General features: G+C 69.4%; 55 protein-coding genes, 5 pseudogenes and 1 riboswitch (1 of these 61 only partly in view). Of the genes and pseudogenes, 21 read left to right on the plus strand and 39 right to left on the minus strand.

Going from position 1 to position 54,402, the window contains the following annotated elements:
* Window positions 1-562: 562 nt before the first annotated feature.
* Together ACWGKT_RS19345 and ACWGKT_RS19350 are read left to right on the plus strand one after the other, a co-directional pair.
* A complete protein-coding gene (locus ACWGKT_RS19345; RefSeq protein WP_453274617.1) occupies window positions 563-1,627 on the plus strand; it encodes a PP2C family protein-serine/threonine phosphatase in 1,065 nt (354 codons plus the stop codon).
* Window positions 1,628-1,809: 182 nt separating this feature from the next.
* On the plus strand, window positions 1,810-2,607 hold the full coding sequence (locus ACWGKT_RS19350) for a hypothetical protein (protein ID WP_453274618.1): 798 nt from the start codon (window positions 1,810-1,812) through the stop codon (window positions 2,605-2,607).
* Here ACWGKT_RS19350 and ACWGKT_RS19355 read toward each other — a convergent pair.
* From ACWGKT_RS19355 to ACWGKT_RS19370, 4 genes are read right to left on the minus strand one after another with little or no spacing between them, the layout of a single operon-like run.
* On the minus strand, window positions 2,542-3,108 hold the full coding sequence (locus ACWGKT_RS19355; protein ID WP_453274758.1) for an N-acetyltransferase family protein: 567 nt from the start codon (window positions 3,106-3,108) through the stop codon (window positions 2,542-2,544). The genes ACWGKT_RS19350 and ACWGKT_RS19355 overlap by 66 nt on opposite strands.
* Window positions 3,109-3,134: 26 nt before the next feature.
* Complete coding sequence (locus ACWGKT_RS19360) at window positions 3,135-3,554, minus strand: arsenate reductase ArsC (RefSeq protein WP_453274619.1); 420 nt, start codon at window positions 3,552-3,554, stop codon at window positions 3,135-3,137.
* Window positions 3,555-3,594: 40 nt separating this feature from the next.
* Window positions 3,595-4,341 (minus strand): aquaporin, encoded by a 747-nt coding sequence (locus ACWGKT_RS19365; RefSeq protein WP_453274620.1) that lies wholly within the window; start codon window positions 4,339-4,341, stop codon window positions 3,595-3,597.
* A complete protein-coding gene (locus ACWGKT_RS19370; RefSeq protein ID WP_453274621.1) occupies window positions 4,338-4,730 on the minus strand; it encodes an ArsR/SmtB family transcription factor in 393 nt (130 codons plus the stop codon). The genes ACWGKT_RS19365 and ACWGKT_RS19370 overlap by 4 nt, the downstream gene beginning before the upstream one ends.
* An 89-nt stretch (window positions 4,731-4,819) precedes the next feature.
* On the opposite strand from ACWGKT_RS19370, the gene ACWGKT_RS19375 reads away from it, so the two are divergent.
* Window positions 4,820-5,326: an ArsI/CadI family heavy metal resistance metalloenzyme gene (locus ACWGKT_RS19375; protein WP_453274622.1), complete on the plus strand. Its 507-nt coding sequence runs from the start codon at window positions 4,820-4,822 to the stop codon at window positions 5,324-5,326.
* A 36-nt stretch (window positions 5,327-5,362) separates the two neighbouring features.
* On the opposite strand, the gene ACWGKT_RS19380 is transcribed toward ACWGKT_RS19375, so the two are convergent.
* The 6 genes from ACWGKT_RS19380 to ACWGKT_RS19405 form a co-directional block, all read right to left on the minus strand.
* Window positions 5,363-5,944, minus strand: coding sequence for a hypothetical protein (locus ACWGKT_RS19380; RefSeq protein ID WP_453274623.1), 582 nt, complete (start codon window positions 5,942-5,944; stop codon window positions 5,363-5,365).
* A gap of 43 nt (window positions 5,945-5,987) precedes the next feature.
* Window positions 5,988-6,551 carry a hypothetical protein gene (locus ACWGKT_RS19385; protein ID WP_453274624.1) on the minus strand — a complete coding sequence of 188 codons (564 nt, stop codon included), beginning with the start codon at window positions 6,549-6,551 and terminating at the stop codon, window positions 5,988-5,990.
* Window positions 6,548-6,781, minus strand: coding sequence for a hypothetical protein (locus ACWGKT_RS19390; protein WP_453274625.1), 234 nt, complete (start codon window positions 6,779-6,781; stop codon window positions 6,548-6,550). Before ACWGKT_RS19390 ends, ACWGKT_RS19385 begins: the two co-directional genes overlap by 4 nt.
* On the minus strand, window positions 6,778-7,317 hold the full coding sequence (locus ACWGKT_RS19395; protein WP_453274626.1) for a hypothetical protein: 540 nt from the start codon (window positions 7,315-7,317) through the stop codon (window positions 6,778-6,780). Before ACWGKT_RS19395 ends, ACWGKT_RS19390 begins: the two co-directional genes overlap by 4 nt.
* Before the next feature lie 451 nt (window positions 7,318-7,768).
* The gene (locus ACWGKT_RS19400) at window positions 7,769-8,809 is read right to left on the minus strand and encodes an acetate/propionate family kinase (RefSeq protein WP_453274627.1); all 1,041 of its coding nucleotides are present in this window, start codon (window positions 8,807-8,809) and stop codon (window positions 7,769-7,771) included.
* A 94-nt stretch (window positions 8,810-8,903) separates the two neighbouring features.
* Complete coding sequence (locus ACWGKT_RS19405; protein ID WP_453274628.1) at window positions 8,904-9,296, minus strand: hypothetical protein; 393 nt, start codon at window positions 9,294-9,296, stop codon at window positions 8,904-8,906.
* Between the two features lie 136 nt (window positions 9,297-9,432).
* Between ACWGKT_RS19405 and ACWGKT_RS19410 the strand changes: the two genes are divergently transcribed.
* Complete coding sequence (locus ACWGKT_RS19410; RefSeq protein ID WP_356158296.1) at window positions 9,433-9,969, plus strand: phosphate-starvation-inducible PsiE family protein; 537 nt, start codon at window positions 9,433-9,435, stop codon at window positions 9,967-9,969.
* Here the strand turns inward: ACWGKT_RS19410 and ACWGKT_RS19415 are convergent.
* Window positions 9,943-10,722: pseudogene (locus tag ACWGKT_RS19415) on the minus strand (FUSC family protein); the annotation flags it as partial. The gene ACWGKT_RS19410 and the pseudogene ACWGKT_RS19415 sit on opposite strands and share 27 nt — an antisense overlap.
* A gap of 728 nt (window positions 10,723-11,450) precedes the next feature.
* On the opposite strand from ACWGKT_RS19415, the gene ACWGKT_RS19420 reads away from it, so the two are divergent.
* The 3 genes from ACWGKT_RS19420 (at window position 11,451) to ACWGKT_RS19430 (ending at window position 12,947) form a co-directional block, all read left to right on the plus strand.
* Window positions 11,451-11,744: a hypothetical protein gene (locus ACWGKT_RS19420; RefSeq protein ID WP_356149549.1), complete on the plus strand. Its 294-nt coding sequence runs from the start codon at window positions 11,451-11,453 to the stop codon at window positions 11,742-11,744.
* A gap of 229 nt (window positions 11,745-11,973) precedes the next feature.
* Entirely contained in the window at window positions 11,974-12,216 is a 243-nt protein-coding gene (locus tag ACWGKT_RS19425) for a tryptophan-rich sensory protein (protein ID WP_453274629.1), read from the plus strand.
* Window positions 12,217-12,524: 308 nt separating this feature from the next.
* The gene (locus tag ACWGKT_RS19430; protein WP_453274630.1) at window positions 12,525-12,947 is read left to right on the plus strand and encodes an ATP-binding protein; all 423 of its coding nucleotides are present in this window, start codon (window positions 12,525-12,527) and stop codon (window positions 12,945-12,947) included.
* A 51-nt stretch (window positions 12,948-12,998) separates the two neighbouring features.
* Here the strand turns inward: ACWGKT_RS19430 and ACWGKT_RS19435 are convergent.
* Together ACWGKT_RS19435 and ACWGKT_RS19440 are read right to left on the minus strand one after the other, a co-directional pair.
* A pseudogene (locus ACWGKT_RS19435) lies at window positions 12,999-13,556 on the minus strand (DUF2716 domain-containing protein).
* A gap of 621 nt (window positions 13,557-14,177) precedes the next feature.
* Complete coding sequence (locus ACWGKT_RS19440; RefSeq protein ID WP_356149555.1) at window positions 14,178-14,888, minus strand: TetR/AcrR family transcriptional regulator; 711 nt, start codon at window positions 14,886-14,888, stop codon at window positions 14,178-14,180.
* A gap of 184 nt (window positions 14,889-15,072) precedes the next feature.
* Between ACWGKT_RS19440 and ACWGKT_RS19445 the strand changes: the two genes are divergently transcribed.
* Both ACWGKT_RS19445 and ACWGKT_RS19450 read left to right on the plus strand, forming a co-directional pair.
* Window positions 15,073-16,125, plus strand: a complete 1,053-nt coding sequence (locus ACWGKT_RS19445; RefSeq protein ID WP_453274631.1) for an alcohol dehydrogenase catalytic domain-containing protein — start codon at window positions 15,073-15,075, stop codon at window positions 16,123-16,125.
* Window positions 16,126-18,182: 2,057 nt separating this feature from the next.
* The gene (locus ACWGKT_RS19450; RefSeq protein ID WP_453274632.1) at window positions 18,183-18,929 is read left to right on the plus strand and encodes a phosphotransferase family protein; all 747 of its coding nucleotides are present in this window, start codon (window positions 18,183-18,185) and stop codon (window positions 18,927-18,929) included.
* Window positions 18,930-19,004: 75 nt separating this feature from the next.
* Here ACWGKT_RS19450 and ACWGKT_RS19455 read toward each other — a convergent pair.
* Window positions 19,005-19,365: pseudogene (locus ACWGKT_RS19455) on the minus strand (transposase); the annotation flags it as partial.
* 72 nt (window positions 19,366-19,437) lie between these two features.
* Between ACWGKT_RS19455 and ACWGKT_RS19460 the strand changes: the two are divergent.
* Window positions 19,438-19,662, plus strand: coding sequence for a hypothetical protein (locus ACWGKT_RS19460; RefSeq protein WP_453274633.1), 225 nt, complete (start codon window positions 19,438-19,440; stop codon window positions 19,660-19,662).
* 113 nt (window positions 19,663-19,775) lie between these two features.
* Entirely contained in the window at window positions 19,776-20,402 is a 627-nt protein-coding gene (locus ACWGKT_RS19465; RefSeq protein WP_453274634.1) for a hypothetical protein, read from the plus strand.
* A gap of 65 nt (window positions 20,403-20,467) precedes the next feature.
* On the opposite strand, the gene ACWGKT_RS19470 is transcribed toward ACWGKT_RS19465, so the two are convergent.
* From ACWGKT_RS19470 to ACWGKT_RS19480, 3 genes are all read right to left on the minus strand, one after another.
* Window positions 20,468-22,432, minus strand: coding sequence for a hypothetical protein (locus tag ACWGKT_RS19470; protein ID WP_453274635.1), 1,965 nt, complete (start codon window positions 22,430-22,432; stop codon window positions 20,468-20,470).
* Between the two features lie 557 nt (window positions 22,433-22,989).
* Window positions 22,990-24,693: a M48 family metalloprotease gene (locus tag ACWGKT_RS19475; protein ID WP_453274636.1), complete on the minus strand. Its 1,704-nt coding sequence runs from the start codon at window positions 24,691-24,693 to the stop codon at window positions 22,990-22,992.
* A gap of 62 nt (window positions 24,694-24,755) precedes the next feature.
* Window positions 24,756-25,211 (minus strand): hypothetical protein, encoded by a 456-nt coding sequence (locus ACWGKT_RS19480; RefSeq protein ID WP_453274637.1) that lies wholly within the window; start codon window positions 25,209-25,211, stop codon window positions 24,756-24,758.
* A 234-nt stretch (window positions 25,212-25,445) separates the two neighbouring features.
* Between ACWGKT_RS19480 and ACWGKT_RS19485 the strand changes: the two genes are divergently transcribed.
* Window positions 25,446-25,760: a hypothetical protein gene (locus ACWGKT_RS19485; RefSeq protein WP_453274638.1), complete on the plus strand. Its 315-nt coding sequence runs from the start codon at window positions 25,446-25,448 to the stop codon at window positions 25,758-25,760.
* A 117-nt stretch (window positions 25,761-25,877) separates the two neighbouring features.
* On the opposite strand, the gene ACWGKT_RS19490 is transcribed toward ACWGKT_RS19485, so the two are convergent.
* The gene (locus tag ACWGKT_RS19490) at window positions 25,878-26,771 is read right to left on the minus strand and encodes an amidohydrolase family protein (protein ID WP_453274639.1); all 894 of its coding nucleotides are present in this window, start codon (window positions 26,769-26,771) and stop codon (window positions 25,878-25,880) included.
* Window positions 26,772-27,230: 459 nt separating this feature from the next.
* Between ACWGKT_RS19490 and ACWGKT_RS19495 the strand changes: the two genes are divergently transcribed.
* Together ACWGKT_RS19495 and ACWGKT_RS19500 are read left to right on the plus strand one after the other, a co-directional pair.
* On the plus strand, window positions 27,231-27,371 hold the full coding sequence (locus ACWGKT_RS19495; protein WP_453274640.1) for a hypothetical protein: 141 nt from the start codon (window positions 27,231-27,233) through the stop codon (window positions 27,369-27,371).
* 11 nt (window positions 27,372-27,382) lie between these two features.
* A complete protein-coding gene (locus ACWGKT_RS19500; RefSeq protein WP_453274641.1) occupies window positions 27,383-27,559 on the plus strand; it encodes a hypothetical protein in 177 nt (58 codons plus the stop codon).
* Between the two features lie 131 nt (window positions 27,560-27,690).
* On the opposite strand, the gene ACWGKT_RS19505 is transcribed toward ACWGKT_RS19500, so the two are convergent.
* From ACWGKT_RS19505 to ACWGKT_RS19545, 9 genes and pseudogenes are all read right to left on the minus strand, one after another.
* Window positions 27,691-28,371 (minus strand): LLM class flavin-dependent oxidoreductase, encoded by a 681-nt coding sequence (locus tag ACWGKT_RS19505; protein WP_453274642.1) that lies wholly within the window; start codon window positions 28,369-28,371, stop codon window positions 27,691-27,693.
* A 13-nt stretch (window positions 28,372-28,384) separates the two neighbouring features.
* On the minus strand, window positions 28,385-30,061 hold the full coding sequence (locus ACWGKT_RS19510) for a dipeptide ABC transporter ATP-binding protein (RefSeq protein ID WP_453274643.1): 1,677 nt from the start codon (window positions 30,059-30,061) through the stop codon (window positions 28,385-28,387).
* A complete protein-coding gene (locus tag ACWGKT_RS19515; protein WP_453274644.1) occupies window positions 30,058-30,981 on the minus strand; it encodes an ABC transporter permease in 924 nt (307 codons plus the stop codon). Before ACWGKT_RS19515 ends, ACWGKT_RS19510 begins: the two co-directional genes overlap by 4 nt.
* Window positions 30,978-31,937, minus strand: a complete 960-nt coding sequence (locus ACWGKT_RS19520) for an ABC transporter permease (protein WP_453274645.1) — start codon at window positions 31,935-31,937, stop codon at window positions 30,978-30,980. The genes ACWGKT_RS19515 and ACWGKT_RS19520 overlap by 4 nt, the downstream gene beginning before the upstream one ends.
* Before the next feature lie 3 nt (window positions 31,938-31,940).
* Entirely contained in the window at window positions 31,941-33,560 is a 1,620-nt protein-coding gene (locus tag ACWGKT_RS19525; RefSeq protein WP_453274646.1) for an ABC transporter substrate-binding protein, read from the minus strand.
* Between the two features lie 218 nt (window positions 33,561-33,778).
* Entirely contained in the window at window positions 33,779-33,895 is a 117-nt protein-coding gene (locus ACWGKT_RS19530) for a putative leader peptide (protein ID WP_356149602.1), read from the minus strand.
* A gap of 34 nt (window positions 33,896-33,929) precedes the next feature.
* Window positions 33,930-34,043: riboswitch (SAM riboswitch) on the minus strand.
* A gap of 88 nt (window positions 34,044-34,131) precedes the next feature.
* Window positions 34,132-34,458: pseudogene (locus ACWGKT_RS19535) on the minus strand (DUF1684 domain-containing protein); the annotation flags it as partial.
* A gap of 559 nt (window positions 34,459-35,017) precedes the next feature.
* Complete coding sequence (locus tag ACWGKT_RS19540; protein ID WP_453274647.1) at window positions 35,018-35,155, minus strand: hypothetical protein; 138 nt, start codon at window positions 35,153-35,155, stop codon at window positions 35,018-35,020.
* A gap of 282 nt (window positions 35,156-35,437) precedes the next feature.
* Window positions 35,438-36,298, minus strand: a complete 861-nt coding sequence (locus tag ACWGKT_RS19545; RefSeq protein WP_453274648.1) for a helix-turn-helix transcriptional regulator — start codon at window positions 36,296-36,298, stop codon at window positions 35,438-35,440.
* Window positions 36,299-36,459: 161 nt separating this feature from the next.
* Between ACWGKT_RS19545 and ACWGKT_RS19550 the strand changes: the two genes are divergently transcribed.
* Window positions 36,460-37,320, plus strand: a complete 861-nt coding sequence (locus tag ACWGKT_RS19550; protein WP_453274649.1) for an SDR family NAD(P)-dependent oxidoreductase — start codon at window positions 36,460-36,462, stop codon at window positions 37,318-37,320.
* Window positions 37,317-38,312 (plus strand): alpha/beta fold hydrolase, encoded by a 996-nt coding sequence (locus tag ACWGKT_RS19555; RefSeq protein WP_453274650.1) that lies wholly within the window; start codon window positions 37,317-37,319, stop codon window positions 38,310-38,312. The genes ACWGKT_RS19550 and ACWGKT_RS19555 overlap by 4 nt, the downstream gene beginning before the upstream one ends.
* Here the strand turns inward: ACWGKT_RS19555 and ACWGKT_RS19560 are convergent.
* Window positions 38,296-38,688, minus strand: coding sequence for a hypothetical protein (locus tag ACWGKT_RS19560; protein WP_453274651.1), 393 nt, complete (start codon window positions 38,686-38,688; stop codon window positions 38,296-38,298). The two genes, ACWGKT_RS19555 and ACWGKT_RS19560, sit on opposite strands and share 17 nt — an antisense overlap.
* Before the next feature lie 587 nt (window positions 38,689-39,275).
* Here ACWGKT_RS19560 and ACWGKT_RS19565 point away from each other — a divergent pair.
* Window positions 39,276-39,398: pseudogene (locus ACWGKT_RS19565) on the plus strand (IS630 family transposase); the annotation flags it as partial.
* 3 nt (window positions 39,399-39,401) lie between these two features.
* Here ACWGKT_RS19565 and ACWGKT_RS19570 read toward each other — a convergent pair.
* Both ACWGKT_RS19570 and ACWGKT_RS19575 read right to left on the minus strand, forming a co-directional pair.
* Complete coding sequence (locus ACWGKT_RS19570; protein WP_453274652.1) at window positions 39,402-41,831, minus strand: glycoside hydrolase family 65 protein; 2,430 nt, start codon at window positions 41,829-41,831, stop codon at window positions 39,402-39,404.
* A 52-nt stretch (window positions 41,832-41,883) separates the two neighbouring features.
* A complete protein-coding gene (locus ACWGKT_RS19575; RefSeq protein WP_453274759.1) occupies window positions 41,884-42,759 on the minus strand; it encodes a universal stress protein in 876 nt (291 codons plus the stop codon).
* A 197-nt stretch (window positions 42,760-42,956) separates the two neighbouring features.
* Here ACWGKT_RS19575 and ACWGKT_RS19580 point away from each other — a divergent pair, with 197 nt between their 5' ends.
* A complete protein-coding gene (locus ACWGKT_RS19580) occupies window positions 42,957-43,634 on the plus strand; it encodes a CBS domain-containing protein (protein WP_453274653.1) in 678 nt (225 codons plus the stop codon).
* A 48-nt stretch (window positions 43,635-43,682) separates the two neighbouring features.
* Here ACWGKT_RS19580 and ACWGKT_RS19585 read toward each other — a convergent pair whose 3' ends face one another.
* A complete protein-coding gene (locus ACWGKT_RS19585; RefSeq protein WP_453274654.1) occupies window positions 43,683-44,603 on the minus strand; it encodes a pyridoxamine 5'-phosphate oxidase family protein in 921 nt (306 codons plus the stop codon).
* A 116-nt stretch (window positions 44,604-44,719) separates the two neighbouring features.
* Here ACWGKT_RS19585 and ACWGKT_RS19590 point away from each other — a divergent pair, with 116 nt between their 5' ends.
* Window positions 44,720-45,391, plus strand: coding sequence for a CBS domain-containing protein (locus tag ACWGKT_RS19590; protein ID WP_453274655.1), 672 nt, complete (start codon window positions 44,720-44,722; stop codon window positions 45,389-45,391).
* An 89-nt stretch (window positions 45,392-45,480) separates the two neighbouring features.
* On the opposite strand, the gene ACWGKT_RS19595 is transcribed toward ACWGKT_RS19590, so the two are convergent.
* Together ACWGKT_RS19595 and ACWGKT_RS19600 are read right to left on the minus strand one after the other, a co-directional pair.
* Window positions 45,481-45,768, minus strand: coding sequence for a DUF1876 domain-containing protein (locus ACWGKT_RS19595; RefSeq protein ID WP_453274656.1), 288 nt, complete (start codon window positions 45,766-45,768; stop codon window positions 45,481-45,483).
* Window positions 45,769-46,202: 434 nt separating this feature from the next.
* Window positions 46,203-47,021 carry a universal stress protein gene (locus ACWGKT_RS19600; RefSeq protein WP_453274657.1) on the minus strand — a complete coding sequence of 273 codons (819 nt, stop codon included), beginning with the start codon at window positions 47,019-47,021 and terminating at the stop codon, window positions 46,203-46,205.
* Window positions 47,022-47,219: 198 nt separating this feature from the next.
* Here ACWGKT_RS19600 and ACWGKT_RS19605 point away from each other — a divergent pair, with 198 nt between their 5' ends.
* On the plus strand, window positions 47,220-48,089 hold the full coding sequence (locus ACWGKT_RS19605) for a universal stress protein (RefSeq protein ID WP_453274658.1): 870 nt from the start codon (window positions 47,220-47,222) through the stop codon (window positions 48,087-48,089).
* Window positions 48,090-48,192: 103 nt separating this feature from the next.
* Complete coding sequence (locus ACWGKT_RS19610; protein ID WP_453274760.1) at window positions 48,193-49,668, plus strand: bifunctional aminoglycoside phosphotransferase/ATP-binding protein; 1,476 nt, start codon at window positions 48,193-48,195, stop codon at window positions 49,666-49,668.
* Between the two features lie 234 nt (window positions 49,669-49,902).
* Here the strand turns inward: ACWGKT_RS19610 and ACWGKT_RS19615 are convergent, their stop codons facing one another.
* The 6 genes in view from ACWGKT_RS19615 to acsA are tightly spaced (at most 5 nt apart) and all read right to left on the minus strand, a layout consistent with a single transcriptional unit that may run on beyond the window.
* Entirely contained in the window at window positions 49,903-50,178 is a 276-nt protein-coding gene (locus tag ACWGKT_RS19615) for an acyl carrier protein (RefSeq protein WP_453274659.1), read from the minus strand.
* A gap of 5 nt (window positions 50,179-50,183) precedes the next feature.
* Window positions 50,184-50,309: a 2-oxo acid dehydrogenase subunit E2 gene (locus tag ACWGKT_RS19620; protein WP_453274660.1), complete on the minus strand. Its 126-nt coding sequence runs from the start codon at window positions 50,307-50,309 to the stop codon at window positions 50,184-50,186.
* The gene (locus ACWGKT_RS19625; protein ID WP_453274661.1) at window positions 50,285-51,019 is read right to left on the minus strand and encodes an E3 binding domain-containing protein; all 735 of its coding nucleotides are present in this window, start codon (window positions 51,017-51,019) and stop codon (window positions 50,285-50,287) included. Before ACWGKT_RS19625 ends, ACWGKT_RS19620 begins: the two co-directional genes overlap by 25 nt.
* A 1-nt stretch (window position 51,020) precedes the next feature.
* Window positions 51,021-52,091: an alpha-ketoacid dehydrogenase subunit beta gene (locus ACWGKT_RS19630; RefSeq protein WP_453274662.1), complete on the minus strand. Its 1,071-nt coding sequence runs from the start codon at window positions 52,089-52,091 to the stop codon at window positions 51,021-51,023.
* Window positions 52,088-53,113: a pyruvate dehydrogenase (acetyl-transferring) E1 component subunit alpha gene (gene pdhA, locus ACWGKT_RS19635; protein WP_453274663.1), complete on the minus strand. Its 1,026-nt coding sequence runs from the start codon at window positions 53,111-53,113 to the stop codon at window positions 52,088-52,090. The genes ACWGKT_RS19630 and pdhA overlap by 4 nt, the downstream gene beginning before the upstream one ends.
* On the minus strand, window positions 53,110-54,402 hold the 3' portion of the coding sequence (gene acsA / locus ACWGKT_RS19640) for an acetate--CoA ligase (protein ID WP_453274664.1). Its footprint extends 531 nt past the window's final position; 1,293 of the gene's 1,824 nt are visible here — the last part of the coding sequence; its start codon lies beyond the right edge, outside the window; its stop codon occupies window positions 53,110-53,112. Before acsA ends, pdhA begins: the two co-directional genes overlap by 4 nt.

Raw genomic sequence — 54,402 nt, forward strand, 5'->3', positions numbered from 1 at the left:
GGACACAGACCCACCCGCCGAGCTCCAGGCCCTGATCGACGCGGTCACCACCGGACACGGAATTGACCTCTATCGCCGGATTTAACGAACTACCGGTACTTTTCCAGTCAGCAGAATCGGATCGACGGTTGGCTGGTCAACGTGGTGCCGTCCGGCGAGGACGGCGGCCACGGGGCTGACGGCGAGGAACCGGTCTTTGGTGTGAAGCCACGCCTCCATCGTCGCTGAGTGCGGCAGCCGCGCCGGTCGCGGCTTTTGGCAGCGGGCTGTCGAGCGCACGAACGGTGAAGGCGATCCGTCCGTCCTGCTTGCGGGTGCTCACCGCCTGACGGCGGGTGGTCGATGTGAGAGGACGATGGAGTCGAGGTGCGGCGCCCGGGTGCGCCGTAGCGCTGGGGAAGGTGTCGGTCACGGCCCCGGACACGCAGAGTGCGATGAGTGGAACAGTCCACTTCAGCGAGGCAGGCTTGTACCCATGCGGAGGCTCTTCTGCCTAGCCCCTCCGTCCGGAGCGGGCGGGCGTAGCCCAGCTCTTTTCCGAGTCACGCAGTGCGTGCCGTTCGTGATCATACTGCTCGGGCTGGGGATCGAGCTCTCGCCTGCGCACGATATCTACACCGGCCCTCTCCTCGTCGCGATGCCGGCCTTGGCTTCGCTGACGATGGGTCCGAAAGGCACCCTGGCGGCAGTGGCTGGAGCCCTGGCCGTCAGCCTGATCACCACCACCCTGCACGAGGCGTGGGGTGGCCTGTTGATCTACAGCAATCTCCTGGGCCTCCTCGTGGTGTCCGTGGCCAGTGTCATCACGAGTAAAGCTGTGCGCACGCGTAGGCAGAGCGAGCTCAACCAGGTTCGCCGGGTCGCCGTAGCAGCACAAAGAGTCCTGCTGCGGCCCGTACCGACCCGGCTGGGGCCACTACGGGCGGCCAGCATGTATCTCGCGGCCGAGACGGGAGCGCAGATCGGCGGCGATCTGTACGAGGCCATAGAGACCCGGTACGGGGTCCGGATGATCGTGGGCGACGTCCGCGGCAAAGGGCTGCCTGCTGTGAGTTTGGCTGTGGCCGTGCTGAACGCCTTCCGGGAGGCCGCGCACTATGAGGGCGACCTGGTGGAGGTGATGAACCACTGCGCGGCTGCGCTGGACCGGGAGCGAGCCGCGCCGGGCGCGGTCGACCAGGACGAGAGGGAAGACCAGGCGGAGGATTTCGTCACTGCACTCGTGGCCCAGGTGCCCGACGGCCTCGAGGTCCAGGTGGTCAATCGCGGACATCCGCCTCCGATGCGACTGCACCAGGGCAAGGTTCACGCCCTGATGCCCAGCTCACCGCTGCCACCCCTGGGCCTGGACGACTTCATCACCGGCCCTCCCGCCAAGGCGGAGAGCTATCCGCTTGCGCCCGGTGACCGTCTGCTGCTGCATACCGATGGCGTGATCGAAGCCCGCAATCCTGAGAGCGTTTTCTTCGCCTTGACCGAGGCCATGGAAGCGGTGCCCACCTGCACTCCGTCGCAGTTCCTGGAACGACTGCACCAGGCATTGATCCGTCACACCGGGGGCCACCTGGCGGACGATGCGGCGGTGATCGTCGTTGACCGGCTTGACGAAGAAGCGGGCGAACCATGACTCGGCGTAGCTGCTGTCCCCTGACGTGACAGACGAACTGTGCCTGGTCCTGTGCTCGCCGAGGCCGGTCTCGAACGTCAGATGGACCAACCCAGTTCCTCGCCCGGTTCGACGGATAGCCGGGCGTCATCGTCGTACCCAACCCGGAGGGCCCCGGCCGGGAACGGGCCATCACCGGGGCGTTGCGCGGCCGGCGTGCGGCGCAGGACGCCGACGAGTCACTGGCCGCCCTCATCGGTGTACGCGACGAACTCGCCACCGGCGATCCGCGCCCCCTCTACCTCGCCTGGCTCTCCGCGCTCGCTGCCTGGGAACTCGAAGACGACAACGAAGAGGAATATCAAGCCTGCCCGGAGCCGCCCGTCCCGGCCGGGCTCGGCGAACTGACCGCCCCGCAGAGCGCGCTCGCCAACTTCCTGCGCGTGGATGGCGATCTGCTGGCAGTCGCGGCTCAGGCCAGTCCCACCGCGCCCAAGAAGCCGACCAGGCCTACGAAGAAGGAACTCGCCCCGCTGATCGCCGCGCTGTCCCCGAAGGAGAAGGACGCTCTGCTGCTACGGCTCGCTCTCGGCGAGGAGCCCGGTTTGCGCGCTGGACTCCTGCACCGTCTGCAAGGCGGCGCCGGCGCTCCTGCTCAGGTCACCGGGCGCCGCTGCGCCGCCCAACTCCTGGACGCAGCCCATACCCTGCGCGCCGAAGGCAGGCGGCGCGCCGAACAAGAACGGGCCACCGCCCGTGCCCAGCGCCTGACCACCCTCGCGGGCGAGGCTGAATCCGCCTGGCAGCAGATCGAGACGCACATTGCTACCAAGAAGACCACCGCCTACGATCAGGCCGTCACGCTCCTCGCGGAATTGCGCGACGCGTACGCCCACACCGGAGGGCATGCCGACTTCCAGCAGCGCCTGACGCGCCTACGCGAGGGCAATCAACGCCGCCCTGGCCTCATCCACCGCCTCGATCGCCGCGACCTGCGATAGGTCCTCTTCCGGCACGGCCACTCCGGCGGGTGTCAATTGGCGATGGAGGCAGCTGCTCCGCGTCGGCGAGGGCCTGCTCGGGTACCTCGGTGGCATACATTCACGGGTGCCGACGACGCGGAATCCAGCCTTCGCGTGGAGAGCGAGGCTGGCGGTGTTCTCAGGGAAGATGCCGGACTGGACCGTCCAGATCCCGGCTGCGTCGGTGGAGGCCAGCAGCGCCTGCAGAAGTGCGAGGCCAACGCCGCGGCCGCGGGCGTCAGGGTGGACGTATACGGAGTGCTCGACCACGCCCGCGTACGCGCACCGGTCGGAGACCGGCACAACGGCGGCCCAACCCACGATCCGGTCCCCGGCATCGAGGGCGACCAGGCGGTGGCCGGGCAGCCGTGTGGTGTCGAACGACTCCCAGGTGGGGGCGGTGGTCTCGAAGGTGGCGTCGCCGCTGTCGATGCCGAGCTGATAGATGGCCAGCACCTGTTCGGCGTGCTCGGGGAGCATCAAGGCGATCCGCACCGTGGTGCTGGTCACGCGGTGGCCTCGACGCCCAGTTCGGTGAGCAGGCCGCGGATCAGTTGCTCGATCTGGTCGCGGATGGGGCGGACGGCGGCGACGCCTTGGCCGGCCGGGTCGTCCAGCTTCCAGTCGAGGTAGCGCTTGCCGGGGAAGTAGGGGCAGGCGTCGCCGCAGCCCATGGTGATGACCACGTCGGAGGCCAGCACGGCTTCGGTGGTGAGCACCTTTGGAGTCTCGGCGGTGATGTCGATCCCGGCTTCGTTCATGGCCTCGACCACGGCTGGATTCACGGTGTCGGCGGGGGCGGAGCCGGCTGAGCGGACCTGGACGCGGTCGCCGCCGAGGTGGGTGAGGAAGGCGGCGGCCATCTGGGATCGTCCGGCGTTGTGGACGCAGACGAACAGGACGGACGGGACGGTGGGCGTGCTCACGGGCGGGTTCCTTCGGCTGGGCGGGAGGAGCAGTTGATGGTCAGCGGCCGGTGGCGGCGGGGTGGTGCTCGCCGTGCGGGACGACGACGTCCTCCGCAACGGGTGCCGAGCGGCCGAACAGCGCGGTGACCAGGGCAACACCGATGACCAGACCGATGAGCTGGGCGGCGACGAACGCTGGGACCGAGCCGGGGGCGATGCCGGCGAAGGAGTCGGTGAAGGCCCGCCCGACGGTCACCGCCGGGTTGGCGAACGACGTACTCGATGTGAACCAGTAGGCGGCTCCGATGTAGGAGGCGACCGCGACGGGAGCGAGGTGCGCGCGCTCGGTGCGGGCCAGGCCGAAGATCAGCAGGATCAGGCCGGCAGTGGCCACGACCTCTCCCAGCCACAAGTGCGGGGCCGAGCGGTCGTGGCTGGACCAGCGCACCAGCGGTTCGGCGAACATCGCGTTGGCCAGCACGGCGCCGCCGATCGCCCCGGCGGTCTGCGCGGGCAGGTAGGCCGCGGCCTCGCGCAGGCTCGGCCCGTCGCCTCCGCGGCGGCCGGTCCACCAGGCGGCCAGCGTGACGGCAGGGTTGAAGTGGGCGCCGGAGACCGGGCCGAGCAGAGCGATCAGCACGCCGAGGCCGAAGACGGTGGCCAGGGAGTTGGCCAGCAGCTGCACGCCGACGTCCTGGGAGAGCTTGGTGGCCTGGATACCGGAGCCGACCACGACGGCAACCAGCGCGCCAGTCCCCACGAACTCGACCGCCGCGCGGCGGCCCAGTGGAGCTATCTCGGTCATGCCGTGGCCTCCACGGCCGCCGGGACCGTGCCGGTCGGGGCCTGGAGCAGTGAGGAGAGCTTGGCCAGGGCCGCGGGCAGCACCCAGTAGTAGACCCAGGTCCCGCGCCGTTCGGAGCCGACCAGGCCGGCCTCGCGCAGCACCTTCAGGTGGTGGGAGATGGTCGGCTGGGAGACGTCGAACGGTCCGGTCAGGTCACAGACGCAGGCCTCGCCGCCCTCGTGCGAGGCGATCAACGACAGCAGCCGCAGCCGGACCGGGTCCGACAGGGCCTTGAACATCCGCGCCAGATCGACCGCGGCCTCTTCGCCCAGCGGCTCGCGGACCATCGGCGAGCAGCACGCCACCGCGTCGTCCTGGCCGAGTACCACCAGGTCTGATTTCGACATGCGTCTATGTTGACGCCTATCTAATCCGGTGGCAACCTCAGCTATATCGATAGTCATCGATTCAGAGTCTCGGATCTGGGAGGTCCGTCATGCCCCGTGTTCAGCTCGCTCTGCGCGTCGCCGACCTGGAACGCTCGATCGTCTTCTACTCCAAGCTGTTCGGCACCGGGCCGGCCAAGCGCCGGCCGGGATACGCGAACTTCGCCATCGCCGAGCCCGCGCTCAAGCTCGTTCTCATCGAGGGCGAGCCCGGAGAGGACACCCGCCTGGACCACCTCGGCGTCGAGGTCGCCACCACCGAGGAGGTCACCGCCGCCACCGCCCGCCTGCAGGAAGCCGGGCTGGCGACCTTCGAGGAGAACGACACCTCCTGCTGCTACGCGCTCCAGGACAAGACGTGGGTGACCGGCCCCGGCAACGAGCCGTGGGAGGTCTACGTCGTCAAGGGCGACGCCAACACCCTCGACAAGGCCGCCGACGCGCCGGACGCCTGCTGCGGGACCACCGCGTGCTGCACCCCGGATGAGCAGGCAATCGACCCCGCTCAGAGCCCGGCCGAGGCGAAGGCCGCCGCCGGGTGCGCCTGCGGAAGCTGACCCGCCCCGCAACGGGCTCCCGCCGCCCGGCGGGGCTCACTCGGCCGCTGGTCGGCCGCCGCCCAGGCGCTCGCGGATGGCCCGCCGCTCGGCTTCCTCCCGCTCCAGCATTCGCCGGTGCGTGAGCGGGTCGCGGCGTGCCTCGATCGCCTCGCGCACGATCGCGGCCAGGATGTCCGGCGGCAAGGCCTCGGCCTGGGTGGTGGCGGTGCCGGAAAACGAGCGCCGGTCGGCCGCCTTGGGCGGGGCGGTCGGCAGGTTGTAGGTGGCGATCTGCTCGGGGGTGACCGCGAGCCGCTCGAACTCCACCTCGGCGCCCGCGGCTTCCGCGAACGCGATCACGTCCTCGGCGAGCGCGTTGAACAGGTGCTCGCCGCTCGGGTCGTAGTCATCGAGGTAGAAGACAACGGTTTTGAGGCCTCCTTCCCTCGCCCGCACGGCTGCGTCGTGCTTGCCGGCCAAGCCGTCGAAGCCGCCGCCGGAGAAGCAGGCGATGCCGAGCTCCTTCCCGATCCGTACCAGTTGGGGAACCATGCCGGCGGTCTGGCACCACAGCTCAAGCCGGACGGGCTGTTCAGCCTGACGGTCGACGCGGTAGTCGTCGACCGCGGTGTCCACGGCATGGCGTCCTTTCTCTCAAGGGAGCCGGTGACCTGGTGTTTCAGCCGGGAAGCGGGGGTGTGTCCCTGTCGCGGTTGAGCTGGGCCATGAGCTCGCGGTTGGCTGCGCGGGCTGGGGCGAGGTCCTCATCGCGTTCCTGGAGCGTGAGCTCCAGGTCGACGACCTGCTGTTCGAGGCTGGTGATCCGGGTCTTGAGCTGCTCGGTGTCGTCGGGGCCGCCGATGCCTGACTCGCGCCAGACCTGCTCTCCCAGTGCCTCGCTGAGGCGGGCTTCCAGACGCCGGACCTGGGCTGCGAGGCGGGCGGTGCGCGCGTCCGCGGCCGCCAGGTCGGTCTGGAGGGAGGCCCGGCTGACGGCCGGGCCGCGACCGCCGGGAACGGTGGGCGGCTCGGCGGCCTGGGCGTGGATCTGGCCGAGCAGGTCGCGGTGGCGGTAGAGGAAGGTGCGGTCGACGCCCGCGCGGCGGGCGATTGCCGCGACGCTGACGTCCGAGCCGTCCTTCGCGGCCCGGTCCAGGGCGGCGAGGACACGCTGGCGCCGTCGGCCGGTGTCGGCTCGGCGGCCTGCCAGCATCGCCTGGACGGCCGTGTCGGGTGCGGTCATGTGGGTCGCTCCGGTCGCAGGTCGGGCAGCGGCTGGCGAATGCGGGGCATGCCGAGGAATCCCAGCCGGGTCCTGCGGACGATCGCGGCGGCCTGCCGGATCTCGGCGCGCTCGTCGTCGGTGAGGGCGTCGACGTCCTCGGTGACGCGGCGGAGAAGGCGCCGGACACGGGTGATTTCCTCGTCGGACGGGGTGGCCTCGGCGCGGGCCCAGTCGTCGGCCTCGGTCATCGACCGCAGCTTCTCCCTCTACCTGAGCAGGCCGTCGAGGTGCGGTACCCGGTCAGTTCCTCCCCACGGGCCAGCTCCGGCAGGTCCCACGACTCCGCCACCTCGTACAACTGGGCCATCACAGCCGAAGGCACCGTCTTCGTCGTGATGCCGTGCAGCAGGAACTGCCGCACCCCCGTCAGGACGTTCTCGATCCGGGCCGGCTCGCGTACAGGCTCGGCTCCGGGCCCCGGGTACACCAGCCCGGCTCCCGACGGCCGGTCGATACCCGTGACCTCCTTCGAGCCGAACTTCAGCCACACGACGAACAGCCCCAACTCCTCGGCCGCCACCCGCCAGTCACGGCCGGTCTGTGAGCACCACCGCAGGAACAGCGCGACGTGCCCGGCGTACGTACGCGTCGTCAGCTCCGCCTGGTCCTTGCCGAACCGCACGTGACGCAAGAACGCGTCCGCCTCCGCGACCACAGCCAGGTCGTCGTCCAGCACCGTCCAGTACCGGACTCCGGACGGGAGTTGCACAGGAAAGGCCCTCAAGGGTCTCCTCCGATCTCATCTGCAACGTGTCGCAACGATCACGACAGCCCCAGAGATGCGAAGAAGAACCCCAGCTCACACGATCAGTGCAGCATCACACCACGCTCGCGGAAGCCCGGGAGAACGATGTAGAGGAGGACCGGCGGGGCGCCGATCGCGGGCGGTGCGCGCCCGAACGATGTCGACGTAGGGACTACGAGTGGAAGCCTCGTGTGACCAGCACCGGGATGCCGAGGGCGGCGAGCCAGTCGGTGAACATGCGGCTCAGGATGTCCTAATTGGCGTTGAAGAGGCGGTACGGAGCTCTGATGGGGGCTCGAGCCCCGTGACCCAGACGGGGGGCGGCGTACAGGACCAGACGTCGCTGCTCCGCCGTGCTGTCCAGGTTCAGGAGGCCGGTTCTTGGCGCGGGCCAGGTAAGTGTGGATGTGCCGGCAGTTGCCTTGGCCAGTCACATGCCGCCGAGCACCCGTCGGGTCTCGGCGGCGATCTGCTGCGTCTCGCCGGTTGCGACCACGAGGACCGGGACACCTCTCACCGCCTGATCGATGCGTCGGTGGCCTTCCCGCATCAAATCTTCCAGTTCGGGGACGAGCAGCCCGCCTCGTACACCGAGGACAGTCAGGGCCGAGCAGATCTCCTCGCGTACCTCGGGTTGGTCTTCGCCGATCTCCCCGGTGAAGACCAGGGCGTCCAGCCGGTCCAGTGAGGCGGCCATCGAGGCGATGCCCCTGCGGCAGCTGAGTGTGAACGTCGCCAGTGCCAACGCGGCCGCGGCATCACCCTCCGCGCGGGCGCGCACCAGGTCCCGGGTGTCTCCCGAGGTACCGGAGAGGCCGAGCAGACCGGAATGCCGGTGGAGTGTGTCATCCAATTCGTCCGTGCTCAGACCGTGCCGCCGCTGCAGCCACAGCAGCGCGCCGGGGTCGAGGTTGCCGCTACGCCGACTCATCACCAGGCCTTCCAGCGGAGTGAGGCCCATGGTGGTGTCCACGCTGCGTCCGTTCCGGACGGCGCAGGCCGAGCAGCCGCCGCCCATGTGCACGAGCACGACCTGGAGGTTGTCGACGGGTCGGCCCAGGGCCTGCGCCGTCCTCTGCAGTGCCCACGAGTAGGAAAGCCCGTGGAAGCCGTACCGGCGCAGCTCGTATTCGGCTCGCCATCGCTCCGGCACGGCGTACGTGCGCGCCTGGGCCGGCAAATCCTTGTGGAAGACAGTGTCGAAGCAGGCGATATGAGGAACGTCGGGCAGGAGTTCTCGTGCGGCATCGACCACATGCAAGGCAGGGGTCACGTGCAACGGCGCGAGATCGGCGACGTCCGCCAGCAGAGCCCGTACGCGTGCGTCGATCAGCGTATGTCCAGTCAGGTGCGGACCGCTGTGGACGATGCGGTGACCAACCGCCGCAGGAGCGGGCACCTCGCCGAGGAAGTTCCGCAGTTCCGCCGCCGCAGCAGGCCCCGGGGGCTCCGAGGCGTCTCGATCCGCCACCCGTTCACCGTCCGCCGCGAACAGAGCGATGTGAAGGCTCGAAGAGCCAGCATCGAGGACCAGTACGTGACCATCACGGCTCTCGTGGGAGCGGTCAGCACTCATCACACACCTCCAGTGCACTCGCGTCCTCCCGCACGGTGCGCCCGCCACGGAGTGCGACCTTGTGCTCAGAGTCGGCCTCGATGCGGACCGGGTTGTGCTCCGCCCGGCTCGGCAGGTCGGTGAAGAAGACGCTGATGTCCCTGTCGCCGTCCTCCAGACGGGTGCCGACGTTTCGGCCACGTCGGACACGTCTACCTGCTCGTTCGCCGCCAGGGGCGCCGTCGGTGTCCGTCTGCCAGCGGATGCCCCCGGCGGTGCGGTGGCGCGGTTCCTCCCGCAGGCCGGAGGCAAGGTCCCGGGCCGAATCGGAGGGCAGACCCCGGGTCGGCGCCCGGACGGGCCGCAGGTTCCTGCCGTTCGTGTCCGCGTCGGGCTGCCTCATAACCCTTGTCCTGCCGCCTGGTAGGCCACGGTGATGTCGCGCCTCGCCGCTTCCCCCAGGCTGCCACCCCAGGGAGGGACCCGCTCGTCCACCCATTGGGCAGCACGCCGCGCCTGCGGGACGGGGCACCCCTAGCATGCTGAATGTGCGACCCATTCTCCCGAAGATCGAGGGCGGCCGGGTGCAGGGCCTCCTACAGCTCATCGAGGACGGCATCCACCTCGTCGTCGCGGCGCTCCTCGTACTGCTCGCGGGGATCCTGACCGTCGGGGTCGTCCACGACGTCATCAGGTCGATCCAGGGGCCGTACCGCGAGGAAACGGTCGTTCTCTCCGCCCTGGACAGCAGCCTGGTGTTGTTCATCGTGGCCGAGCTCCTCCACACCGTCCGCCTCACCATCAGGAACCAGACCCTCGACGCGGAGCCTTTCCTCGTCGTCGGCCTGATTGCCGGCATCCGCAAGGTGCTCATCGTGACGGCCGAGGCGGAGAAGTCCTTCCGGTGGAACGTCGAGGGGATCGAACTTCTCATCCTGGCGGGGCTGATCCTCGTGATGGCGACAGCGGTGTACGTGTGGCGGCGCTCGACGCGGCCGCGGGACTACTTCCCGCTCCGGGAGGCGCGGCGCTCCCCGTCGCCGACGTCGTCACCCACCCCGGTGCGCGGCTCCTGATCCGTCGCCCTCCGCCGCGGCCGCCCGCACTCGCTGCTCCTCGCGAGCAGAGACGACGTCCCGTTCCAAGGGTGTGCGGCTCACGGCCGTCGCGAGGTCCTCCAAGGCTTGCTTCTGTAGTTCCGCCTCGCGCCGCACGACCGGGGTCCGGTCCCCGGCGGCGCCCTCCCACGTGTGGAGCGCCTCCTCCACGCGTCCCCAGTCCGGATTCCTGTGCTCGCGCACGTCGACTGCCGCCTTCGCGGTGTCCGCCTCCAGGGCCTCGGCGAACCGCTCCGCCTCGAGGACGACACGGCTGTCGGCCCGCGGGACGTGGCTCTCCATGAGCATCGCCGCGCGGCCGAACCTCTTGAGCGCCTCCTGCGCCTCCTGCGCCTCCTGCGCCTCCTGCGCCTCCTGCGCCTCCTGCGCCTCCTGCGCCTCGCGCGACGTGAGCCCCCTGGGGCGGACCGGTTCCTGCCTTGCCCGGTCGTATGCCTCCTGCCAGGCGGCACGTGCCTCCCTGCGCCAGCAGTGCCCTGCGCATGCCGGCGTGATGCTCCCGGGTCGGTTCGGCGTAGTCGCGGAGCACCGCGGCCGCGTAGCGGCCGTTGGCGGCGAGCCAGTCCGCAAGCCGGCCCGGCAGCCGGGGTGTCTCCCATGCGGGGAACACCACGCCAGCATTGCCAGGGCCCCGCCGAGCGGGGTGAGCACCACCCGCTCCGGGACCGTCTGCTCCCATGCCTGGCCGCCCATGCCGAGCAGGAAGACGACGGCCGAGGAAGGTGAAGCCAATCTCCAGCCTGCGATTCGGCAGATTAACCGCCATGAACCGGGTCGATCCGGCGATGCGCTCCGTAGCCAGATCGATGGTCGCGAAGGCGAGCTGATTGCCGACGGAATGAGCGGCGAGCGCGTCGTCGATGAATGCACCCGTCCCGGGGATGGGGGACGAGCGTCACATGCGGCTTCCACAACTCGCCGTCTCGGACAGCCTCGCACAGGCCATCGTGGTGCCCGTGTGTGAACGGTTCCAGCCGCACGTGTGTGCCCGCCAGCGCTATGGGTTCCGGTTCCATGCCCTACCCCCAGTGATCACCCGTACTGGGACGTTACCGGCGTGGGCGAACTGAGCGCCGCGTCGACCAGTACGCGGGCACAATGCGCGGGCGAGCATGCCTCAAGCGGATCACGGTTCAACCGGCGGCGGCCACCGCCTCGGCCACGCGCTCGCAGTCTCAACCGTGCAACAGCGCCCAGCCGCAACTCCACCGGTTTCCCGCCCACCTCAGGGAGTCCGATGGTGCACTCCTTGGCCGGAGAGCCGGTGACCGCGCCGACAACAGCGCCCTCGGTCTTGCGATTCTTTGTGCTTGCACCAACCGCGCACGGACGGCTCAGGGGCGCCCTCCAGCCTCCGCACCAGCGGTGCTGATCATGACCGGCTCTCGAGCGTTGTTCAGATACGGCGCACGATGCTCCCGAGTGACAGGATCGGTGCTATGGCCACCGAGACGGACTGGGCGTATCGGGTATTCGAGCCGCACGGCTCGGAGGGATGGCGTCCCTACGGCAGTGACCCCGAACGGTGGCAGGGCACGATCACCGCCGACGATTCGAGCGAGGGCCCCCAGTACGCCCTCTCCCTCGTCGTCGCCGACCTGATGACCGAGTGGAAGGCGCGCGGCTTCCACCGCGCGAAGCACGTGCGGGTCTGCCTCTGGCGCGACGAGGAGGGCGAGGCGGAGGACGCCGACGCCATCGTGGAGGTCCGGCCGAACTTCGCCGCCGAGTGATGCCGTCACCCGCCGCATCGTCATCTGCAACCACAAGGGCGGCGTGAGCTTGTTTGGGCCCTCGGCCATCGTCGAGCCGGTGCATACCGATCCTGCGCCAGGCGTGTCGGAGGGCTCCGGCGTGCCCGCTCGCTAGGAGAGCATCTCTATCGACGTGGAACCGCAGCGAGCGCGGAGGCAAGAAACTGGGGCTGAGGCTGTGGCTGCGTTATGGCGTCACGGTGCGGCCATGGTTGCCGCTGCCCTTTCAGGAGCGCGTTCCGTCGACGCCGACGGTGCCTGGCACAGGTCCCTGCGCAACCCATTCTGGAAGCTGCCGTCCTGGGTGTTCAGTGTCGTCTGGACACCGTTGCACGCGACGATCGCCTACGCCGACGACGAACCGCTGGGCGCCGCCTCTGACCGCAGCCGACGCACGCCCCTGGCAGCAAGACTTGTCTTCAACCTCACGCTCAACACCCGTTGCACCTAGATGCACTTCGGCCTGCGCAACCTCAAGACCAGCCTGGCTGGCATCCTGCCATCTCAGTACCGGAGAACTCATCCACCGCACCGCACGAACCGACCGAACATCGACCCGCGCCCTGCTGCAGTCTGCAGCATGGTGCGTCCGCGCCACGGCCCTGAACGGCTCGATCGCCCGACACAACCGGAGTGCTCCCTGATGGCACAACTCGCTGCGCCCAATTGGTACTGAGCGTCGCCGTCAGCCCACGTTGTATCTGCTGTTTCGGGGCAGACGGACAGAGACGGCGACGATGGTTGTCTGAAGGAGAGACAATGACACAAGATGCAACGCTGAGAGCTGTGGGATGGGCGCGTTCGCTGCCGATCAGCAGCGGCGTGAAGGCAGCCAGAGACTGGACGCGTGAACATCTCGCAACGCTCGGGTGGACACGGACAGCGCCGGATGAGGTGGACTCGGTTGTGCTGGCCGTGTCCGAGCTGGTCACCAATGCCCATGTACATGGCCACAGCGCGGCCCAGTTGATACTCACCTGGGACGAGGAGTGCCTGCATGTCACCGTGCACGATGCCTCGACTCGGCTACCCGAGCAGCGCCGGCCTGGTGAGGGAGCCTCCGGGGGACGCGGGCTGCTCCTGGTGGATGCCCTGGCCGATGACTGGCAGGCTTACCGTTGCCCGCGCGGAAAAGACGTCACCGCCTGCTTTCGGCCCCCGCACCCGCCCGACCCGAAATGAGCGCCGACGGGTGAGGTCGGGGGCGGGGACGTAGCGGGAAGCACCGCGCCTTCACAGTCGTGCGCACAACCCCAGCACTACGGCGCCGGCTCCAACACAAGTAGCGGGCCAAGACGGTGGATGATCCGGCAGACGTGGCGGGTGAGCAGCCGAAGAGTGGGGCGAGCTGCCGCATCGTGAGCCGAACAGACACACTGACGACTCCCAGGGGTGTCCGAAGCTGCCAAGCCGGAAGTCCCCCGAGAGGTAGATGTAGTAATCGCTGTCGGGGTTGGGACTCAGCGGCCATGGTTCCTCTCCATGCCCGCCGAGGCGATGCGGAGCAAGGGAGTAAAAGATGTGCTGCCAGGCGAGCGCGAACAACCTGGCCTCCGGCTCGACGCACGCAGTCAGCCCCTGCTCGACAACCGTGACAAAGCGGTCTGGACGCGTATAGCTTGGATCCTCGTCCAGTGACGCCGGACTTCATGTGACGGAGTCAGCTGGCTCCTTGATGGCAGGCCACTTGGCCGGGTTCACGCTCGGACTGAATGCGAACTCCGCGTTGAAGCGGTCCCCGACGCTTCGGTACTCGGCCTCCGCCAGCTCGGTTACAGGCTCGCTCGTCATCCGCACGGACTATCGAGCCAGTCCAGCGTGCTCCCTTCGACGCGTATCCATCAGGAGATCGCTGACAGAACCGCTCGTTCGGGGTCGACGCGCAGTGCAAAGGGGGACTCCCCCCGCGTGTGCGGGGACGATCTGAGGAAGAGGCCATGGCGCGTGTGCGCGAACTGCCCCCGCGTGCGCGGGGATGACGGTATAGGAAAGCCCCTCGCGGTGCTTTGCGGGGCCTACCCCCGCGCATGCGGGGGCGACGCGAAGCCCACGGCGGCATCGGCCTTGTCCCAGGAACTACCCCCGCGCACGTGGGGGTAGCTTGTTCGCACCGCGAGCTGCTGTCCCAGACCCGGGAAGAGCTGGAGGCGGTCCGCGACTCCGGCCGCTAGTCCTCACACAAGTAGACGCCGAACCAGTCGCTCACTCCAGTGCTGGTTTCGAGGCCGCTGGCGTTGGCGAGAACGACCTCGGGGCTGCCCAGAAGGCCTGCGCCCGCCACGCCGACGATGCGGCGTGATGGCGCTCTTCTGCGCGAACGACCTGCAGTCCGTGGTTGGCGCCGTCTCACCCCGGCTGGTCTGGGAGGGCGCCACGATGCCCGCGGCTGTGCGCATCGGCTGCAGGGGCCGGTCAGGGAGCTGAGGCCTGCTGATGGGTCCGACCCTTCGGGCCTCGCTCGTGCAGTAGTCGTGCGGTCTGCTCGGACACCGGTGTGGCCAGTAGTGCGGTAACCAGGTCGACCAGCCTGCTGGTGAACAGCCGGTCGTCCCTGCGGGGGCGGGCGGCGGCACGGGCGGCGAGTTCGGCGTGGCAGAAGCGCATGGCGGTGAAGCGGGTGTGGAGCACCGTGGTCGACTCGGTAGCCAGCAAAGGCTCCACCAGGCGCCGCCACGCGAAGATGCTCGACCCCTTCGTCACGACGACCTCGACCAGGGGTTCTGGCCGGTTGAGCAGTTCGGCCACGATCTGCAGGAACTCGCGGCCGCCGTCGGGATCAGCGAGTTTCGCGGCAGCCGGCAGTACCAGGGCGGCGGCGAGGGAGCGAAGATCGGCGGTCCCGCTGTCCTCGTACTGCTGCAGCAGCACCTCCCGGCGGGCATCCACTGCAGGGAGGTGTTTGTCGAGTATGGCCCGCAGCAGACCCGCCCGGTCGCCGAAGTGGTACTGGAGGGCCATCGCGTTGCGCTGGCCGGCGGCCCGCTTGATCTCGCTGAGCGACACGCCGTCGATCCCTTTCGCCGCGAACAACTGCTCGGCGGCCCGGATGAGTTTGCCGCGGGTGTCACGGGGCGCCCGGCTCCGAGTCGGCGCGGCCTGTTCGGGCATCTCCTGGGCTGTCACGCGGCCCATGGTAGCCTCTCATGCCAAAATGATACGGTTGCATTAAATATTGATCCAAGCATCTGGGGCGCGACGGAGACTGGTCCATGTCCTGGGGCTTCGAGCCGATCCCCATGCTCTGTACCTCTCCACGTCGCGTCCCCGGATGCACCGGCGCCGCCCCGCGCCCGGACGGAGGAATCCCATGAAGGCATTGACCTACGAGGGCCGCCACGACATCCGCTTCGGAGACGTCCCCGACCCGGCGGTCACCAGCCCCACCGACGCGGTCGTCCAGGTCACCACGGCCGGCATCTGCGGTAGCGACCTGCACATCTACGGCGGCAACGGCTTCAGCCCGGAGACGGGCTACACCCCGGGACACGAGTGCGTCGGGGTGGTCGTCGAGACCGGCAACCAGGTCACCCGCTTCAAGCCCGGCGACCGAGTCCTGGTTCCCGCCTCGGTCGGCTGCACCCTGTGCAGAACCTGCGCGGCCGGGCTCACGGCCCGGTGCGAGCGCGCCCAGTCCCCAACGGACCTCTGCTACGGAGTGAGCCCGCAGCTTCCGGGCAGCCAGGCCCAGGCCCTGGCTGTGCCACACGCCGACGTCAACCTGGTGCACCTGCCCGAAGGAGTCTCCGACGAGGCCGCCGTGGTCCTTACTGACAACGCTCCTACGGCCTGGTACGGCTGCCGCCGCGCCCGTATCCAGCCCGGCGAAACGGTCCTGGTCATCGGCCTCGGCCCGGTCGGCCTCATGGCCGCACAATCCGCCTTCGCCATGGGCGCCGCCCGTGTGCTGGGCGCGGACCTGGTGGCGGAGCGCCGCGCCTTTGCCGCCACCCTGGGCGTGGAGCCGGTCGAGGGCGAGGACGCACGGACGGCCATACGGGAGATGACCGCAGGACGCGGACCGCACGCCGTGATAGAAGCCGTGGGCTCGGACGCCACCATCGAACTCGCCCTCAAAGCCGTCCGGCAGGCTGGCCGAGTCAGCGTCATCGGGGTCAGCCACAACAAGGCCTTCCCCTTCCACATGGGACTGGCTCAGGTCAAGGAGCTGGAGTTCGCCATCGGACTGTGCTCGATCCATTACGAGCTCCCTGCCCTGATCGCCCTCACCCAGGCCCGGCGGATCACACCCGAGGTCGTGGTCTCCCACCGCTATGCCCTCTCCGAGGGCCCCGCAGCGTACGAACTGTTCAACAGCCGCGCCGACGGTGTCCGCAAGATCCTTCTCAACCCTGCCCGTTGACCCGTCTTGGTGCTGCTGCCGCTTCACGCCTTCCGCGCGGCGGCAGCACGAACCCCCGACCGACCGTCACACGCCGGGAAGCGTTGAAGATCCGCGCCAACCTGCGCCGTCGGAAGCATTCCCCACCGGGCGATCTCTTACCGGACACGGTGAGCAGCTGAAGACAACTCGCGAGGAGCGGCGCGGACTCCGAGGACGTCGAATCCATCGCCGAGGCCATCAGTGCGCCGAGGGACCAGTCGATCATCCAGCGCATGGACACGATCGAACGAGTCCAGTTCGCCTGCCCTGGGCCGACGATGCCCTTCAGAGACGGCTCGACTACACCGGCCCCACCGCCTGGCCCGGCCTGGCCCCCAGCCCACGCAGCCAGCCCGGGCCACCGGGCAGGGCGGCACCCGCCAGCACCTGCTCGGGGACTTCTCCGAGCAGGACTGCGACACCTACCTCGCCCGCCGACTCACCCGGGACAGCCAGCCGCTGATCCGCCCGAGATCCGCGCCGTCATCACCCAGCGCTCACACGGCCTGCCCCTCCACCTGGACCTGGCCGTCGCCCGCTTCCTGGAGACCCCCGCACCGGCCGCATCCCAGCCCCCGCCGACTTCGACCACACCTTCCCCGCCCTCCTCGCCCGCACCCTGTCCGACCTCACCACCGACGAACGCCACGCCCTGCGCAGCGCCAGCCTCCTGGACGCCTTCGACCTGGACCTGGCCACCCGCGCGGCCGGCTGGGCCAAAGCGCATGCCCGCCCCGCCCTCGTGGTGGCAAGACCTCGCCGCTCACCTGGCCGGGCACCGCCACCGCATGCCTGATCTTCACGACCACGGTCTGCGAACCTCTGACGCTGCTTGCGCAGGCCCGAAACGACGCTCCCGAACTCGCCGGGGCACTCACCGACTTCTTGCGCGCCCACGGCCACCTCACCCCGCCCCGGCCTCGCCGATCAACGAGCCGCAGCCCGCCGCGCCCACCGCATCCAGGCCACACCCGCCCTGCTGCGCCCCCAGATCCGGGGATTCGCCGGCTTCCTGGTGCTCCAGTGCGAGCGGGCCCCGCAACTGGGCCCACGGCAGAACCAGCTCAAGACGATCGAGATCCGCCTGGACGCCATCCGCGACCTGCCCTCCACCTCCACGCCGAAGGGGACAGGAGCTGGGCGAGTGCCACCACCGCACACCCGGAATGCTTTCTCGCCCGCGCCCCCGTGCGCCACGCCTCCCGCCTGGCGGGCCTGCGCCAGTTCTTCGCCTACGCCCATCGCACCCGAGCGGTCCTCCACAACCCCACCATCCCTGTAACTGCCGTACAACACAGGGGATTTCACGGCACCACGCTCACGCTCGCCGAGCAGCGAGACCACTACCAGCGCTGCCTCGACGACGAGAACCTCTCAGCGGGCGAGTCCCAGAAATATCTTGATGGCTTCCCTGTCTGCGGGAAGACCGATGTCCTGAAACCATGATCCACACCTGGTCGTACCGCGACCACCACCGCCCGCCGGTCAGCGCGCACTTCGGCCCGATCTCCGGCGCCTCCAGGGCCTCGGCGAGGATGACATCCTTGCGGGTGTTGCAGCCGGCGGGTGGGGTTCAGTCCCTTGTTCCAGTGCCTGAACTGCTCGCGGCTGTAGCCGTCCTGGGAGCCTTCCTCTGCCTGTTCGATCCAGGCTAGCGTCTGGTGCAGGGGCACGTCTGCTGCCGAGGGCGGTGGGAGCGCCTTGCGAGCCGCAGCGGGCAGGGCAGCGGCCGACGGCCGTTCACCGGCCGGCCGGAGCGGGCCGGGAGCTGCGGTGGCGGGGGCGGCCAGGGGAATGACGGACAGGCGAACGCGGGCAGGGCGCGCAGCGCGTTCTTGATCACGGCACGGGTGTACCGATCCCGAATGGGACCCGCCCGCATTCGCCGCCGTCACCCAAGGTAGCGCTCATGTAGATGCGCCTTTCAGAGGTCGGTGTCGTGCACGAGGCCGCTGGGTAGCGGGACGCGGTCAGCCGCGTAATCGCACGCGAAATCCCGGCGACGTCGGCGAACATCCCCGGGATACTGGTCGCCCATGGATGAGGTCAAAGTCGTCGTCGCCCATTACGAGCGCGCGACTCTGCGCGTCGGCGACGTGTTCCTGAAGGTGGACGCCGATCAGGCACGCATCGACGTCGAGGTCGAGGCAATGTCCCTCGCGCCGATCCCGACCCCGGAGGTCCTGTGGCGCAATCCGCCCGTGCTCGCGACCGCCGCACTCCCGGGGACGACGCTTGGGCGCCTCGGCGGGCCGTCGACCGGGTCGCCAGCGGCGTGGGCCGCGGCGGGCGCCGCCATCCGGAAGCTGCACGACGCGCCGCTGCCGTCCCGGCCGGGCCGGGCCGGCCGGAGCATCGTCGCGCTGGCGGCGGAACTCGACGACGAGTGCGAGTTGCTCGTGACGAACGGCGTCCTGCCCGCCGACCTGGTCACCCGCAACCGCCAGGTCGCCGAGGCCGCGCTCCGGCCGTGGGCTCCGGCGTTCACGCACGGCGACCTGCAGATCGCGCACGTCTTCGTCGACGGCGACGAGGTCACGGGCATCATCGACTGGTCCGAGGCGGGCCAGGGTGATGCCCTGTACGACCTTGCCACCTTCACGCTCGGACACGAGGAGCACCTCGGCGACGTCATCGCCGGCTATGGCACCGACATCGACCTCGACGTGATCCACGCGTGGTGGTCGTTGCGGAGCCTGCTGATAGTTCGCTCGCTGATCGAGCACGGCTTCGACCCCTTCGCGCCGGGCTGTGAGGTCGACGTGCTGAGATCCCGGATGTGAGGCTGCGCGGGCCCGACTGCCACGTATGCGTTCTGACGCATCTGCCGGCCAACCCCTGGGGCGCATCGCCTGCCCTTACTCCCAACAGAGTGCCGTGCGCAGTCGTCCCCAGCAGATGACGGCGCAGCCGAGGGTGACGAACGCGTGGTGGAGGTCGTCGCGGATCTCCCAGCGGATGCGCAGGCGGCGGAGCCAGTGGAGCAGCGCGATCGTTCCTTCCACGACCCAGCGGTACACGCCCAGGCCAAAGCCGTGCCCGGCGCCGCGCCGGGCGAGGTGCGGGGGTGATCTGGAACCCGCGGATCTTGTCCCGGTAGACCTCGTGGTCATAGCCGCGGTCGGCGTAGAGGTGCTTGGGGCGGCGCAGTGGCTGGCCGCGCTTGCCGCGGATCGGCGGGGCGGCCTGGATCAGCGGGAGCAGTTGGGTGACGTCGTTTCGGAATGACCTTCGGACGCGTGACTGATGCGCTGGACACGTCACGTCAGCCAGCATCCGAGGGACACCGCGGTGAGTACCCAAGCCCTCGTCGGCATCAAAACCCGAGCGGCCCACAGGGGCCGGGAGGACCACTCCGGCCTGTGGGACAGTATCCGCCGCCGCCCCCTGACCCGGTTCTTCTCGCTGGCCCACCTGCTGAGTTGGGCCGTGTGGACGCTGTACGTCCTGCCCGAGAACGGCCGGGTCATTGGCCACGCCAGCAACTCGCCGGAGACCCCACCCACGGCGTCCTGAGGCAAGGAGCCCACCCATGCAAGATCCCGACCCTGACGAACCCCTCGCATACCCGTTCCCGCTGTTCAGGCAATGCTGAGCAGCTCTCTCCCACGCTCTGTAGTGTGACGAGCATGTCTGAAGGGATAGCCTGGATAGGCGCACACAGCACCATCGACCGGTCCGCGACGCTGCCGGGGATGCTCGGCGGGATCTCCCTGACCGCTGTGCGGGGTGTGGAGGCGGACGAGTTCCTTATCAATCTGGGCGCGGATCTGGACGAGCTTGCGGCGCGGACTGCGTACCGGGATCTGACCGCTGCGGTGGGTGGTCCGCCGCCTGGCGTCAATCCGGTCATGTACGGCCAGTGCGGTGAGTGGCTGTACGTGCTGGAGGACTGGGGGATGGCGACCTGGTCGACGGGCTTTCGAAAGGTGCCGTCGATGCGTCCCGGACCGGGCGAGGAAGTCGTGTGCGTGACGATGAACTGGTGGAGTCCGCCGCAGGCGATCCTTCATGCGCCGGGGGATGAGCGCGTGCGGCGTGCCGAGTTCGGCGAAGACACCGGAGAAGGTTCGGCGTTGGATGCTGCGTTGAACGCGGCGGGGGCAGTTCTCCTGGCCCCGCAGGCAGACGAGGACGCCGGTACGCGGCTTTCTGAGGCGGTGTTCACCGCTGTGGGCACCTACTGCGGCCTGTCCATCTCCCAGGGACTCGTCCAGGCCGGCGAACTGTGCGGTCTGTTCATTCCCATGGTCTGACGGCCGTATGACGGTGGCCCGCGCCCGTACCCGCAGGCGCGGGCCACCAGCATGTGCTGGAGGTGTTACTGGGTGGTCAGCTTGCAGATGACCGGGGTGCCGCTGGAGTTGAGGCAGGTGTTGCCCGGTGTGATGCGGGTGTCGAGCCAGTAGGCGTCCTTGTCCATGAGGCGCATCTCGCTCATGAACTTGGCGAAGTGGGCGCCCATGGACTCCTGGTTGTGCATGCCGGAGATCGCGGACCGGCCGCAGACCTCCTTGAAGGTGGGATCGGTGCCGTTGATGCTGAACAGGTGCACGGCGCTCCCGTACTTCTTGGCGTAGGTGCCGATGCAGGCGTCGCCGGTGGGGGTGGTGCTGCCGTCCTTGACGGCGGGGTTGAGGCCCCCCTCTGCCGTGGACATGCCGCCGCTGTTGTAGGTCGAGGCGAAGGCGAACTCGTCGCAGTTGAGTTCGTCTGCGGCGTCGACCAGGGCGCTGGCGTCACCGTTCTCCTTGGCCCAGCCGGTGGGGCACATACGGCCACGGCTGCGCGTGTTCTGCGCCTTGTCGCCCATGTAGTAGAGGGGCTTGAGGGCGGAGAGGGAACCGGGGTGCTTGGGCGTGTACGTCTGGATCAGCCACGCGTGCGCTGCGGCCTGGGGGAACGCCTTGGCGTTGAAGGCGTAGGTGGGGGCGGAATTGACGAAGACGCATCCGGTGCCCGGTCCGGCCGTGGTGGTGTCACAGCGGATCTGGTCCAGGTCGGCGGTGGCCGCGTCGTAGCCCTTGGACCACTGGTAGCCGGTCATGAACGGGCGGATCCTGCCGTCGGACGGCAGGATGTTCGCGTCGATCTTCACGTCGGGCTTGTAGAGGTACTGCTGGCCGGCAGTGGAGGCGTCCCACGTGAACGGCGTGGACACGGACGTGGAGTGCATATCACCCGGTGTCCACCATGTCTTCTCGGTCCACGCGCCCGGGTCCGGCTCGACGGCCTTGCACGAGCCCTGACACAGGTGCTCGTTGAGTATCAGGTCGATCTCGGCGAAGTCCAGAGGGATTTGCTGAGCGGGCTCGATGGTGAGGTGCTCGGTGAAGCTGTTCTGTCCGTCGAGTTCGATCAGGCGAAGGAACGTGAAGTACGCGGTGGCGTCGGGAACGCCGTCGGTACGGATGATGACCGGCACGGCGCGGACGTCACACTCGGTCTTCCGGGTGGCGAGAATGCTCGGGAAGTCCGTGTTGCACCACGGAACGTTCGTCTGCGCGGCCGTCGCCTTCATGGACTTGGCAATCTTCTTCGGCGCCTCGTCCTTGGACAGCGGCTTGCCGAAGCACACCTGCCGGCCGTCGTCACGGACGGCGCTGCACTGCTCGCTCGCCTTGGGTGTCTTCGCGGTGAGGCTGGCGGAGGCGCCGAGCGGCTTGGTCTGCACCCCGGTGGGCTGCATGTCCGCCACGTTCGGGTCCGGGGCGGTGTAGTCGGGGGTGGGCAACGTCAGGTCGACAGGCATCTCCACGCGGAACGGCGCCCACGGGGACCAGGTGGTCTCGTACAGGCTGCCATCGAAGGCGGAGGTGTGGAACACGTAGTTGGTGTTCAGGCTGAGCTTGCCCGCGGGGACATCGACGGTGACCAGGGACCCGGAAGCAACGTACGGGGAGACGATAACGCCGTACTCGGAGTCGTTGAGCTTGACCTTCGTCTTCGGCTTGCCTGCCGCGTCAGCCGTCCACACCTCGAACGTCAGCGTCGACTTGTCGCCGTCGGCGTCGGTCACCGTGTTCTTCAGCTGAACCTTCTGCGAGATGACCCGCTGGAAACCGGCCGCGTCCTTGCGCTTGGAGGGCGCTGCCGTCGGGTTCTTGCCCGAGACCGGCCGCGACCCGGCAGCGGCGACCGACTTCACCTCGGGGCCGCTGGCAGGGCGGGTGGAGGGGGCCGCGTTCGGGTCAGGCTGGGATGGGTGGCCTAAGTCGGCCGCGCTCGCCGCGCCACTGCTGATGAGCATCAGCATGGCCACGCCTGCGGCTATGCGCGAGGCCATGCGTTTCCTTCTGGATATACCTTGCAAGGCGTGTCCCTTCTGGCCCCTGCCTTCGTACTTCTGGCGGGGCTTGACGATGGATATGTCGCGCCTTGACCTTCCTATGACCCGTCGTTAGCTTCCAACAAGACTTCACGATCCGGAGGTTCGTGTTTAACCGGAGTTAACAGACGTGACCTGGGACACGGTTGAGACCGAAGGGCAACGATCCCATCACAACCGGCTCCCTCCAGGGGGAGCGGCTGCCGAACTCCCTTACCAGAACGGACTGTTGGCCACGTCGGCAACTCGCCCAGGCGTCACGGATCACCCATACTCGGGTGCGAGGTCGGGAGGCGACCGCGCGGGGCACCCGTCGGGGCAGCTCCCCGCGCCGATGCCCTCCCGTCGCCAGTAGGCCTTCCTGTGCGCCCGGGGAGGCCCACTGGGCTGCCCCGGCTGCGCCCTGCCAGCCCGACGTGAATTGCGTCCACGCGTGCTGCCAGGGCCAGTTGTTCGGCAGATGCAGTGTGTGAGGACTCGGCCGCGTGTGGAGAATTATCCCTTTTCTGCGTGAATCAGTGTGGCATGAGCTCTCTTAGTGCTGTTCTGGCCCGCTCATAGCGCATGCTGACCATGGCGGCTTCGTTGGGCGCATCCAGGTCGTAGCCGGAGCGGCACTGCAGGGCCTGGGCCTCGGCCGCCGACGTGAGCAACCGCTTCCAGGCCTTTCCGCCCGCGCCGGAGTCCGGAAAGACCGGCAGTTCCAGCGCGTCGCTCACCGTCGCACCCAAGGCGGCACAGTGGGCGTCGGCGGCGTCGGATCTCGCGGCCTGATCCTGAAGGTATGCGTCGAACCGGCCGAGCACCGCAGAGCCTCCCCGCTCGTACCAGCCGGCGGCCCGGTCCTTGGCTGCGGCGCTCACCGCGGGTCCGTCGCGCCACCCGTTGATCTCGTCGGCCATCTCGCCCAGACTGGCAGCTGCCTGCTTCGCCCAGTCATCCTCCGCCTGCCCCCAATTCGCGAACGGGTTCACCGCGAAGGCGCCGATCAGCCAGATGACGCCGTACATCCAGGCGCGGGCCGCACTCGCCTCGTCCGCACTCCGCGCCTTGCGGCGCGGGAATACCGCAAAGCCGGTGGCGATGATGAGAGGCCCCAGCAGGTACGCGAGATAGATCACTGTCTGCGCCGGGACCGCGTCGAGCTTGAGCCAGGAGATCACCGAGTAGGTGATGGTCACGTACGCGACGAGGAAGACCGCGAGCTGCAGCTTCGTGCCGCCTTTGTCCTCGGAGCGAGGGTTGTCGATTTCGGCCAGGCGCTCACTCCAGGTCGGGTGGTTGCGCAGAAAGCGGGGGAGCCGATGTCGGGGCAGCGCGGCGGACCGCGATTCCGCCTGCTTCCTCCACACCTCGCGGTCGCTCCCGGACTCGAATACGGCGTCCCGGTCGGCGACCAGCTCACGATGGCGCAGGATGTCGGCCCTGGCCACATAGACCAGCGCGGTGAGCACCACCGCGAGCAGCGCGGTCTTCGCTCCGGGCTCGTATCCGTCCCAGTACGCCCGCTCGACGCTCTGAAAGCGGTCGTGCAGCACCAGGGCCGCATCCAGGGCCAGGCAGGGCAGCAGCACGGCGATCAGGAAGACCCGCCACAGGGCGACGGCGAGATAGGCCAGGTCGACGTCCCGGTTACGCACATGGGCGAGCTCATGCAGCACGACCGCGTCGAAATGCGGCCTGTCCTTGGTCGTTCGTTTCGGCAGCAGCCCCACGTTCAGGCAGACGGTGTAGCGGCCGAAGCTGCCGAAAGCCAGCGCACCGGCGGACAGCGCCCGGGGATTGCACACGAAGCCGGGCAACCGGTCCTGGGGCAGCTTGGCGCGCCGTACCAGCCGGGCCAGATGCGCCAGCCGCTCGTCGCCCCCGCTATCGCCATCCATGGCTGCCGCGATCCGCTGCGCGGAATACAACTCCGGGAGCCGGTCCTTGCGCTGCCGCCACCGCGGCAGCCACCGGTACAGCAGCACAGCCGCCACCGCGACGCCGGCGGTCCACAGCACGGTCGCGTACAGCGAGGTCCGAGCACCGTCCGCCCGGCAGGCGACCAGCTTCTGGTGGAAACGCAGCCCCAACTCGGTGCGCCACTGCGGCCCTTGGAGATCCATGCCGGCCGCGGAGGCGCAGTGCGGGAGCGAGGTCGCGGAGTGATAGGTGAGCACCGCCTCGCCGATGAGGGTGCTTGCGGACGCGAGCAGCACCGTGACCAGCATCAGCATTCGCCGGGTGGTCGCACGCGCAGTGAGCGCACGCGCGGCGAGCACTCGTGACTGCGCCGTCGTCATTGCCCGGACGGCCCCATGGCCAGCCGGGCGACGACGGCTTCCCCGAGCTGCTTCGCGGCCGCGTCCTCGAGGCCCCGCAGGCGCGCCTCGCTGTAGACCCGCTGGTAGACCGCCTTCTGCTGCTCGGGGGCCAGCGGCATCGGGTCGGCGCCAACGCCTGCGCCGCGGGCGGGAGTCCGGGAGAAGCGTGCCCGGATACGGGCGAAGAAGCCGTCCGCCGCGACGCCCGCTCCCCGGGTGACGAACTCGTTCACCACCAGCCATACGACGGGAGTGATCAGGCTGGCGGCTTCCGCCACGCCGAAGCCGAGCAGTTCGTCGCCTTCGGGCCGGGTGAACAGCCGAGTGATGCCGTCGTCGTCGAGTGGCTGCAGATTCTCGAGCAACTCCCGCTCATGCGGCACATGTTCGACAACGAGCTCCGAGACGATCCCCCGTACGGACGCGGCCATGGCGGTCATTGTAACAGATGACCTTGGTGTAGCCGTGCTCAGCTCCCTGCTTGTCGGTGCCGTAGACCTTCTTCACTTTGGAGTCGAGGTCCAGGTAGACCACCTGATCCGAGCCCGGCAGCAACTGCAGTGTCCGCCCAGCGGGCAGGTGAACGCGCGGGCGGCGGACTGGATTTGCCGCACAGGCCCCAGGCGAATGCGCGCAGGAAGGAGCCGAGGGTGGAGGGGGCCTGCATGCCGGTGAAGACCCGGCGCATCGCGCCGTGCCGGAGCACGTTTGTGTCGTCGATGCCGCCCACTCCGGCGAGCATGGCGGAGGCCAGCGACATCACCTTCGCGTCCGGCGCGGCGCCAGCTCCGTTGCCCGCCCCGTCGAGGCGAACCCTCGCGGATCAGTGTCGGCAGGCCGCACCGCTCGGCCAGGCGCACCGCCGGGGCCGGCCTGCCGTGCGTAAGCAGGTTCAGTTCGTCAAGCGCGGCGAACGTCGCCGCGGGTGGGAAGATTTCACTTCCGAGGTGCTTTGCTGGTCCGGCCTGGTAGAAGCGTGAAGAACTCCCATCATCCCAGCTCAGCGGATACCTCTCTGCATCCAGCCCCCCGGCCCGTCACCGACCGGTGGATCCAGGTTCAGGGATGGACCAGTCCTCCCTAAACAGCTTCCTTCTTCATAGTCCGAACAGGTCTGCTGCGTTGTCGTGGCACACCGCCCGCAGCCACTCCTCGCCAAGGGCCAGCCGCTCCAGGGCGTGGAGCTGGTGCAGGTAGGGGTAGGGGAGATTGGGGAAGTCGGAGCCGAGCAGGATGCGGTCGCCGAGTCCGGCGAGCCGGGGCAGGGCCCGGCGGGGGAAAGGCATGAGTCCCTCGGTGAAGTCGGTGAATGCCATCGTCGTGTCCAGCCGCACCTCCCCGTACCGCTCGGCAAGGCCGAGGAACTCCTCGTACTCGGGCATCCCCAAATGTGCGACGATCAGCCGCAGTCGGGGATGCCGCGCCAGCACCTGCGCGATCGGCTCGGGGCCGGTGTGCTTGCCGGCCGCGGGCCCGGAGCCGCAGTGGATCACCACTGGGATCCCGGCCTCGGCCAGCAACTCCCATGCCTGCTGGAGGAGTTCATCGGCTGGGTCGTACGCTCCCACCTGAACATGCGCCTTGAAGACGCGCGCGCCCGACTCGACGGCCTCCCGGACGTATGTCTCGACGCCCGGCTCGGGGTAGAGGGTGGCGGTGTGCAGGCAGTCGGGGGTGCCGCGGGCGAAGTCGGCCGCCCAGCCGTTCAGCCACCGGGCCATGCCCGGCTTGTGGGGGTAGAGCATCGCGGTGAAGGCCCGTACGCCGAACTCCCGGAGCAGGGACGTCCGTTCCGCCTCCTCCTTCCGGTAGGTGATCGGCCACTCGTGCCCACCCGTCAGCGGTCCGAGTGCGTCGAAGTAGCCCCAGACCTTGTGCAGGACGCGCTCGGGCATGAAGTGCGTGTGGACATCGACCAGTCCGGGTAGACCGAGCTGGCTCCAGAAACGGCGGACCTCACTGGCCTCGTCATCCAGTTGCACGTCACTCATGGCCTCTCGCGAACCCGTGGCTGCGCTCGACCCTGGCGACCCGGCGTCGTGCGGGCGGCCCGGCGCGGGGGCGGGTTCTGCGGGACCGGCAGGGCCGACACGCGCGGTGTGGTGATCGTTCATGTCGCCCACGATCGACCTCGGTGAGGTGGCGGGTCTACTCCTTTCCGCAGGGGTCCGTGAGGGATCCATCACCCGGGCCGCGGCGGTGAGCCCCCGCTCTTGGTTTTTACGCCGACGACCTCTACGTGATCGCCGACGTCCCTGCGCGGAGCCCCGCATCCCCTGGGACCCGGCGACCGGATCCGGAATCCCGAGCCTTGTCAAGATCACGATGGCACTGCCGTCGGATCACGGAGCCCGCGTCCACTGGCTGGTCGATCAACTGCCGTACGAACCCGGAGACCCTTTGCCCCTTCCGCCGCGGATCTATGACCAGCAGAGTCGGGCTTCGGTGCGATGCTCGCCAACCTGCTGTGCGGCAACCGGAACCTGCACTCCCTGACCGCCGCGGTCAAGACCCTGGCCCTGCTGACCGATGGCCGCGTGTACCTGGCCGCCTCCACGATCAGCGGAATCGGCCGGGACGCGTTCCGCTAACTCCGGACCTGGTGACAGGCTTCGCGACCGCCCTCGGCATCTCGGCCGGTGGCCTCGCCGCCATCATCGGTGTCGAGCTCCCCGAGTCGCCGCGGCCCGACGATCTGCTGGCGGCCGAGATGGCGGGGCTGCTTTCGAACTGCCGGCGGTTGACCGCAGCTCAGGCCGAGCCAGGGTCCCTTGCATGATCGAGGTCTGTCCGGATTCATCCGGTGAGGCCGAGGGCGGTATCAGGGATCTGCGGCAGTCGCGGGCGGTGTGGCGGAGGGCAGCGGCGATGTTGGTGCGACCGTCCTGACGGTGGACGCCGATGGCGAGGTTACGCAGGCCGGCCGTGCGGGTCGTCAGGGCATTCGGCGCCGTGGCGCCGCCGCATCGGGGATGTGCGGCGGATGTTGCCGGACAGCAGGTTGAGACCGTTCTCGGCGGTCCAGCGGACCGAGCGCAGGCTGCCTCCGCCGTACCAGATCCGCTCCACCAGATCGGGGTTGTGCGGCTGCAGACGGGGCCGCTGGATGTTGCCGGGCGAGTGGATCACGGTGTCCGGGCCGCCGAGATAGTCGCCGCGCAGGTTGTCGACGAGGCGGGCGATCCTGCCGTACGACAGGTCGAAGCCGCGCCAGTCGCCGTCGTGCACCAGGTCGCCGAGCAGGTCGGCGTGCGGCATGCCGGTGCTGAAGCCGACCTGGAGGCGGCCGCGGGACAGGACATCGGCAAGCGCCAGGTCTTCGGCCAGGCGGAACGGGCTCTCGTAGCCGATCGGGATGACCGCGGTGCCCAGCTCGATCCGCTCGGTGCGCTGGCCGGCCGCGGCGAGGAATACGGCAGCTGAGCCGACGCCGTGTTCGAGGTGGCGCTGGCGGATCCAGGCGCCGTCGTAGCCGAGTCGTTCGCCGTACTCGAAGAGTTGGAGTGTCTCCTCCAGGCCGGTGTACGGGTCGTCGTCGGCGAAGTTGCCCGGGGTGAGAAGGGCAAGTGAGGTGATGGTGGGTGTGCTCATGCGACCGTGGTCCTCAGCTCGTGGCGGTCTCGGCGGCGGGGGTGGGGACGCGACCGCCGGGGACGGCCGCGAGCAGCTGTCGGGTGTACTCGTGGCGGGGGCGGGTGAACAGTTCCTCCGGCGGGCCTGTCTCGACGACGCGGCCGGCCCGCATGACGGCGACCTGGTGAGCGATCTGACGTACGACGGCCAGGTCGTGCGAGATGAACAGGTACGCCACGCCCGTGTCGGCCTGCAACTCGGCCAGCAGCTCCAGGACTTGGGACTGCACGGACACGTCCAGCGCGGAGACCGGCTCGTCGCAGACCACCAGGTCGGGTGAGAGGGCGAGGGCGCGGGCGATCGCCACGCGCTGCCGCTGTCCGCCGGACAGTTCCGCCGGGCGGCGCTCCAGCGTCGCGGCCGGTAGGGCCACCCGGTCGAGCAGTTCGCGAGCCCGAGCGAGCCGGGAGGCGCGGTCGCCGACCTTGAAGGCGCGCAGCGGCTCGGTGATCACCTCGCCGATGGAGAATCGGGGGTCGAGCGAGGCGTAGGGGTTCTGGTAGATGAGCTGGGCGCGGCGGCGCAGCTGCCTGGCCTGGGCGCCCTTGGCGGTGGTGACGTCGGTGCCGTCGAAGATGATCTGTCCGGCGGTCGCGTCGGTGAGGCGGAGCACCAGGCGGACGGTGGTGGACTTGCCCGAGCCCGACTCGCCGACCAGGGCAAGGGTCTGGCCTCGGTGGAGGGTGAGGCTGACGTCGTCGACGGCGCGCAGGGTGCGGGGCCCGTCCCCGGTGCGGGGGAGTCTGAACTCCTTGGCCAGGTTGCGCACTTCGGCCAGGGGCGCCGTATCCGGTTCGGGGAGGGAGGCCGGGGTGCGGGGCCGGGCGGTGGTCAGGCTCGGGGCGCTGGCCAGCAGGTGCCGGGTGTAGCCGTCCTGCGGGTCGGCGAGGATGTCATGGGTGGGGCCCGCCTCGACGACCTTGCCTTGCGACATCACGACCAGCCGCTGGGCCCGGTCGGCGGCGACTCCGAGATCGTGGGTGACGAGCAGGACCGCGGTGCCCGACTCCTCGGTGAGGCGCTGGAGATGGTCGAGGATGACCCGCTGCACGGTGACGTCGAGCGCGCTGGTCGGCTCGTCGGCGATGATCAGCTCTGGCTGTGCGGCGATGGCGATGGCGATCAGGGCGCGTTGCCGCATGCCGCCGGACAGTTCGTGCGGGTACTGCCGGGCCCGGACGGCGGCGTCGGGCAGTCCGGCCCGGTCCAGGACGGCGATCGCCTCTGCGGGAGCCGAGCGACGGGTTGCGAGACCGTGGATGCGCAGCACCTCGGCGACCTGGTCGCCGATCCGCTTGACCGGGTTGAGGGAGACGGTCGGATCCTGGGGGACCAGTCCGATCCGTGCTCCGCGTATGGTGCGCAGTTCGGCTTCCGAGAGGGTGGCGAGGTCGTGCCGGCCGAAGCGGACCGTGCCCGCCTCGATCCGGCCGTTCGCCGACAGCAGCCGGGTGATCGCGTGCGCGGTCGTGCTCTTCCCGGAGCCGGACTCGCCGACCACCGCGGTCACCTGTCCCGGCCACACGTCGAGGTCGACGCCCCGGACGGCCTCGACGGTGCCGCCCCGGGTGCGGTACGACACGGACAGGCCGCGTATCTGAAGCAGTGGTGTGCTCACGTCCTCACCGTTCTCACGTTCGTCGGTCATCGCTGCCGGGACCATTCGCCGTCCAGTGCCCGGGCGATGCGGTTGGTGGCCAGTACGGTCGCGGCGATCGCCAGCCCGGGCAGCGCGGTCAGCCACCAGGCGTTGGCGAGGTAGTTGCGACCGTCGGAGATCAACGTCCCCCACTCCGGCGCCGGCGGGGGCGCCCCGTAGCCGAGGAAGCTCAGCGCCGACACGGCCAGGATGGAGGAGCCGAAGTCGAGGGTGGCCAGCACGATCACCGGGCCCGCCGCATTGGGCAGCACATGCCGGCCCAGCACCGAGTACCAGCGCGCTCCGCTGGCGCGTGAGGCCTCGACGAAGACGGCCTGCCGCACCCGCAGCACCTCCGCGCGCGCCACCCGCGCGAACGCGGCCACGCTGGCGATGCCGACCGCGACCGCCACCTTCACCGTGCCGTAGCCCAGCGCGGTGACCAGGGCCAGGGACATGAACAACGCGGGGATGGACAGCAGCACGTCGACGAAGCGCATCAGCACGTCGTCCACCCAGCGGCCCACGAACCCGGCGACCACCCCCAGCAGCCCGCCGACCACGAACGCGACCAGCACGGCGATCAGCGTTGCCTTCAGGGACAGCTGGGCGCCGTGGACGACCCGGGAGAACACATCGCGTCCCAGCTCGTCGGTGCCGAACCAGTGACTGCCGTTCGGGCCGCGGAAGTTCTGCGACGGCACGCCCTTCAACGGGTCCTGCGAGGTGAACAGGTCGGGCCAGAACGAGGCCAGCACCACCAGCACGAGGACGACCACCGACAACAGCAGCCCCGGGCGGCGCACCACGAACCGCAGCAGCCGCCGTACGTCCGCGCGGCGCCCGGGATCAGGCTCCGGCCCCGCCGCGACCGGGCGGGCCAGTCCCAGTGCCGCTTCGGCGGGGTCGTCGACAAGGCTCTGGCTCATGCGAGGGCCGCCTTTCTGTCCGAGGTCACCACGATCCGGGGGTCGAGGAGTGGATAGACCAGGTCGATGACCAGGTTCGTCGTCACGAAGATCAGCGCCCCGAACACCACCACCCCCTGGACCAGCGGGATGTCCTGGGCCGTGACCGCCGCCGCGGTGACGCGGCCGAGGCCGTCGCGGGAGAACACCGTCTCGACGACGACCGAACCGGCGATCAGCTGCCCCACCAGCAGGCCGACGACCGTCAGGGCCGACAGGGACGCGTTGCGCAGCGCGTGCCGCAGATGGACCCGCCACCGGCCGGCGCCCTTGGCCCGGGCGGTCTCCACATACGCCTGGTCCAGTGCGGTGAGCAGGCTCTTGGCGAGCACCTGCGCGATCTGCGCACCGGTCGGCACCGCCAGAGTCAGCGCCGGCAATACCAGCCCCTTGAACCCGTCGTTGCCGAATGCGGGGAACCAGTGCAGCCGGAAGGAGAACGTCTCGACGAGCAGCAGCCCCACCCAGAACGTCGGGACAGACACCCCCAGCGGCGGCAGCGACAGCAGCAGCTGCCGCAGCCAGCGCCGAGAGGTATAGGTGGCCAGCACCGCCAGACCGCCGCCGAGGGCCACCGCGAGCAGCAGGGCCGCCCCGGTCAGCTGGAGGGTCTGCGGCAGCGCGTCGGCCAGCGTCGAGGTGACCGGGCGGCCGGTGGACACCGAGTCGCCGAAGTCCCCGCGCACCGCCCGGCCGAGGTACTCGGCGTACTGCACCAGCACCGGCTTGTCGAAGCCGTATTCGTGCCGCAGGGCGGCGATCTGCTGCGGGTCGACCTGCCCCGAGTCCATTCCGGCACTGACCATCGCCGTGACCGGATCGCCCGGGAGGTAGTCCAGCACCAGGAACGAGACCGTGTAGGCCGCCCACAGCACCCCGGCCGCCTGGCCGAGCCGTTTGATCACATAGCGGCGCATGCGCTAGCCGATCCAGGTGTCGTGCAGCTGGATCCGGCTGGAGGCGTCGAAGTTCAGGTCGTGCACCTTCTTCGACACCCCGAGCTGGGTCTGGAGCTCCACCACCGGCACGTAGTAGGCGTTCTGCACGAGCGACTGCTGTGCCTGGGTGACCAGTTGCTTGCGCTTGGCCGGGTCGACGGTCGCGGCCTGTTCGGAGAGCGCCGTGTCGAGGGAACTCGCAGGCAGGTGGTAGAAGTTGGCCAGCTGGGTGGAGAAGGAGCTGCGCAGGATGTCCGGGTCGGCACGGGTGACGTTCCCCCAGGCCGCGTCGTAGTCGCCGGACTGGAGCGTCGGCGCCAGCTGGGTGACCTGGAGCTGCTTGAGGGACACGTCGACACCGACGGCCTTGAGCTGCTGCTGGATCAGTTCCAACGCGGGCTGGTTGGTGGCCGAGTTGGGTATCCAGTCGATGGTCAGGCTCAGCTTCTTGTTGTCCTTGGTGCGGATGCCGTCGCTGCCGGTCTTCCAGCCGGCCGCGTCCAGCAGCGACTTGGCTTTGGCCGCGTCGGACGTCAGGTCGGAGGCGAGGCTGGTGTAGTCGGGTGTGGTGTGCGCAAGGACGCTGGTCGCCGCCTGGGTGCCGGTGGGGAAGACGGTGTCGGCGAGCTGCTGCCGGTCGACGGCCAACAGAATTGCCTGGCGTACCTTGGCATCCTTCACAGCGGGCCGCGAGTTGTTGAGACCGAGACCGAACACGACGCCGGGATTGGCCCGTCGCTGGAGCGTGACCTGACCGCCCTTGAGCGCCGCCTCGTTGGCCTTGCCCACGCTGCTGATCGCGTCGACCTGGCCGGACTGGAGACTTCCGGCCCGTACGCCCGCCTCCGGGACGACCTTGAACACCAGCTTGTCCAGGTACGCCTCGCCCTTCTTGCTCCACCGCGAGGAACCCCACGCGTATCCCGTGCGCTTGGCCAGGGTGATCGACTGGTTCTGCACGTACTGCTTCAACACGAAGGGCCCGGACCCGATCACCCCGTCGCTGCACTTCTGCTGCGGGGTCTTCTTCACGCTCGCCGACGACTCGATCCCCAGGGAGTGGGTCGAAGTGGCCTGCAGGAACTGGGCGTTGGGCTGGCTGAAGGTCACCTTGACGGTGAGCGGGTCGACCACCGTGGTGCTCTTGACACCGCTCAGATAGCCCTCGGCGAGCGTCCCCAGGGCGCCGAGCTTCGGCACCGCGTCGAAGTTGTCCTTGACCACCTGCGCGGTCAGCTTCGAGCCGTCGCTGAAGGTGACGCCCGACCTCAGATGGAACGTGAACGTCGTGGCGTCGGAGCTGACATCCCAGCTCTTCGCCAGCCACGGCACGATCTTGCCGGTCCTGGGGTCCTGGTCGGTCAGTGAGTCCACGATCTGGCGCACCGAGTAGATGGTGTCGTTGCTGGCGACCTGCTGCGGATCCACGCAGCCGGCGTCCGAACCCACCGCGAAGGTCAGGGTGCCGCCGGACTTGGGCTGCCCGGCGCCGCTGCCGGAATCGCCGCCGCCGGAGCCGCAGGCGGTCAGCAGAACACTGGTGGTCACAAGGGCGGTCAGTGCCGCCCACCGGGAGGTTCCGACATCGGAAAGTGCAGTCACGGAGGGCTTCTCCTACTCGTGTCACCAGGCACGGGTGTGGTGCAGGGCACGGCCGTGCGTGGGCGTGCGGCCCCGGCCGGCGCGACGCCGGTGCCGGGGGAGGGCTGTGCAAACGGGGATCAGAAGGAAAAAGGGGGGATCAAAGACAGACGGAGATCAGGCGCAGGCGGGTGCGGCGACGACAGATGCCGTACCGCGACCAGCGGCGGGAAGGCCCGTCAGACCTGACAGAGACAGCTGGTCGAGCGCTTGAGGTCGATGTGGCGCCGACGCGAGAGCCGGGAGAACACGGTGGCGCCAGCGAAGCGGGCGCTGAGGTCACCACCGTGCCGCATATCGGTCCTCCACCAATCCGGCCCTGGTCACGGGGCCACGCGCTTGCGGAGATCCTCGGTGATCCCGCCGGGCTTTCACCTGGAGCACCCCACCGCGCGGGAGGGTTGCCGGTCAGCGAGCCAGGGCTTGACGCTGACACTCAATGCCGTTCGTGACCGTACGGAGCGGTCTTGTCGTACGTCAATGGCGCAAAAGGACGCCCTGTAAGGGGAGTCGGGGCGAGAGCGCGTCCAGCTCAGGAGCCGCCGCGCTCGCGGGGGATCTTCTGGCCGGCCTCGATCGCCACCGGCAGCCGGTTCTCGGCCGGGGGCAGCGGGCAGGTGGCCAGGTCCGTGTAGGCGCACGGCAGGTTCGCGGCCCGGTTGAAGTCCAGGACGACCGTACCGTCGGCGGCGGGCGGATCGAGGGCCAGGGCCCGGTTGGCGGCGTAGGTGGTGACCCCGGAGGTCGCGTCGGTGAACAGCACCATCAGCCGTCCCGCACCGTGGCCGGGGAACGCGGTCAGTGACAGCGGGCGCCCGTCGAACTCGAACTCGACCCTGCCCGGAGCGTCGTAGACATGGCAGGTCGACTGGCCGCACATAGCCCGTGAGTTGGCCCCTCGCCGCTTCCCGGCTTCACCATCGTCACAGCAGCTCGGACAGAGCTGTCGGCGCACTCCCTCTGAGGGTGCCCTCGTAGCGTGGAGCCTGCCAAGGTCATGGGGTCCAAGCAGCAGGAGTACGAGACCGAGCCCCTGAGGGTGCTGTGCGCATCGTGATCGAGACGGGCAAGCCGATCCCGGAGGCGGCCGAGGACCTGGGTGTGCACCCGGGGACGCTGCACACCTGGTCCCACGCTGGAGGAGGCACGGTTCAGCCTCCTCCGACCGGCCCGCGCCCGCCGCCTCGGGTCCGGGCTGTGAAGCGCGTCGTCGTCAGCGAGTGCCCGCCTCAGTGCGCGTAAGGCGCGACACCTGGACAACATCGGGAAGCGAAGCGCTTGGGCCTCGCTTCGGTGGACAAGTGCCCGCGTGGGTCATCCCGTGGACGCTCGTCGCCGGCCAGTCGGCAGATCCTCTGCAACCCAAGCCCACCTCGGCATCAAGCTGACCTGCTGCGCCCCGGTCCCGCGGCCGGGTGTCACATGAGCGATGCAGTGCGGCGGTCGGCCGAGACGCCGTGCTCGGCGGCATCGAAGACCTGGTCCAGCCGCTCGCAGTGAGCGGCGTTGATCTCGGCCAGGCCGTCCCTGGCGAGCCTGCGTTGAGCCGTAGCCACGGCGACCGAAAGCGGCGATCAATAGCGCCGTCGGCCGGTATCCGTAGCCTTGCCCGCCGCCAGGTGACCGAACACCGGGAAGGACAGGGCGGTGAAACAGGGCCGAACGATCCGAAAGAGCCGCAGGCGCGACGCCGGCATAGTCGGCAACGGGAACAGAGGCGGCCCTTGACGAGGTGGACTCAGGACCCGTCGATGCTTCCGTGTCCCCAGAGCAGGCAAGATCCGTTCAGCAAGCTCACACAGAGGCAGCGAACCTTCGATTATCGATCAAGAAAACGATCACTCGGTGTCGGTGGCGAAATGGTCGGTGCCCAGCACGGTGAGCAGGGCGAGTTTCTCGTGGCTTTCCGTACCCGGCGTGGCGGTGAATATGAGCAGCGACTGGCCATGGTCCGGCTCGAGCAGGAGTTGGCAGTAGAGGTCCAGATGTCCGACCTGGGGATGGACGAAGCGTTTGGTTTCGCTCCACCGCAGGCCCACTTCGTGGCGCTCCCACAAACGGGCGAACTCGTCGCTGGTGCGGAGCAGGATGTCCGCCATGTCCGCCGCGGGGGAGCCGGGCCCGTCCCGGGTGACGGCCGCACGCAGCAGCGCGACGTTGATCCGGCTGTTGTCGTCGTACTCCTCGGGGTGGTACCGCTCACGGGCGGCCGGGTCTGTGAACCACCGGTACGTCGCGCTGCGGGCGTTGCCGGTGTACTGGGTCTGGTCGCCGAGCAGTGCCACCGCGGACGGCGTCTGCAGCAGCGTCTCGCCCAGCGGGCCCATGACCTGTGCGGTGGTGCCGGCCAAGCCGTCCATGACCCGCATCAGCCCCGGGCTCACGTGCTGATGCCGCAGGTCATGGCGGGTGGTGCGGTAGCCGGCGAGGAGGAACAGGTGATCGCGTTCGTCCGGGGTCAGCCGCAGGCCGCGGGCGATGGCTGCGATCATCTGCTCCGACGGTTGCGGCCCGTCGCCGCGTTCCAGCCGGGCGAAGTAGTCGGCGGACATGGTGCACAGTTCCGCCACCTCCTCGCGGCGCAGGCCCGGAGCGCGCCGGCGTTGCCCGCGGCGCAGCCCGACGTCCTCCGGTTGCAGCGCCGCACGCCGGGTACGCAGGAAGGCGCCCAGGGACGAGCGGTCGAACGTGTGGTCCATGGTCCCCATCGTTGGCCATCCGGCACGGCTTAGCCATGACCCGCCAGTCAGTGGTTGCACATGTCCTTCCAGCGCCCGTGGTGCGGCAAGTTCACTGGCGGTGCGATCACCGGTCGCACCGAACCGCGAACCACAACCCGCGAACCACGGAGCCAGGACCCATGACCAGTTGGACAGCGAACGACCTCCCGAACCAGACCGGCCGGACGGTGGTGATCACCGGTGGCGGCCGTGGCCTCGGCCTGATCACGGCACGCGAGCTCGCTCGTGCCGGTGCCCGCGTCGTGCTGGGGGTACGCGACACGGGCAAGGCCCGCCACGCCGTCGCCGACCTGCCCGGCACCTTCGACGTCCGACCGCTCGACGTGGCGGATCTGACCTCGGTGCGAGCCTTCGCCGACTCCTGGTCCGGCGACATCGACATCCTGATCAACAACGCCGGTGTGATGGACATCCCCGCCGCACGCACCGCTGACGGCCTCGACCTGCAGACCACCACCAATCACACCGGTCCCTTCCTGCTGACCACCTTGCTGCGCGAGCGCATCACCGACCGCGTGGTGCACGTCACCAGCGAGCTGCACCGGCAGGGCAGGATCGACCTGGACGACCTCGACTGGCGCACGCGCAAGTACAACGGGATGCGCGTCTACGAGGCGTCGAAGCTCGCTGTCGTCCTGTTCTCGCTGGAGCTCCAGCGCCAGCTGACCGCCGCCGGCAGCCCGGTCCGCTCGGTGCTCGCCAGCCCGGGCATCGCCCGCACCGCGCTGGCGGCCCACTCCCGGTCGAACGTCATCAACCGGCTCACGTTCCTCACCAACGACCCGGAGCGCGGAGCGCTGTCGCTGCTCTACTCCGCCACCCAGGACGTCCCCGGCAACTCCTACATCGGGCCGGACGGCCTGGGCGGCTTCCGGGGCTCCCCGGTCGTCCGCCGACAGGGCAAGGCCGGCCTCGATGCGGCCATGGCCGGGCGGCTGTGGGACGCGACCGCCGACCTCGTCGGGGCGGTCGCCCGATGAGCTACCTGGAGGCCGCCGACCACGCCGAGATCTACGTATCGCACAGCTATCCGGAACAGATCGCCGACCTCGGCGAGATCCGGATGAACTACGCCGTGGCCGGTGATCCCGGACTCCCGGCCATGCTGCTCATCCCGGCGCAGACGGAGTCCTGGTGGGGGTACGAGGCCGCCATGCGGCTGCTGGCCGACCGCTACCAGGTGTACGCAGTGGACCTACGCGGCCAGGGCCGGTCCACCTGGACGCCGGGACGCTACAGCCTGGACATCTTCGGTGGTGACCTGGTCCGCTTCATCGACCGGGTCATCAAGCGTCCGGTCATGGTCTGCGGGCTGTCGTCCGGCGGCGTGATAGCGGCCTGGCTGTCCGCCTTCGCGGCGCCCGGCCAGGTCCACGCCGCGGTCTACGAGGACGCGCCGCTGTTCGCCTCGCAGACCGACCCCGCGGTCGGCCCGTCCATCCGGCAGGGCGTCGGCCCGATGTTCCGGCTGTGGCACAAGTGGCTCGGACCGCAGTGGACCATAGGTGACTTCGCCGGGATGCAGGCGGCGATCGGCCGCGAGATCCCCGCCTGGATGCTCAGCGCGCTGCACCGGATGGCGCCGGCCGGCACCGGAGTCCCTCCGACCGCTCCGCCGCAGGATCTGCGGGAGTACGACCCCGAGTGGGCTGACGCGTTCCTCTCCGGGCGAGCCACCGTCAACTGCGACCACGAGTCCATGCTGCGGCAGGTCAAAGTGCCGGTCCTGTTCACCCATCACTTCCATCACGTGGACCCGGACACCGGGCAACTGCTCGGCGCGATCACCGACCTCCAGGTGCAGCGGGCGCGACAACTGATCGAGACCACCGGTCACACCTTCACCTATCGCGCGTTTCCCGGCATGCCGCACTCCATGCACGGCCACGACCCGGCCACCTACGTCGACACGGTCACCACGTGGGCCGACGACCTGGCCAACAGCCCCGCATCCGTCAGGAGTACCCGGTGAAACCCACTGCCTGCGAAGCACTGCGGCTCGACGCGGCCGGCCGCAGGCTGCTCTTCACTCCCGCCTCCTCCTGGCAGAAGGAAGGCGGCGCCGACCGCACCGGCGACACGGTCGAGCGGACACCGACGCAGGGCGGCTTCGGCCAGAAGACGGACGGCGGCGAGAGCGACGAAGCGATGGTCTGGACACCAAGTTCGTCGTTTTCTCCACCTGCCAGCGCGGCTACTTCCGCCGCGTCTTCCTCAACTATGCCCACGTCCCTCACGACCAGGAAGGCGGCGAGGCCGCCGTCGCCCTCGAGCTGGCATGCAGCATCCTGGACTCCGTCGACGGCTGCATGGGCGTCCTGTACGACGGCGCCTTCCGCGGCATGCACCGCGACGTCATCGCCCGCCGAGGCCGGCTGCTGATCAACAAGCAGCACAAGGGCACCAAGCACCGCTACATCCACACCCTCGGCTACGGCCGCTGTCGCCACGAACTGTGGTCCCAAGGCGGCCGCGTCCACGAACGCACCTACCTCGACAACGGCACCAGCACCCTCGTCCCCTTGCCCGTCCGCAAACCAGAACGCCGCGCCAGCACCCACAGCCACCGCTGGTACCACCTGCTCACCATCCCCTGCCCCCGCGGCCCCCACGAACCCGTCGGTATCACCACCACCCCCGGCGACGAGGGCCAGAGCGACACCGAGACCGGATTCCACCGTGCCGAGCACCTCCTGCAGATCCCCGACAACACCGCAGTCCACCAACAGCTCTACGGCGGCCGTGAAGACACCGAAGCTGGCTTCTCCCAGTTCGACCGCTCCCTGTGGAACCGGCGCATGATCGCCTTCGGCGCCGAAGCCCAGAACCTCGTCGTCCTCGGCTTCCTCCTCGCCCAGAACGCCACCAGCGCCGCCCGCTACCAGGAGGACAGGATGACCGGTTCTCGGAGTGGAGCGAATCCAGGGAGACGGGGTTGTGTCGCGAGCGGGTCCGGTACGCGGCAGGCGAGCGGTTCGCTCGCGGTGAGAGAGCCGCGGTGACCGCGACGGACCTGAGGGTCAGCGAGAGGTCGATGGAACGCTGGCATCATGCACGTTGATCACGAGCCGGCACCCGTCCCCACGGATCGGCTCTCCGGCAGCACCAGCGTGCACGTCTCCCCAGGCGCAATGGTCACGGCGCGGTCGGCCAGCACCACTCGGATCGGTTCCTCCTCCGAGTCGGGCACACTGATCTCCAACTGCCTGCTACGACGCCGTACGCCGACACCCCAGTGACCGCGGTAGCGCAGCGAGAACCCGTACTCGGAGAGGGCAGGGAGAGGCACCGGGTCCAGCCGCAGGGCGTCCTCGCGTGTTTCCAGTCCTGTCAGGCCGCGCTGGACCAGGTCGAGGGTCCCGGCCATGGCCCCGAGATGGATGCCCTCGCCGGTTGTGCCGCCTTGGATATCAGCGATGTCCGCTTCCAGGGCCTCATGGACGTACTGCCATGCCTCGGCTCGTCTGGCTCTGGCGAGGACCAGGCCGTGGACGAGTCCGCTGAGTGTGGAGCCGTGGCTGGTGCGCTGCAGGTAGTAGTCGACGGTCCTGCGCCAGACCTCGTCGTCCAGGTCGTATCCGAGCTGCCAGAACAGTTGCTGGAGTTCGGCGGGCGAGAACAGGTAGCCGAGCATGAGGACGTCGGCTTGTTTGGACGCCTTGTACCGGTTGACCGTGTCGCCCTCGGCCTCGAGGATCCGGTCCAGCCGACGGATGCTGCCATAGCGTCTCCGGTAGGCGTCCCAGTCCAGCTCGGCAAGGCTGTCATAGCCCTCGAACTGACTGATGACGCCCTGGTGGAACGGTACTCGCAACCGACGGGAGATCTCCTCCCATGTGCGGAGCTCGCCGCTGTCCAGCAGGACGCGTTCGAACAGTTCTTCGCGGCGCCACACGGGAAGGCGCCGCAGGAGGTCCAAGGTGCGATTGAGGGTCCAGGCAGCGGTGACGTTGGTGTACGCGTTGTCGTCCATCCCCGGCCTGACGGCGCCCGGGTAGCTGTCGTGGTACTCGTCGGGGCCGACGACACCGCGGATCCGATAGCGTCTCAGGTCGGGATCGAAGACTGCCAGATCGGCCCAGAAGCGGGCGATCTGCAGCAGCATCTCCGCGCCTTTGGTCTGCAGGTACTCCGTGTCACCGGTGGCCTCGCAGTACTGCCAGACGTTGTAGGCGATCGCCGATCCCACGTGGTGCTGGAGCCGGGAATGGTCGGGCAGCCAGTGCCCCGAGTGGGGGTTGAGGTGCCACTCCTGAGTCTCCTCGCGGCCGTCGCTGCCGCTCTGCCAGGGATACATCGTCCCGGCCCGGCCGATCTCGGCTGCTGCTCGGCAGGCTCGCGGGAGGCGCCGGTAGCGGTAGTTGAGCAGCCCCCGGGAGATCTCCGGGAAGTGCAGGTTGAGATACGGCAGGACGAAAAGCTCGTCCCAGAAGACATGACCGCGATACGCCTCGCCGTGCAGCCCCCGCGCGGGAACGCCCACGTCCAGGTCCGCGGTGTGCGGTGACAATGTCTGCAGGACGTGGAAGAGGTGGAAGCGCAGGATGCGGCCGGCTTCCCCGGGCACCTGAATGTCCGCGCGTCGCCACAACCGCTCCCACGCGGCGACATGGGAGTCCAGAAGGCCGGGGAAGTCTGCCGCCGTGGACACCCGGTCGACCGCTGCGCCGAGTGGGTCGCTGATCGCCGTGTCGCGCGAGGTGTGCAGCGCCACGGTCTTCTCCACGGTGACGGGTCGATCGGGACCGATCGCGACCACCAGGCGGTGGACGGCACGGTGGCGGCCGGGACGAAGCATCGATGAGACCGCAGCGAGGTCGGCTGTGACCGTCGTTCGAGCAGCCATGGCGACAGCGACGTCCGATGTGCTGGTCCGGCAGCTCAGCCAGACCGTGTGCGGCTCCTGAGCGCCTGTCCGCACACGGGTCACATGACGGCGATTGAGGGCGCGGTACCGGTGCACATTGCCATTGATGACCTCCCCGTCGAGACAGGACTCGATCTCGACCTCTCCCGACCAGCCCTCGGCCGCGAAGACCGTCTGCAGCACGGCCAGGTGAGGATCCCTCATGTGCACCAGGCGGGTCTGCTCGACGCTGAGCGCGCCCGCCTCGTCGCGCCGGTGACGGAAGGCACGGGTGAGTATGGCGCGGCGCAGATCCAGGGTGTGCCGGTGCTCCAGGAGGGCATGCATGTCCGGGGAGAACCACGGGCCCCATGCTTCCTCGGCGCGGCGCAGACGGAACCGGAAGAGCAGCCAGTTCGGGAGATTGACCAGGTCCTCGTTCACCACCTGCCGTCCCGACACGACCGATTCCAGGCGGTTGTAGCACCCGGCCGCGTAGGTTCCCGGGCAGTGCACAAGACCCGCCCGGCACTCGGGCACCGCGCCCCGCGTGGCGAAGTAGCCGTTCCCGAGCGTGCACAGCGATTCACGCAACCGCTCGGCAGCGGGGTCGTAGCCCGTCCACTCCCACGTCCAGTCCGACATCAGCCGCCCTCACCTCACCTCCGGGGCCGAGGGGCCCAGGCCCGCCGGCCCCTCAGACCGGCTGGGGGACGACGGCGACCGGGCACTCCGAGTGATGCAGCAGGGCGTGGGCGGTCCTGCCGAGCTGCAGCCCGAAGTGGCCGTGCCGACGCACGGCACCGACGACGATCAGGTCGGCCTCTGCTGATGCCTTCAGCAGTACGTGGTGGGCGGGGCCTTCGACCGGCCGGCGGTGGACATCGACCTCAGGGTGCTCCCGCATGGCCTCGCGCAATGCGTCGTCGAGGCTGGTCGAGGCCCGCTCCTCGCGCAACCGGGCGGCGTCGTCCGCGACCAGAATGTGGTTCACGGGCTCGCGGGCCGGGTTGCGCCAAGCCCGTACGGCTGTCAGAGCGCAGCCGCGCCCTTGGGCCTCGCGGATGGCGAACCGTACGGCGGCCGCGCCGGAGCTCGGGTCCCCGACCCCCACCACGACCCGGCCTACGGCCCCACGGCGGTTCCGTTCTGCGCCACGGACAACGACGACCGGGCACACGGCGCGCGCCGCAACCGCGAGGCTGACCGACCCCAGCAGCAGTCCGGCGAACTCGCCACGTCCACGGGCGCCGGTGACCAGGGCGAACGCCTCGGGCCCCGCACGCAGCAACACGGACACGGCATCGTCGGGCAGTACCTCGCCCGACGTCTTCACCTCAGGATCGCGAAGCCGGGCCCGTTCCACGCCGGAAGCGACGATGTGCTGCGCCAAAACCTCCGCGGCGGGACAGCCGGTCGTGAAGGACGGCTGGGCTCCTTCGTAGCGCTCCCAGAGGGAGGCGTGCACCAGACGCAGTGGCAAGCCGTGCCGAGCCGCTTCGTCCACCGCCCAGTCAACCGCCAGCAGACTGGAGTCCGATCCGTCGACGCCCACGACCAGCGGGAGTTCCATCTCCGCCACCGCCTTCTCCATCCGGCTGCCCAAGGACCCACCTGTCATTACCGTCGCACCGTCCGAGAACCGCCGCGACATACGACGCGATCCCGGATCACGTGGCCTGCGGCCGGATTGCGGCACGCTCGGTCGCCGTGATGCTGGAGGCATACAGCTGAATCCGTTCCTCCCGAACGTCCCCGAAGGACCAGGAGATGCCTGACGCTCCGCACATCGTGAGCGATGTGATGACCCTGCCCGTGGCGGCCGTCGGGCGCGACGCGCGGTTCAAGGAGATCGTGCGGGTCATGGACCAGCACCAGGTCAGCGCCGTGCCTGTCGTGGAGGGCGAGGGGCGGGTGGTGGGTGTTGTCTCGGAGGCCGACTTGTTGTCCAAGGAGGAGTTCCGGGATCACGGACTCGCCCGCCACGATCGGATTCGTCGCCGATTCGCCCTGGCCAAGGCTCAGGCACTGACCGCTGAGGAGCTCATGAGCACGCCCGCTGTCACGGTCCGCCCCGACGTCACCTTGGCCCAGGCAGCCCGGATCATGGCCAAGGAGCACGTCAAGCGGCTGCCGGTGGTCGATGATGAGGACAGGCTGTCGGGCATCGTCAGCCGAGTCGACCTGTTGAAGGTCTTCCTGCGGTCGGACGAAGACATCGAGGAGGAAGTCCGCCGAACCGTGGTCTCCTACCTCTTCCCCACGGCCAGTCACGCCATCCACGTGTCTGTGCAGGACGGGGTCGTCACGCTTTGCGGTCGCGTCCACGACACCTCCCTCATCTGGGTCGCCGAGCGCCTTGTCCGCGCCGTGGAGGGTGTGGTGGGAGTCGAGGCACGGCTCAGCGGCGAGGACGCCGCCTCGGACGGACCCGAGACCACGCAGTGAGCAGCGGCTGCTCCCCTCGAGGCGCGGCCTCCGTCGGCGCGTCGGCGTCTACTGATCGGCCGGGGTGATGCGGCGGCCCGTGAGGCTTGTGGGCCGGATCGACACCCACATCTCGCGTTCACCGCCGGCCCATGGCTGGGTGTGGGCGTGCCGGGTGAGTCGGCGCACGGCGTCGGGCTCGGTCACGACGTTCGCGGGGCCGACGGCGAGTACGCTCCAGCCCTGGCTCAGAGCGTCGTCCAGGTGATCGACCTCGAACGCGACTTCCGTCTCCACGGCCGCTGCGGCCACGGACTCGGGCGCGGTGCGGAAGACGATGGCCTCGTCGACGACCTCGTAGTTGACGGGGACGACCGCCGGGCGGCCGTCGGGCCTCGACATCGCGATGCGTCCGACTCCGTGTGTGGACAGCAGTCTGCGGCATTCGTCCGGGCCGAGGTCTCGCAGCTGAGGGTGCAGGAGTGCGTGGCCCTGGCCGGGCGGGGCGTCCGTGCCTCCGCTGAGGAGTGCGGTGACATCGGTGCCCAGCGCGTCGGCCAGCCTGATGAGAGCCGCCATCGTGGGGTCGGCGGGTTGTTCCTCCAGGTGTGCCAGGTAGCTGGGCGACATTCGGGCGCGCTGGGCTGTCACCTCCAGGCTGAGTCCCCGTCTGCGGCGCTCGACGCCCACGCGTCGCCCGATGTCTCCGGGGCGGGGTGTCATGGTCGGAGAGCCGACCGTCGGCACGGGCTCCGCCGGACCCGCGCCCGGCTGTGCCCCATGGATGGTTCCGGGCTGTCCGTGCTCAAGATGGCGGATGTGCGCGTCGGGCCCGGGGAAGACGAGCGTCACCTCGTCCGTGTCCGACCAGCGCACGTCGTACGGAGGTGTTCCGTCCTCGTGGTGGAGTCCGATGATCTCGCCGTCGCGCTTGGCGCCGCCGGTCGTCGGACTTTCGATGACGAGTTGGTCGCCGAGGTGAGCTCGCATGATCGCCGCCCTCTGCTCAGAATGGTGCTGTATCCAACCTGCCACGCGGGACACACCACCGCACGGGACGAGACTCCCGTACCCGCGAGGCGGGCGGCCCGTATCCCGGATGCGACATGCACCACCGAACGGTCGAGGAGCTCATGACCCGGGACGTCGTCCGGGCGCGGCGTGACACGTCGTTCAAGGAGCTCGTCAGGTTGCTGGCGGAGAACGACGTGACCGCTGTGCCCGTGGTGGACGACCTGGAGCGCCCCATGGGCGTGGTGTCCGAGGCCGACCTGCTGCGCAAGAGCGCCGACCAGGCCGATCCGTCGGGCAGGACTCCCGTTCCGCACCTGGAGGCCTGGGAGCGGGCCAAGGCCGAGGGCTCCCGGGCCGAGGAACTGATGTCGGCCCCCGCGGTGTGCGCACGCCCGGAGTGGAATGTGGTCGAGGCCGCGCGCCTCATGGAGACCCAGCACGTCAAGCGGCTGCCCGTGGTGGACGAGGCGGATCGGCTCCTGGGCATCGTCAGCCGTGGTGATCTGCTGCGGATCTTCCTGCGCCGCGACGACGCCATCCGTGACGAGATCACGGCGGACGTGCTGCGGCGCACGTTGGGGCTCGGCCCCAGGGAGGTGACGGTCGAGGTGCGCGACGGGCGGGTCCAGCTCGGCGGCTCCGTGGAGTCCCGGAGTCTTGTTTCCGTCATCGAGCAGCTGTGCCGGGGCGTCGACGGCGTGGTTTCGGTCGCCAGCCACATCGCGTACGGTAACGACGCTGGCCGTTCCTCAGCCAGCACCTGACGAGGGCCTGCCGGCACGGTCGGCTGAAGCGGGCCCTGGCGCGTCACACCGGATCTGTCACGGATGATCCTTCTTGAATTCGCCCCGTTTCACAGGGACCATCCAGCGGGCTCACGGGTGTTCGGCCGGGACGCGCTCATACCCTGGATGTCGTGATCCGCGGTCTCCAGCAATTGGTGAGCGAGGTCGATCATGGCCCTGCCTGCCGCCAATTCGTCGCCGATCTCCGGCACGTTCGTGTCCGCCGGATGGCAGTGCGCGGTTCCGTGGCCGGTGAGCGCCGTGGTGCCGGTGTCCAGCACCACACGTGCCTTGGTTGTTCCGTCGTCTTCTTCGAATAGGTGGAGACGAACCGTCCACTCAGCCGTATGTGACATGGCCTTCCTCCTCGCTCCAGTACGGACCGATGTGATCCGCATCCAGTCGGCTTCGCGACCGGGAGACCCTGCGCAGACATTGGTCGTACCTTCTCGGTCCCCTGTCCCGGCTGCTCTTGCCGCGTAAACCCCGGCGACCACATGGGGCGAACCCTCTGAGGCGTAAGTTCGACAGCTTCGAATCCGGGTTTCCGCCATGTGCTGATGTTCGTCCTCGGACTGTCAGCGGCCGCGCTCTGCGGGCGGGATGCGGACGGGATGCGGACGGCGAACCTTGTTCGCTCATGATGCGGCCTCCAGCACGTTGTCCGTTCGCCCACCTCGTTCCACAATTGAACAGCAGTGGGCTTCTCACGGGGCCGCAAGTCCTTGTGGACGGGCGTCCGGCCCCACAGGGAGCGGCCGCCGGCTCGGTCCGTCTCAGCCGGTGGCGGTCATATGTGTGGTACGACCGCAGTGGGACAAGGTGCGTGATGCAGTAGCGCATGATTGATCAGGCCCAGTTGCAGTCCCCGACGCACAAGCCGAGGGCGGGCCCCGACGACCAAAAGGTCCGCCCCTGACGCCCCTTCCAGCAGTGCCTGGCGCGCCGGTGCCTCGATCAACCGCCGCTCGACCAGGGCGTCGCGGTATCGCTCCGTCGGCTTCCGCAGGGCGTCGTCGAGCACCTGGGCCGGCGAACGGAGGTGAGCCTCCAGGGGCCACGACGGGGCTTGAGGTGTGCTGAACGCACCGGACGGCGCGCTCCAGGCGTGCACCACCACCAGCCGACAGCGCCGCACCTGGGCCTCACGGAATGCGAACTCAAGGGCCGTGCCGCTGCTCTCCTCGTCCTCGACGCCTACCACGATGTTCCCGAACCGGGCATCCCGGTGCGAAACTTCGCCGCGCACCACGACGACCGGGCAGTCGGCTCTTGCGGCCACGGCGAGGCTGACCGAGCCCAGAAGCAGGTCGGCGAGGTCTCCAAGCCCTCTGGACCCGAGCACCAGCGCGAAGGCGTTGCGGCTTGTGCCGATCAGGGCGGAGGCCGCGTCCTCATGCGACACCTGGCTCGACAGCCGCACCGTGGGAGCGCCCTGCCTGGCCCGTTCCGATGCAGCGGTGATCAGGTCCGACGCTTCGCGGCCCCCGGTCGCCGCGTGCAGGATGTGGAGCGGCACCCCGTGCCGGACCGCCTCGTCGGCGGCCCAGTCGACCGCCTCCAGGCTCGCCTCGGATCCGTCGACGCCGACCACCACGGGAATCGTCACCGCCCTTGCCTCCCCTCGTACCGGATTCCACGCCTCCGATCCCTCCTCCCAAGGTCCACATGCGCCGCGGAGGGGATCGGGGTGATCCTCGAATGAGAGAACGCACCGCGCTCGGCATAGAGGCGATGTCCGGACCAGCCACTCGAACGGACTCGTCCACCGTCATTTCCAGTTTCTTACGAGACGGAGGCCGCCGCTATGCAACCAGCTGTCACCGTGGGCCTCGACGGTTCGCCCGAGAGCCTTGCCGCTGCCCGCTGGGCCGCGGACGAGGCCGAGAAGCGCAAGCTCACCCTGCGCCTGCTGCACGCATGGCCGCTGCTGGCGCCGGAACCGGCCCGCGTCCCCGCGGAAGTCGATCAGAACTACTGGGCGAAGCGTCTGGTCCACACCGCGCGAGCCGAGCTCCAGGCGCACCACCCGGGCCTGCCCATCGTCGGGAATCTGGTGGCCGAAGATGCTCAGAACGCCCTGCTTCAAGCGGCGTCCGAGTCGGAGATGACGGTGCTGGGTTCGCGTGGTCTGGAGCCCGTCGAGAGCTACTTCCTGGGGGATGTCAGCATGCCCGTCGTGGCACGGGCGGAGCGGCCGGTGGTGCTCGTCCGCGCCGAACCCCGGGAACAGGGGCCGTCCCCGGCACCCGCGAGCCGTGTCGTCGTAGCCCTGAAACTGCACGGATCCTCCGACACCCTGCTCGACTTCGCCCTCCGCACCGCTGCGGCCAGGGGGCTTCCTCTCCTGGCCGTCCACGGCCGCAGCGTGCCACTGCATGCACGGGTGCCCTGGGGCGTGGACCACGGCGTCACCGAAGAGATGACGCGGGATGCGCACCAGCAGCTGGGCGAGGCGCTCCACCTGTGGCGGGAGAAGTACCCGCGGGTGGACATGGCCGACAGCGTTCGTCTCGCAAGCCCCGCCGCGGTCGTCGTACAGGCCGCCGAAGGCGCCGCGCTGCTGGTCGTGGGACGCCGCCGACATCGTCATGGTCTGGCGCCTCATCTGGGTCCAGTGGCACAGGCCGCCATTCATCACGGGCGCTGCCCCGTCGCCGTCGTTCCTCATGACTGAGCCCGGCCTCCGCGAAACCTCGGCGCCGTCGGTGCCGGGTGCCGATGCGTTCGCGCTCCGGTCCGGTGCCCGGCACGACGGCGAGCCGCTGACGCGCGCAGGGGTGTGCGAAACCCACACCGCGATCGTGTTCTTCGCCGGGGACCGCGCCTACAAGGTCAAGAAACCGGTCGATCTGGCGTTCTTGGACAACACCACGGTGGCGGCTCGCCGGGCCGCGTGCGAGCGCGAAGTCGCTCTCAACCGACGCTTCGCCCCTGATGTCTACCTGGGCGTGGGCGAGTTCCGCAGTCCTGACGCGAAGGCGCCCGAACCACTCGTGGTGATGCGCCGCATGCCGGCGGACCGCCGCCTTTCTCGCCTGGTGCGAGAAGGAGCCGCCGTCGACGAAGCCCTGCGGGCCGTCGCCCGGCACCTCGCCTCCTGGCACGCGGAGGCGCCCCGAGGCCGCGACGTGGACGAACAAGGCACGCGAGATGCGCTGTTGTCGCGTTGGGAGGCCAGCTTCGCGCAGGTCCACGCGCTGGCTGTGGACGGTCTCGTGCCCGACGGTCTGGGGGAGACCGAGCGCTTGGTACGGCGCTATCTCGACGGCCGCAAGCGGCTGTTCGACTCCCGCATCGAGCAGGCGCGCGTGGTCGACGGCCACGGGGACCTCCTCGCCGAGGACATCTTCTGCCTCGACGACGGTCCTCGCGTCCTTGACTGCCTGGAGTTCGACGACCGTCTCCGCTATGTCGATGGCCTGGACGACGCGGCCTTTCTCGCCATGGATCTGGAACAACTCGGTGCCCCGGAGGCCGCGGCGTACTTCCTTGCCCAGTACGGCGAGTACTCCGGCGATCCCGCGCCTCCTTCCCTGTGGCACCACTACGTCGCCTACCGCGCGTTCGTCCGCGCCAAGGTCTCCGTGATCCAGGCCCGGCAGGGTGCGCCCGGCACGGAGGCGGCGGCGCGGCGGCTGGCCTCGTCGGCACTGCGCCACCTGCGCACTTCTGCCGTCTCGCTCACCCTCGTCGGCGGGCTGCCCGGCAGCGGAAAGTCCACCCTCTCCGGAGCGCTGGCCGACCGGCTGGGGGTCACCTTGCTCAGCAGCGACCGCCTCCGCAAGGAGCTTGCCGGTATCCCCGCGGAGCAGTCCGCCGCGGCCGGCTACGGCGAGGGCCTGTACGCACCGGAGTGGACAGCCAAGACCTATGCCGCCCTGCTCGATCGCGCAGCCGCGCTGATGTCCGCCGGCGAGTCCGTCGTCCTCGACGCCACCTGGTCCGATGCGGGACAGCGTGAGGCGGCCTCGCGTGTGGCCGAGCGTGCCAGCGCCGACCTGGTGGCCCTGCACTGCCACGTGCCGGGCGACGTGTCGGCGGCCCGCCTGAACACGCGCGCCGCCGGCACATCCGATGCCGACCCCGCCATCGCCGCCGCTATGGCGGCCACGGAACCGCCGTGGCCCGAGGCCGTCGCGGTCGACACCAGCGGCTCGTTGGAGTCCGCGGTCGCCCAGGCGCTGACTGTCGTACGCCCGTGGGGCACCGGTCAGGCCCCCGTCTTCCGCCGCCCCTACATGGAGCCGGACTGAAGTGCCATGTGTGCCCGGGCGACGCCGTCGTCGTGGTGGGGGCGGGTCCCGTCACGCGCGCCGTCCGCAGCGGAGGGCACGTCGCCAACAGCGGCACGCACGGCAGACCCACGACGCTGCGTCTCGAATCCCTGCGGCGCAAGAACGTGACGATCAGCACTGGTCAGGTGGACACGTCTTCACACCGTGGCTGCTCGAACCGGTGAAGTGCATGGGTCTGCCCGGTGCCAGGGCTCACGGCGTGGGGCCGGTCCTGTCCTTCGAGCTGCCGACCAGGAACCGTACGGTGTCGGACAGCGTGGTCAGTTCGGGGTAGTCCTCGTCGTCGATACGGATGCCGGTGCGTTCGGAGAGCAGTTCCACCAGGCTGAGGAAGTCGAGCGAATCGAGTTCGAGCACATCACGGAACTTGTCGTCCGGTTCCACCCGTGTGAAGTCCGCGTCGGGGACGATCAGAGTGATGGACTCCTTGACCACCGACATGGCTTTCGCCTCGTCCAGGGGTTTCATCCGACTCACAACTCCTCCGGGTTCTGCAGCAGTCGGCCGACCGCCGTCAGGTAGCGCGCCCCCACGGCGCCGTCCGTGGCACGGTGGTCGGCTGCCAGCGTCGCGGTCACCACCGGACGGACACCGAGCATGCCGCCCGAGGCCCAGGGCCGCTCGACGACCGCGCCGAAGCCGTGCCCCGGACCGTCGTCAGGTCGATGCCGAGGTCCCGGGCGAGCCGCCGGGCGTACGGGGTGGCACGTACCCTCGGCCCTGGCGCGGGCGCAGCGCGCTGCACGTCGGCACGCGTGATCCGTCCGCCGCGTCCGGTGCCGTGCACGGCGGTCAGATCGACGCCCCGCTGTAGCGCGAGGTGCCGTACCAGCGGTCCGGTGCCGATCGTTGATGTGGCCTCTGCCTCCAGCATCGGCGGTAGTTGTGTGGGGGTGGCCGAGGTGCGCGCCGGTTGCCCGGCGGGCTCGGTCCTGGATCCCGTGCGTGCGGGCTTCTGGACTGACTTCGGCTCGTGCTGAGCCTTTCGCCGAGGCTTCGCGTGCTCGGGCTTCGCCGCCGGTTCCCGGTCGACCTCGGGGCGTCCGGGCGCGCCTGCCCGCGTGCTGGGTGCGCCCTCGCCTTCGATCACCGCGAGTGGCGTCCCCACCGGCACCCGAGTCCCCGGCTGGACGAGCAGCCGTCCCACGGTGCCGGACTCGAAGCACTCGACCTCGATGGCAGCCTTGTCGGTTTCCACGACGGCGACGACGTCGCCCTTGTGCACCGGGTCCCCGGGACCCACCAGCCATTCCTGCAGCAGGCCCTCGTCCATGTCCGCGCCGAGCGAGGGCATGGTGAACTCGGCCATCTCAGCTCGACCTCCCGGCGTCCGCCCCCTCGTCCGTACTGGTCGGCACGGCCTCGCCGACCGCTCGGCGTGCGGCTGTGACGATTCCGGCGGGCTGCGGCAGCGCGGCCTCCTCCAGTCGGCGCGCGTAGGGTATGGGGACTTCGGCGCTGCACACCCGTTCGACAGGAGCGTCGAGGTCGTAGAAGTGCTGTTCGGTGAGGCGCGCCGATATCTCCGCAGCGAGACTGCCGGTGCGCCAGCCCTCGTCGACAACGACGGCGCGGTGCGTGCGTGCGACCGAGTCGCCGATGGTGGCGTCGTCCAGCGGGCGCAGGGTGCGCAGGTCCACCACCTCCGCGCTGATGCCGATGCTCGCCAGGTCGTCGGCGGCGGTCAGCGCCTTGGGCAGCGAGCCGCCGTAGGTGATCAACGACACGTCCGTGCCGGTTCGGCGAACGGCGGCATGCTCGATGTCGACCGGGCCCGAGTGGGTGGGCAGCTCGCCGGAGGCGTTGTACAGGCTGCCGTGCTCGAAGATCAGCACGGGGTCGGGGTCGGCCAGTGCCGGGGCGAGCAGGTGGCGAGCGTCCGTGATGGTCGCGGGGGCAAGCACGCGCAGGCCCGGGATGTGTGCGTACCAGCCCTCCAGGCTGTGCGAGTGCTGCGCGGCGAGCTGCCGTCCGGCGCCGGTGGTCATCCGGATGACGATCGGGACCGGCAGTTGGCCGCCCGACATGTGCAGCAAGGTCGCCGCGTTGTTGAGGATCTGGTCCAGGGCCAGCAGGCTGAAGTTGACCGTCATGATCTCGACGATGGGCCGCATGCCCGCCAGGGCCGCGCCGATGCCGGCGCCGACGAAGGCGGACTCCGACAGCGGGGCGTCGCGGATCCGGTCGGGCCCGAACTCCTCCAGCAGGCCGAGGCTGACGCCGAAACAGCCGCCGTAGCGGCCCACGTCCTCACCCATCAGGAACACCCGCTCGTCGGTCCGCAGGGCCTCGCGCAGGGCCTCGCGCATCGCTTCCCTGTAGGTCGTCTTCTCGACGGAGGGCGCGGCGGGCCCGACGACGGGGGCGCGGGTCGTGGTCATGGCCGGATCGCCTCCACCGGACTGGTGACGTACTTCAGCAGATCCGCGACGGGCTCTTCGGGAGCCCGCTCGGCGGCCTCTACGGCGCTGTCGATCTCGGTGGCCAGACGGTCCTCCAGGGCGGTGCGGGCTTTGTCGGTCAGCTCCTTCGCTTCCCGCAGCCGCCGGGCGAGCCCTTCGACCGGGTCGCGCTCCTTCCAGTGCTCGATCTCGGCCTTGTCGCGGTAACGGTCGGAGTCGTACATCGAGTGGGCGCGGAAGCGGTAGGTGCGCATCTCCAGGAAGTGCGGTCCGCTACCGGCACGCACACTTTCGGCTGCCCGCCGGGCAGCGTCCTCCACGGCGAAGACGTCCATGCCGTCGACGGCCCAGGAAACCATGCCGTAGGCGGCGGCACGCAGCGCGAGGTCGGTCTGGGCCTGGTGGCGGGTCAGGGCGGTGCCCATCGCGTACAGGTTGTTCTCGCAGACCAGCAACAGGGGCAGTCGCCACAGAGCGGCGAGATTGGCCGTCTCGTGGAACTCGCCCTCGGCGAAGGCACCATCGCCGAAGAAGCAGCAGGTGACCCGGTTGCGGCCGGTCAGCCGGTCGGCGAGGGCAAGGCCGGCCGCGAGTGGCAGTCCGCCGCCGACGATCGCGTTGCCGCCGTAGAAGCGGCGGCCGACGTCGAAGAGGTGCATGGAGCCGCCACGGCCACGGCTGCACCCGGTGGCCTTGCCGAACATCTCCGCCATGATCGCCTCGGCCGGGACCCCGCGGGCGAGCGCATGACCGTGTTCGCGGTACGTCGACACGACCGCGTCGTCGTCCGTGAGGGCCTCGTTGACACCGACCGCCACGGCTTCCTCACCGATGTAGAGGTGCATGAAACCTCGGATGCGGGCCGCGCTGTAGAGCTCCACGCAGCGTTCCTCGAACCGACGGACGCGCAGCATCGACTCCAGCAGAGCCAGACCGTGCGCCGCCTGCGGGTGCGACCGGGCCGAGGGCCGGGGTTTGCGTGGGGTGCGGGTGGTGCTCATGCGGAGGCCTCCGTCGTGTCCCGGGAGGCGGCGTCCTTCTCCAGGGTGGAGATGTCCCCCTCGGGCAGGCCCAACTCGCGCGCTCGCAACAGGCGGCGCATGACTTTTCCACTTCGAGTGTGGGGCAGGTGCTGGTCGAAGGCGATCGCTCGTGGCGCCACGGCCGGCCCGAGTCGGCGCCTGGCGAAGGCCAGCAGCTCCTGCCGGGTCCGCATGGTTGCGTCGAAGCCCGGCCGCAGGGTGACGAACGCCTTGACGATGTTCCCGGCGACGGGATCGGGCCGGCCGATCACCCCGGCCTCGGCGACCGCCGGGTGCTCCATCAGGGCGCTCTCGACCTCGAACGGCCCGATGAGGTGTCCCGCCGACTTGATCACGTCGTCGGCGCGCCCGACGAACCAGTACCAGCCGTCGGCGTCTCGTCGTACCAGGTCGCCGGTGAGGTACCAGCCGTCCGCGAAGGCGGCCGCGGTGCGTGGCTCCTCGTGCAGATAGCCGCGGAACATGGACGGCCAGCCGACCCGGAGCGCCAGTTCGCCCTCCACTCCGGGCTCCTCCAGTACCGTGACGCGGCCCTCGGCCCTCTCCGCACGGCCGTCCTCGCCGCGCCGCAACACCGCTGCCTCCACGCCGGGGAGCGGACGCCCCATCGACCCTGGGCGAATCTCGCAGGCGGCGAAGTTCGCGATCATGATGGCGCCGGTCTCGGTCTGCCACCAGTTGTCGTGCACCGGCAGCCCGAGGACGTCCTGCCCCCAGACCACGGCCTCCGGATTGAGCGGCTCACCGACGGACGCGATGAAACGCAGTGCGCCGAGGTCGAACGAGCGGGGCAGATCGTACGGCCCCGAGCGCGGCGTCGTCCGCATCAGCATCCGCAGCGCCGTCGGCGCCGTGTACCAGACACTGACCCGCTCGTCCGCGAGGATCCGGTACCAGCGGCGGGCGTCGTAGTCGCCTTCGTCCACCACGATCGTGACCCCGTGCATGAGCGGCGCGACGATCCCGTAGGACATGCCCGTGACCCAGCCCGGATCGGCCGTGCACCAGAACACGTCGTCCTCGTGGAGATCCAGGGCGTACAGCGCGGTCACGTAGTGGGCGACGGCCGCCTCGTGCACGTGCACGGCGCCCTTGGGAGTGCCCGTGGTGCCGCTCGTGAAGTGCAGCAGGGCGATGTCGTGCGGTGAGGTCGGCGGAATGGTGAAGCTGTCGGACGCCTCGGTCATCAGCGTGGCGAGACAAGCGGTGCCGGGCAGTTCGTCCGCGCCCTCGCCGACGATCAGCAC

The organism is Streptomyces sp. NPDC054794 (assembly GCF_053611585.1).

What these genes read in the sequence shown, in the direction of transcription:
- ACWGKT_RS19385 (WP_453274624.1), bottom strand. Translation starts at nt 6,551, where the DNA reads ATGACCGCACCCGACACGGCCGTCCAGGCGATGCTGGCAGGCCGCCGA.
- ACWGKT_RS19485 (WP_453274638.1), top strand. Translation starts at nt 25,446, where the DNA reads ATGCCGGTGAAGACCCGGCGCATCGCGCCGTGCCGGAGCACGTTTGTG.
- ACWGKT_RS19495 (WP_453274640.1), top strand. Translation starts at nt 27,231, where the DNA reads ATGCTCGCCAACCTGCTGTGCGGCAACCGGAACCTGCACTCCCTGACC.
- ACWGKT_RS19585 (WP_453274654.1), bottom strand. Translation starts at nt 44,603, where the DNA reads ATGCGAGCTCACCTCGGCGACCAACTCGTCATCGAAAGTCCGACGACC.
- ACWGKT_RS19620 (WP_453274660.1), bottom strand. Translation starts at nt 50,309, where the DNA reads ATGCTCGGTGTCCGTCCGGTGGTGACCGCGACGCTGGCAGCCGACCAC.
- ACWGKT_RS19625 (WP_453274661.1), bottom strand. Translation starts at nt 51,019, where the DNA reads ATGGCCGAGTTCACCATGCCCTCGCTCGGCGCGGACATGGACGAGGGC.
- ACWGKT_RS19370 (WP_453274621.1), bottom strand. Translation starts at nt 4,730, where the DNA reads ATGTCGAAATCAGACCTGGTGGTACTCGGCCAGGACGACGCGGTGGCG.
- ACWGKT_RS19520 (WP_453274645.1), bottom strand. Translation starts at nt 31,937, where the DNA reads ATGCGCCGCTATGTGATCAAACGGCTCGGCCAGGCGGCCGGGGTGCTG.
- ACWGKT_RS19410 (WP_356158296.1), top strand. Translation starts at nt 9,433, where the DNA reads ATGCTGAATGTGCGACCCATTCTCCCGAAGATCGAGGGCGGCCGGGTG.
- ACWGKT_RS19450 (WP_453274632.1), top strand. Translation starts at nt 18,183, where the DNA reads ATGGATGAGGTCAAAGTCGTCGTCGCCCATTACGAGCGCGCGACTCTG.
- ACWGKT_RS19405 (WP_453274628.1), bottom strand. Translation starts at nt 9,296, where the DNA reads ATGAGGCAGCCCGACGCGGACACGAACGGCAGGAACCTGCGGCCCGTC.
- ACWGKT_RS19530 (WP_356149602.1), bottom strand. Translation starts at nt 33,895, where the DNA reads ATGCGGCACGGTGGTGACCTCAGCGCCCGCTTCGCTGGCGCCACCGTG.
- ACWGKT_RS19570 (WP_453274652.1), bottom strand. Translation starts at nt 41,831, where the DNA reads ATGTCGGACTGGACGTGGGAGTGGACGGGCTACGACCCCGCTGCCGAG.
- ACWGKT_RS19355 (WP_453274758.1), bottom strand. Translation starts at nt 3,108, where the DNA reads ATGCTCCCCGAGCACGCCGAACAGGTGCTGGCCATCTATCAGCTCGGC.
- ACWGKT_RS19470 (WP_453274635.1), bottom strand. Translation starts at nt 22,432, where the DNA reads ATGGCCTCGCGCATAGCCGCAGGCGTGGCCATGCTGATGCTCATCAGC.
- ACWGKT_RS19505 (WP_453274642.1), bottom strand. Translation starts at nt 28,371, where the DNA reads ATGAGCACACCCACCATCACCTCACTTGCCCTTCTCACCCCGGGCAAC.
- ACWGKT_RS19515 (WP_453274644.1), bottom strand. Translation starts at nt 30,981, where the DNA reads ATGAGCCAGAGCCTTGTCGACGACCCCGCCGAAGCGGCACTGGGACTG.
- ACWGKT_RS19545 (WP_453274648.1), bottom strand. Translation starts at nt 36,298, where the DNA reads ATGGACCACACGTTCGACCGCTCGTCCCTGGGCGCCTTCCTGCGTACC.
- ACWGKT_RS19615 (WP_453274659.1), bottom strand. Translation starts at nt 50,178, where the DNA reads ATGAAACCCCTGGACGAGGCGAAAGCCATGTCGGTGGTCAAGGAGTCC.
- ACWGKT_RS19365 (WP_453274620.1), bottom strand. Translation starts at nt 4,341, where the DNA reads ATGACCGAGATAGCTCCACTGGGCCGCCGCGCGGCGGTCGAGTTCGTG.
- ACWGKT_RS19375 (WP_453274622.1), top strand. Translation starts at nt 4,820, where the DNA reads ATGCCCCGTGTTCAGCTCGCTCTGCGCGTCGCCGACCTGGAACGCTCG.
- ACWGKT_RS19510 (WP_453274643.1), bottom strand. Translation starts at nt 30,061, where the DNA reads ATGACCGACGAACGTGAGAACGGTGAGGACGTGAGCACACCACTGCTT.
- ACWGKT_RS19590 (WP_453274655.1), top strand. Translation starts at nt 44,720, where the DNA reads ATGCACCACCGAACGGTCGAGGAGCTCATGACCCGGGACGTCGTCCGG.
- ACWGKT_RS19490 (WP_453274639.1), bottom strand. Translation starts at nt 26,771, where the DNA reads ATGAGTGACGTGCAACTGGATGACGAGGCCAGTGAGGTCCGCCGTTTC.
- ACWGKT_RS19445 (WP_453274631.1), top strand. Translation starts at nt 15,073, where the DNA reads ATGAAGGCATTGACCTACGAGGGCCGCCACGACATCCGCTTCGGAGAC.
- ACWGKT_RS19630 (WP_453274662.1), bottom strand. Translation starts at nt 52,091, where the DNA reads ATGACCACGACCCGCGCCCCCGTCGTCGGGCCCGCCGCGCCCTCCGTC.
- ACWGKT_RS19430 (WP_453274630.1), top strand. Translation starts at nt 12,525, where the DNA reads ATGACACAAGATGCAACGCTGAGAGCTGTGGGATGGGCGCGTTCGCTG.
- ACWGKT_RS19595 (WP_453274656.1), bottom strand. Translation starts at nt 45,768, where the DNA reads ATGTCACATACGGCTGAGTGGACGGTTCGTCTCCACCTATTCGAAGAA.
- ACWGKT_RS19480 (WP_453274637.1), bottom strand. Translation starts at nt 25,211, where the DNA reads ATGGCCGCGTCCGTACGGGGGATCGTCTCGGAGCTCGTTGTCGAACAT.
- ACWGKT_RS19550 (WP_453274649.1), top strand. Translation starts at nt 36,460, where the DNA reads ATGACCAGTTGGACAGCGAACGACCTCCCGAACCAGACCGGCCGGACG.
- ACWGKT_RS19420 (WP_356149549.1), top strand. Translation starts at nt 11,451, where the DNA reads ATGGCCACCGAGACGGACTGGGCGTATCGGGTATTCGAGCCGCACGGC.
- ACWGKT_RS19390 (WP_453274625.1), bottom strand. Translation starts at nt 6,781, where the DNA reads ATGACCGAGGCCGACGACTGGGCCCGCGCCGAGGCCACCCCGTCCGAC.
- ACWGKT_RS19425 (WP_453274629.1), top strand. Translation starts at nt 11,974, where the DNA reads ATGGTTGCCGCTGCCCTTTCAGGAGCGCGTTCCGTCGACGCCGACGGT.
- ACWGKT_RS19575 (WP_453274759.1), bottom strand. Translation starts at nt 42,759, where the DNA reads ATGGAACTCCCGCTGGTCGTGGGCGTCGACGGATCGGACTCCAGTCTG.
- ACWGKT_RS19580 (WP_453274653.1), top strand. Translation starts at nt 42,957, where the DNA reads ATGCCTGACGCTCCGCACATCGTGAGCGATGTGATGACCCTGCCCGTG.
- ACWGKT_RS19605 (WP_453274658.1), top strand. Translation starts at nt 47,220, where the DNA reads ATGCAACCAGCTGTCACCGTGGGCCTCGACGGTTCGCCCGAGAGCCTT.
- ACWGKT_RS19555 (WP_453274650.1), top strand. Translation starts at nt 37,317, where the DNA reads ATGAGCTACCTGGAGGCCGCCGACCACGCCGAGATCTACGTATCGCAC.
- pdhA (WP_453274663.1), bottom strand. Translation starts at nt 53,113, where the DNA reads ATGAGCACCACCCGCACCCCACGCAAACCCCGGCCCTCGGCCCGGTCG.
- ACWGKT_RS19465 (WP_453274634.1), top strand. Translation starts at nt 19,776, where the DNA reads ATGTCTGAAGGGATAGCCTGGATAGGCGCACACAGCACCATCGACCGG.
- ACWGKT_RS19475 (WP_453274636.1), bottom strand. Translation starts at nt 24,693, where the DNA reads ATGCTGATGCTGGTCACGGTGCTGCTCGCGTCCGCAAGCACCCTCATC.